This window comes from Nocardia lijiangensis NBRC 108240, from assembly GCF_001613045.1.
Classification (GTDB): domain Bacteria; phylum Actinomycetota; class Actinomycetes; order Mycobacteriales; family Mycobacteriaceae; genus Nocardia; species Nocardia lijiangensis.
This window is the reverse complement of the sequence record NZ_BDBP01000041.1, coordinates 1-57,671: the sequence shown is the minus strand read 5'-3', so window position 1 is coordinate 57,671 and position 57,671 is coordinate 1. Positions and strand designations below refer to the sequence as shown.

General features: G+C 66.0%; 53 protein-coding genes and 5 pseudogenes (1 of these 58 running past the window's edge). 37 read left to right on the top strand and 21 right to left on the bottom strand.

The window, feature by feature from the left end:
• From NL1_RS16620 to NL1_RS16595, 5 genes and pseudogenes are all read left to right on the top strand, one after another.
• Positions 1–782, top strand: partial view of an XRE family transcriptional regulator gene (locus tag NL1_RS16620; RefSeq protein WP_067840374.1) — the 3' portion only. The gene continues 484 nt to the left of window position 1, outside the view; the window shows 782 of its 1,266 coding nt (coding positions 485–1,266); its start codon lies beyond the left edge, outside the window; it ends in the stop codon at positions 780–782.
• A gap of 473 nt (positions 783–1,255) precedes the next feature.
• Positions 1,256–2,562: pseudogene (locus NL1_RS16615) on the top strand (IS701 family transposase).
• 94 nt (positions 2,563–2,656) lie between these two features.
• On the top strand, positions 2,657–2,965 hold the full coding sequence (locus tag NL1_RS16610; protein WP_067840370.1) for an aromatic-ring hydroxylase C-terminal domain-containing protein: 309 nt from the start codon (positions 2,657–2,659) through the stop codon (positions 2,963–2,965).
• Between the two features lie 232 nt (positions 2,966–3,197).
• On the top strand, positions 3,198–3,596 hold the full coding sequence (locus NL1_RS16605) for a low affinity iron permease family protein (protein ID WP_067840368.1): 399 nt from the start codon (positions 3,198–3,200) through the stop codon (positions 3,594–3,596).
• Between the two features lie 750 nt (positions 3,597–4,346).
• Entirely contained in the window at positions 4,347–4,703 is a 357-nt protein-coding gene (locus NL1_RS16595; protein ID WP_156094884.1) for a hypothetical protein, read from the top strand.
• 265 nt (positions 4,704–4,968) lie between these two features.
• On the opposite strand, the gene NL1_RS16590 is transcribed toward NL1_RS16595, so the two are convergent.
• From NL1_RS16590 to NL1_RS16570, 5 genes are all read right to left on the bottom strand, one after another.
• On the bottom strand, positions 4,969–5,808 hold the full coding sequence (locus NL1_RS16590) for an RNA polymerase sigma factor SigF (protein WP_067840363.1): 840 nt from the start codon (positions 5,806–5,808) through the stop codon (positions 4,969–4,971).
• Positions 5,809–6,213: 405 nt separating this feature from the next.
• On the bottom strand, positions 6,214–6,600 hold the full coding sequence (locus NL1_RS16585; RefSeq protein ID WP_084510670.1) for an ANTAR domain-containing protein: 387 nt from the start codon (positions 6,598–6,600) through the stop codon (positions 6,214–6,216).
• Between the two features lie 279 nt (positions 6,601–6,879).
• Complete coding sequence (locus NL1_RS16580) at positions 6,880–7,233, bottom strand: hypothetical protein (RefSeq protein ID WP_067840360.1); 354 nt, start codon at positions 7,231–7,233, stop codon at positions 6,880–6,882.
• A 21-nt stretch (positions 7,234–7,254) separates the two neighbouring features.
• Positions 7,255–7,752 carry a TetR/AcrR family transcriptional regulator gene (locus NL1_RS16575; RefSeq protein WP_067840358.1) on the bottom strand — a complete coding sequence of 166 codons (498 nt, stop codon included), beginning with the start codon at positions 7,750–7,752 and terminating at the stop codon, positions 7,255–7,257.
• 772 nt (positions 7,753–8,524) lie between these two features.
• Entirely contained in the window at positions 8,525–9,280 is a 756-nt protein-coding gene (locus NL1_RS16570) for a bifunctional DNA primase/polymerase (RefSeq protein WP_162272742.1), read from the bottom strand.
• Between the two features lie 274 nt (positions 9,281–9,554).
• Between NL1_RS16570 and NL1_RS36590 the strand changes: the two genes are divergently transcribed.
• Positions 9,555–9,983 carry a hypothetical protein gene (locus tag NL1_RS36590; protein WP_084510661.1) on the top strand — a complete coding sequence of 143 codons (429 nt, stop codon included), beginning with the start codon at positions 9,555–9,557 and terminating at the stop codon, positions 9,981–9,983.
• 5 nt (positions 9,984–9,988) lie between these two features.
• Here NL1_RS36590 and NL1_RS40030 read toward each other — a convergent pair whose 3' ends face one another.
• The gene (locus NL1_RS40030) at positions 9,989–10,342 is read right to left on the bottom strand and encodes a hypothetical protein (RefSeq protein WP_067840354.1); all 354 of its coding nucleotides are present in this window, start codon (positions 10,340–10,342) and stop codon (positions 9,989–9,991) included.
• On the opposite strand from NL1_RS40030, the gene NL1_RS16555 reads away from it, so the two are divergent.
• On the top strand, positions 10,326–10,826 hold the full coding sequence (locus NL1_RS16555) for a hypothetical protein (RefSeq protein WP_162272738.1): 501 nt from the start codon (positions 10,326–10,328) through the stop codon (positions 10,824–10,826). The genes NL1_RS40030 and NL1_RS16555 overlap by 17 nt on opposite strands.
• Positions 10,827–11,155: 329 nt before the next feature.
• On the opposite strand, the gene NL1_RS16550 is transcribed toward NL1_RS16555, so the two are convergent.
• Positions 11,156–12,502, bottom strand: coding sequence for a hypothetical protein (locus NL1_RS16550; protein WP_067840351.1), 1,347 nt, complete (start codon positions 12,500–12,502; stop codon positions 11,156–11,158).
• 277 nt (positions 12,503–12,779) lie between these two features.
• Here NL1_RS16550 and NL1_RS16545 point away from each other — a divergent pair, with 277 nt between their 5' ends.
• The 11 genes from NL1_RS16545 to NL1_RS16505 all read left to right on the top strand — a co-directional run bounded on the left by NL1_RS16545 (position 12,780) and on the right by NL1_RS16505 (position 22,797).
• Positions 12,780–13,409, top strand: coding sequence for an alpha/beta fold hydrolase (locus tag NL1_RS16545; protein ID WP_339379953.1), 630 nt, complete (start codon positions 12,780–12,782; stop codon positions 13,407–13,409).
• Positions 13,410–13,443: 34 nt separating this feature from the next.
• Complete coding sequence (locus tag NL1_RS16540) at positions 13,444–14,256, top strand: 2-keto-4-pentenoate hydratase (RefSeq protein WP_067840347.1); 813 nt, start codon at positions 13,444–13,446, stop codon at positions 14,254–14,256.
• Positions 14,253–15,248, top strand: a complete 996-nt coding sequence (locus NL1_RS16535) for an acetaldehyde dehydrogenase (acetylating) (protein ID WP_067840346.1) — start codon at positions 14,253–14,255, stop codon at positions 15,246–15,248. Before NL1_RS16540 ends, NL1_RS16535 begins: the two co-directional genes overlap by 4 nt.
• A complete protein-coding gene (gene dmpG, locus NL1_RS16530; protein ID WP_067840343.1) occupies positions 15,245–16,273 on the top strand; it encodes a 4-hydroxy-2-oxovalerate aldolase in 1,029 nt (342 codons plus the stop codon). Before NL1_RS16535 ends, dmpG begins: the two co-directional genes overlap by 4 nt.
• 233 nt (positions 16,274–16,506) lie before the next feature.
• Entirely contained in the window at positions 16,507–17,676 is a 1,170-nt protein-coding gene (locus NL1_RS16525; protein ID WP_067840342.1) for a PucR family transcriptional regulator, read from the top strand.
• 176 nt (positions 17,677–17,852) lie between these two features.
• A complete protein-coding gene (locus NL1_RS40230; protein WP_373862562.1) occupies positions 17,853–17,978 on the top strand; it encodes an FAD-dependent oxidoreductase in 126 nt (41 codons plus the stop codon).
• Entirely contained in the window at positions 17,975–19,309 is a 1,335-nt protein-coding gene (lpdA, locus tag NL1_RS16520; protein ID WP_373862561.1) for a dihydrolipoyl dehydrogenase, read from the top strand. The genes NL1_RS40230 and lpdA overlap by 4 nt, the downstream gene beginning before the upstream one ends.
• Before the next feature lie 11 nt (positions 19,310–19,320).
• Complete coding sequence (locus tag NL1_RS39520) at positions 19,321–19,878, top strand: thiamine pyrophosphate-dependent enzyme (RefSeq protein ID WP_245673311.1); 558 nt, start codon at positions 19,321–19,323, stop codon at positions 19,876–19,878.
• Positions 19,764–20,474, top strand: coding sequence for a thiamine pyrophosphate-dependent enzyme (locus NL1_RS39515; RefSeq protein ID WP_245673320.1), 711 nt, complete (start codon positions 19,764–19,766; stop codon positions 20,472–20,474). Before NL1_RS39520 ends, NL1_RS39515 begins: the two co-directional genes overlap by 115 nt.
• Positions 20,475–20,493: 19 nt before the next feature.
• The gene (locus NL1_RS16510) at positions 20,494–21,477 is read left to right on the top strand and encodes an alpha-ketoacid dehydrogenase subunit beta (RefSeq protein WP_218024429.1); all 984 of its coding nucleotides are present in this window, start codon (positions 20,494–20,496) and stop codon (positions 21,475–21,477) included.
• Positions 21,478–21,498: 21 nt separating this feature from the next.
• Positions 21,499–22,797, top strand: coding sequence for a dihydrolipoamide acetyltransferase family protein (locus NL1_RS16505; RefSeq protein ID WP_174553423.1), 1,299 nt, complete (start codon positions 21,499–21,501; stop codon positions 22,795–22,797).
• Between the two features lie 378 nt (positions 22,798–23,175).
• Here the strand turns inward: NL1_RS16505 and NL1_RS16500 are convergent, their stop codons facing one another.
• A complete protein-coding gene (locus tag NL1_RS16500; protein ID WP_084510668.1) occupies positions 23,176–23,460 on the bottom strand; it encodes an FCD domain-containing protein in 285 nt (94 codons plus the stop codon).
• A 162-nt stretch (positions 23,461–23,622) separates the two neighbouring features.
• Between NL1_RS16500 and istA the strand changes: the two are divergent.
• Together istA and istB are read left to right on the top strand one after the other, a co-directional pair.
• Positions 23,623–25,249 (top strand): annotated as a pseudogene (gene istA, locus NL1_RS16495) (IS21 family transposase).
• Positions 25,246–26,090: pseudogene (gene istB / locus NL1_RS16490) on the top strand (IS21-like element helper ATPase IstB). Before istA ends, istB begins: the two co-directional pseudogenes overlap by 4 nt.
• 184 nt (positions 26,091–26,274) lie before the next feature.
• Here the strand turns inward: istB and NL1_RS16485 are convergent.
• Positions 26,275–27,102 (bottom strand): NAD(P)H-binding protein, encoded by an 828-nt coding sequence (locus NL1_RS16485; RefSeq protein ID WP_067840415.1) that lies wholly within the window; start codon positions 27,100–27,102, stop codon positions 26,275–26,277.
• Between the two features lie 98 nt (positions 27,103–27,200).
• Here NL1_RS16485 and NL1_RS16480 point away from each other — a divergent pair, with 98 nt between their 5' ends.
• Both NL1_RS16480 and NL1_RS16475 read left to right on the top strand, forming a co-directional pair.
• Entirely contained in the window at positions 27,201–27,602 is a 402-nt protein-coding gene (locus tag NL1_RS16480) for a winged helix-turn-helix transcriptional regulator (RefSeq protein ID WP_067840338.1), read from the top strand.
• Between the two features lie 150 nt (positions 27,603–27,752).
• Positions 27,753–27,983 carry a hypothetical protein gene (locus tag NL1_RS16475; RefSeq protein WP_067840336.1) on the top strand — a complete coding sequence of 77 codons (231 nt, stop codon included), beginning with the start codon at positions 27,753–27,755 and terminating at the stop codon, positions 27,981–27,983.
• A 290-nt stretch (positions 27,984–28,273) separates the two neighbouring features.
• Here the strand turns inward: NL1_RS16475 and NL1_RS16470 are convergent.
• From NL1_RS16470 to NL1_RS16455, 4 genes and pseudogenes are all read right to left on the bottom strand, one after another.
• Positions 28,274–28,783: pseudogene (locus NL1_RS16470) on the bottom strand (acetaldehyde dehydrogenase); the annotation flags it as partial.
• Positions 28,780–29,601, bottom strand: a complete 822-nt coding sequence (locus NL1_RS16465; RefSeq protein ID WP_067840334.1) for a 2-keto-4-pentenoate hydratase — start codon at positions 29,599–29,601, stop codon at positions 28,780–28,782. The pseudogene NL1_RS16470 and the gene NL1_RS16465, both read right to left, overlap by 4 nt.
• Positions 29,598–30,545 (bottom strand): 3-carboxyethylcatechol 2,3-dioxygenase, encoded by a 948-nt coding sequence (locus tag NL1_RS16460; protein ID WP_067840332.1) that lies wholly within the window; start codon positions 30,543–30,545, stop codon positions 29,598–29,600. Before NL1_RS16460 ends, NL1_RS16465 begins: the two co-directional genes overlap by 4 nt.
• Positions 30,542–31,531, bottom strand: coding sequence for a zinc-binding dehydrogenase (locus tag NL1_RS16455; RefSeq protein ID WP_067840413.1), 990 nt, complete (start codon positions 31,529–31,531; stop codon positions 30,542–30,544). The genes NL1_RS16460 and NL1_RS16455 overlap by 4 nt, the downstream gene beginning before the upstream one ends.
• Before the next feature lie 311 nt (positions 31,532–31,842).
• On the opposite strand from NL1_RS16455, the gene NL1_RS16450 reads away from it, so the two are divergent.
• From NL1_RS16450 to NL1_RS16420, 7 genes are read left to right on the top strand one after another with little or no spacing between them, the layout of a single operon-like run.
• A complete protein-coding gene (locus NL1_RS16450) occupies positions 31,843–33,024 on the top strand; it encodes an aromatic ring-hydroxylating dioxygenase subunit alpha (protein ID WP_067840411.1) in 1,182 nt (393 codons plus the stop codon).
• Positions 33,021–33,362: a non-heme iron oxygenase ferredoxin subunit gene (locus tag NL1_RS16445; protein ID WP_067840330.1), complete on the top strand. Its 342-nt coding sequence runs from the start codon at positions 33,021–33,023 to the stop codon at positions 33,360–33,362. The genes NL1_RS16450 and NL1_RS16445 overlap by 4 nt, the downstream gene beginning before the upstream one ends.
• On the top strand, positions 33,359–34,576 hold the full coding sequence (locus NL1_RS16440) for an NAD(P)/FAD-dependent oxidoreductase (protein ID WP_156094883.1): 1,218 nt from the start codon (positions 33,359–33,361) through the stop codon (positions 34,574–34,576). Before NL1_RS16445 ends, NL1_RS16440 begins: the two co-directional genes overlap by 4 nt.
• Before the next feature lie 48 nt (positions 34,577–34,624).
• Entirely contained in the window at positions 34,625–35,203 is a 579-nt protein-coding gene (locus NL1_RS16435; protein ID WP_067840328.1) for a 3-phenylpropionate/cinnamic acid dioxygenase subunit beta, read from the top strand.
• Between the two features lie 28 nt (positions 35,204–35,231).
• Complete coding sequence (locus NL1_RS16430) at positions 35,232–36,104, top strand: alpha/beta fold hydrolase (protein ID WP_067840326.1); 873 nt, start codon at positions 35,232–35,234, stop codon at positions 36,102–36,104.
• Positions 36,101–36,934 (top strand): SDR family NAD(P)-dependent oxidoreductase, encoded by an 834-nt coding sequence (locus tag NL1_RS16425; protein WP_067840325.1) that lies wholly within the window; start codon positions 36,101–36,103, stop codon positions 36,932–36,934. The genes NL1_RS16430 and NL1_RS16425 overlap by 4 nt, the downstream gene beginning before the upstream one ends.
• A gap of 43 nt (positions 36,935–36,977) precedes the next feature.
• Positions 36,978–37,349 (top strand): hypothetical protein, encoded by a 372-nt coding sequence (locus NL1_RS16420; protein WP_084510657.1) that lies wholly within the window; start codon positions 36,978–36,980, stop codon positions 37,347–37,349.
• A gap of 35 nt (positions 37,350–37,384) precedes the next feature.
• Here NL1_RS16420 and NL1_RS16415 read toward each other — a convergent pair whose 3' ends face one another.
• From NL1_RS16415 to NL1_RS16405, 3 genes are read right to left on the bottom strand one after another with little or no spacing between them, the layout of a single operon-like run.
• Entirely contained in the window at positions 37,385–38,176 is a 792-nt protein-coding gene (locus NL1_RS16415; RefSeq protein WP_067840323.1) for an IclR family transcriptional regulator, read from the bottom strand.
• On the bottom strand, positions 38,173–40,038 hold the full coding sequence (locus tag NL1_RS16410) for an acyl-CoA synthetase (RefSeq protein ID WP_245673307.1): 1,866 nt from the start codon (positions 40,036–40,038) through the stop codon (positions 38,173–38,175). Before NL1_RS16410 ends, NL1_RS16415 begins: the two co-directional genes overlap by 4 nt.
• Positions 40,035–40,901: a fumarylacetoacetate hydrolase family protein gene (locus NL1_RS16405; protein WP_067840321.1), complete on the bottom strand. Its 867-nt coding sequence runs from the start codon at positions 40,899–40,901 to the stop codon at positions 40,035–40,037. Before NL1_RS16405 ends, NL1_RS16410 begins: the two co-directional genes overlap by 4 nt.
• A 172-nt stretch (positions 40,902–41,073) precedes the next feature.
• Here NL1_RS16405 and NL1_RS16400 point away from each other — a divergent pair, with 172 nt between their 5' ends.
• The 4 genes from NL1_RS16400 to NL1_RS16385 all read left to right on the top strand — a co-directional run bounded on the left by NL1_RS16400 (position 41,074) and on the right by NL1_RS16385 (position 47,560).
• Entirely contained in the window at positions 41,074–41,586 is a 513-nt protein-coding gene (locus NL1_RS16400; protein WP_067840405.1) for a TetR/AcrR family transcriptional regulator, read from the top strand.
• Positions 41,587–41,842: 256 nt separating this feature from the next.
• On the top strand, positions 41,843–42,358 hold the full coding sequence (locus NL1_RS16395; RefSeq protein ID WP_067840319.1) for a VOC family protein: 516 nt from the start codon (positions 41,843–41,845) through the stop codon (positions 42,356–42,358).
• Positions 42,355–44,016 (top strand): FAD-dependent monooxygenase, encoded by a 1,662-nt coding sequence (locus NL1_RS40225; protein WP_067840318.1) that lies wholly within the window; start codon positions 42,355–42,357, stop codon positions 44,014–44,016. The genes NL1_RS16395 and NL1_RS40225 overlap by 4 nt, the downstream gene beginning before the upstream one ends.
• Positions 44,017–44,044: 28 nt before the next feature.
• Positions 44,045–47,560: an indolepyruvate ferredoxin oxidoreductase family protein gene (locus NL1_RS16385; RefSeq protein WP_067840316.1), complete on the top strand. Its 3,516-nt coding sequence runs from the start codon at positions 44,045–44,047 to the stop codon at positions 47,558–47,560.
• A gap of 497 nt (positions 47,561–48,057) precedes the next feature.
• On the opposite strand, the gene NL1_RS16380 is transcribed toward NL1_RS16385, so the two are convergent.
• Positions 48,058–48,924, bottom strand: coding sequence for a fumarylacetoacetate hydrolase family protein (locus NL1_RS16380; protein ID WP_067840314.1), 867 nt, complete (start codon positions 48,922–48,924; stop codon positions 48,058–48,060).
• Positions 48,925–49,148: 224 nt separating this feature from the next.
• On the opposite strand from NL1_RS16380, the gene NL1_RS16375 reads away from it, so the two are divergent.
• Positions 49,149–50,369: an IS110 family RNA-guided transposase gene (locus tag NL1_RS16375; RefSeq protein ID WP_067840312.1), complete on the top strand. Its 1,221-nt coding sequence runs from the start codon at positions 49,149–49,151 to the stop codon at positions 50,367–50,369.
• 54 nt (positions 50,370–50,423) lie between these two features.
• Here NL1_RS16375 and NL1_RS16370 read toward each other — a convergent pair whose 3' ends face one another.
• Together NL1_RS16370 and NL1_RS16365 are read right to left on the bottom strand one after the other, a co-directional pair.
• The gene (locus NL1_RS16370; protein WP_067840310.1) at positions 50,424–51,368 is read right to left on the bottom strand and encodes an alpha/beta fold hydrolase; all 945 of its coding nucleotides are present in this window, start codon (positions 51,366–51,368) and stop codon (positions 50,424–50,426) included.
• A 43-nt stretch (positions 51,369–51,411) separates the two neighbouring features.
• Positions 51,412–52,026, bottom strand: coding sequence for a malonic semialdehyde reductase (locus NL1_RS16365; protein WP_067840308.1), 615 nt, complete (start codon positions 52,024–52,026; stop codon positions 51,412–51,414).
• Positions 52,027–53,233: 1,207 nt separating this feature from the next.
• On the opposite strand from NL1_RS16365, the gene NL1_RS40220 reads away from it, so the two are divergent.
• A complete protein-coding gene (locus NL1_RS40220) occupies positions 53,234–54,091 on the top strand; it encodes a pentapeptide repeat-containing protein (RefSeq protein WP_084510654.1) in 858 nt (285 codons plus the stop codon).
• Between the two features lie 336 nt (positions 54,092–54,427).
• Here NL1_RS40220 and NL1_RS39505 read toward each other — a convergent pair.
• Together NL1_RS39505 and NL1_RS38160 are read right to left on the bottom strand one after the other, a co-directional pair.
• Positions 54,428–55,003: pseudogene (locus tag NL1_RS39505) on the bottom strand (IS701 family transposase).
• A 388-nt stretch (positions 55,004–55,391) separates the two neighbouring features.
• Positions 55,392–55,595: a hypothetical protein gene (locus NL1_RS38160; protein ID WP_162272739.1), complete on the bottom strand. Its 204-nt coding sequence runs from the start codon at positions 55,593–55,595 to the stop codon at positions 55,392–55,394.
• On the opposite strand from NL1_RS38160, the gene NL1_RS40215 reads away from it, so the two are divergent.
• Both NL1_RS40215 and NL1_RS16350 read left to right on the top strand, forming a co-directional pair.
• The gene (locus tag NL1_RS40215) at positions 55,535–56,323 is read left to right on the top strand and encodes a MarR family winged helix-turn-helix transcriptional regulator (protein ID WP_084510651.1); all 789 of its coding nucleotides are present in this window, start codon (positions 55,535–55,537) and stop codon (positions 56,321–56,323) included. The two genes, NL1_RS38160 and NL1_RS40215, sit on opposite strands and share 61 nt — an antisense overlap.
• Positions 56,324–56,536: 213 nt before the next feature.
• Positions 56,537–57,671 (top strand): AAA family ATPase (locus NL1_RS16350; RefSeq protein WP_156094882.1); only part of this gene is annotated, 1,135 nt, incomplete at its 3' end.

The following is a 57,671-nucleotide window of genomic DNA, read 5'->3' as shown; positions in this document are numbered from 1 at the left end:
CGTTGCGAGCGCACTGGGGCCTCGTACGCGGGCCGATCCCGCACCTGGTGCGCACCATGGAGACGCGAGGGATCGTCACCATCATGGTGGCCTTCGCCGACAAAGACACCCCCACCATCAACGCCTTCTCCACCTCCCGCATGCCGCGCCCGACGATCGTGCTCACCCCCGACCGCGGCGACGACGTGTACTGGCACCGGTTCACCGCAGCCCATGAACTCGGCCACCTCGTCCTGCACCGCAACGCCGCGCCCGGCGACGCCGAGCAAGAACGCGAGGCCGACGCCTTCGCCGCCGAATTCCTCACCCCCGCCGACCAGATCACCGACCGGCTCCCCCGCCGCTTCGACTTCAAAGCCCTCCAACAGCTCAGCTACGAATGGGGCGTGTCGATCAAATCGCTGGTCTACCGCTCCCGCGAAACCGGCGCCATCTCCGACGCCGTCGCCCGCCGCGCCTTCCAACGCCTCAACCACCTCTACGACATCGGCATGCTCGGCGCCGACCCCGTCACCCAATACCCCGGCGAAACCCCCACCCTGCTCGCCAAAGCCTTCGAACTCGCCGAAACCCACGGCACCCTCACCCTGACCAGCCTCGCCGCAGAACTACGCTGGCGCCCCAAACGCCTACGCCAACTCCTCGACCGATCCGACCAACGTCCCATCCTGCGACTGGTCACCGACACCGAAGCCGCCCCAGGGACAGGAGCCCCTGAACGCCAGGCGCAGTCGACGTCATCGGCAAGCCTGGAAGGGATAGCAGGCCCCCGCCGCGCCTAAGAGTCGACCGCGGGTCAGCGCTGAACACGACCGCGGCTGACTCTGCTCGCCAAGTTGGTTGGATTTCCGGCAGACCCCAGAGCGCCGATCGCCACCCCTGGGCGAGAGTGCCCCGAAATCACATACGCGCCGGGGGGCTTTCTCGGCCGCCCCCGAAGAGAGTGAACAGGACCACGGCCTCGATCGGAAACCCGAACACGCCCACGACAAGTTTCGGCTCTCGGCCCGCTTAGCGCCGGATTCCGTTCAGCTGCACCCCAACCCCCTACACCCGGCCGACCGCCGAGGAGGAGTTCGCGGCTGGGGCTGGTCTCGCAGTGGATCACTGAACTGACTCGCCCGGAATCGGGGGTTTCGTGTCAAGTTTCAGGGCCTCGGGCGGTCCCATACGGACGACCCGAGGCCCCTAGTACTCCAGCATCACTTCGTGATGTTGTTGGGTAGCATAGGGTTTCGTGCTGGTTGATGAGGATCTGGCTGCGTGGACGGCTGGGCTCGAGGAGTTGTTCGCGCGGGTCGCGGGGCGGTTTCATCGGGCGGAGCCGCGGTTGCGGGCGCGAGGGTATGTGCGGGGCCTGCTTGCGCCGCTGGCGGGGAAAAATGGCTGGACCTTGGCTGAAGCCGCGGGTGATCTGACACCGAACGGGATGCAGCGGCTGTTGAACAAGGCGGCGTGGGACGTCGACGGAGTCCGCGATGAGGTGCGCGCGTATGCGGTCGAGCATCTGGGCGACGTGGACGGTGTGCTGGTTGTCGACGAGACCGGATTCCTGAAGAAGGGTGTGAAATCGGCTGGGGTGCAACGACAATACTCAGGAACAGCCGGCCGGGTGGAGAACTGTCAGCTCGGCGTGTTCTGCGCGTACACGACCGTCAAGGGCCGCACCCTGATCGACCGGGAGTTGTATCTGCCGAAGTCGTGGGCCACCGATCGGGACCGCTGCCGGGAGGCCGGGGTGCCCGACGAGGTCGACTTTGCCACGAAACAGGTTCTGGCACAAAGGATGCTGGGCCGTGCGCTGGATGCGGGTGTACCCGCTCGCTGGGTAACCGCCGACGAGGCCTACGGCGGTGATTCGAAGTTCCGCAGATGGCTCGAACAACGGCGGATCGGGTATGTGGTGGCGGTACCCAGCAGTGCGCCGATCGTGTCCCTGTCCGGCAGCTGGCGCGCCGACCAGGTCGTCGCGGACGCACCGCCCGTCGCATGGAAGCGGCGCAGCTGCGGCGAAGGCGCGAAAGGCCCCCGACTGTTCGACTGGGCCGTGGCCACGCTGCCCACCGTCAGCGAAGCCGGCGCAGGGTGGCGGCGCTGGCTGCTCGCTCGCCGGTCGTTGACCCGCAACTCGAAGGGTGAACTCGAAATCGCGTGCTACCTGTGCGGCGCCCCGGTCGGCACCAGCGACGAGGATCTCATCCGGGTCGCTGGTGCCCGATGGTCGGTCGAGGACTGTTTCCAGACCGCGAAGACCGAGGTCGGGCTCGACCAGTACCAGGTCCGCCGCTACGACGCCTGGTACCGGCACATCACCCTCGCCCTGCTCGCCCACACCTACCTTGCGGTGACGGCCGCTGTTTCCCCAAAAGCGTTGGCAGCGGCCTCATTCCACTCACGCTCGGCGAGGTCAAGCGTCTCCTGGCACACCTGATCACCCCACTCCCGAACCCGGCCCTGGCGCGCCGCTGGTCGATGTGGCGACGACGACACCAACACCAGGCGAAACAAGCCCACTACCAGCGAAGAATGGCACTACATCACGAAGTGATGCTGGAGTACTAGTCGGCGCCTTGGGTTCCACGTGATCGTGGATTGAGTCCTCAACGTTCCGGGGCGAGCATCGGCAGCTGCTTTGTGTTTCGTGTGGTCGAGATCGGTGCGACGGCGATCCGGGCGCACTGATCGACGCCGTCGGCGAACCCCGGACCGGAAACCTGGAGTTCGCCCATGCCCTCATCACGTCCGACTGGCCGACCGCCAGGAACTCCGCGAGATCGGCCGGGAATGGGCGCACCGCATCGACATTCGCACGGCCAAGACCGATGATCAACCGGCCGACGCCCTGCTGATCCGCCCGGACGGCCACATCGCCTGGGCCGCGACGATCGGCGAACCGGCCGATACCGCCGCACCCACGCTGTGCGAAGCGCTGTCGCACTGGTTCGGCGCTGCGGCCGTCGCGTAATCTCGCGCGTCCCACCGCATGCGGCTCGACCAGTGACACGGTGCGCAGCACATGCATGAGGGCTGATTGTTGCAGATGTTCGTCGGCGAGGGGCCGGGGGAGGGCGGGGAAGCTGCGTGGGGTTCGGTGGTTGCCGTGCATGTCGCGAATGAAGTGCCGTTGCCGGCGATGCGCGTCGGCGCGCGTGATTGTCCGGATGTGGTGAGGGTGAGGTGGGACTAAAATTCCGGTGATGGAGCGACGTAGCGAGGCCGCGCGAAGTCGTGGCGGAGGTGATCGCCGGTCGCCGTTCGACCGGTTCGTCGAGCAGGCCGAGCTGCGAGTGAGTCAGGCTCCGTTCTTCTTCGTCTGTGCGGGGATCGTCGTGGCGTGGCTGATCAGCTTGCCATGGTGGACGGACCTCAAGACCTGGCAAGTTGCCATTCATACCGTTGCGAGCGTTTTCACGCTGCTGTTGGTGGTGCTGCTCGAGAACTCCAGTCGCCGTGCAAGCGAGGCCGCGCAAGAGAAACTCAATGTCATCGCCGAGGCGCTGGCGGCGCTGCTGGCGTCATCGGCGTTCAACGATTCCGAGCTTCGAACGGCCGCAGAGCGGCTGCGGGAAGCTGTTGGGCTCGAAGAGCGCCACTGAAATGTGGTTTGTACGGGGATTCACCGGCGGCGAAGTCCGCCGCCCAGTGATCGGGGCCCGATAGGCGGGGACCGGATCCGCTCTCACCGGCCACCTACACGGAGGCCCGGCTATGGTCATTACCGCAGCCTTACTGCGACGTGTCGGATGCGTACGGCCCGAACCGGACAGATCTGGAACGGACACACCCGCACAAGGTGGCTCAGCCGTCTGAGTTCGACGGTGTCGAAGATGAGTTGCCAGGCGGCGGCGCAGGGGCCGGGTTGTGATGTGGTGGCGGTGGTGGACCCACCAGGTGACGGTGCCGGAGTGGGCTGCTGAGACGCCGCAGGTGCTGGGGTTGGTGGGGTCGCGCCAGGTCGTGAGTGCTACGCGCTGGTTCAGAGAACGGGTGGCCGCCCGACGGCAGTTCGCGCCTGGGACCGTGGTCAAGATCGCGGCGGCCCGGAATGAGTCGGACGCCGCGCCGTGGCCCGCCTGATGAACGGGGTTTGTCTGGTCCCTCGGATTCGAGCAACGCGGCTGTAAACTCGCCTGCGTCTCTCGGGCGATCCTGGGAGATTTTCGTGGGACGCATCGACTGTCCCCGCGTCCTGCGGATCCGGAAGTACGGGTGTGGCGAGGCCGCGCTCGGTCTCGCCACACCCTTTTCGGGGTCGCTGCGGGGAGTAGTCGTTCCGCAACCTGCGCGAACGAAGCCGGCGGTGTGGCGGCTGTTATCGCTGGTCGGGGCTTGGCACGATGGTGGTTGTGGCCGATGCGAGCGCGCAGCTGACTTACGTGGTGGAGTTCTCGCTGCCCGGGCGCGTCGATCAGCGGTGGTGGCAGGTCGGCAATTCCGGCAGCGCTGCGCAGACCTCGGCGGCGCTCTCGGAGCTGGCCACCCGCATCTGCCGGGATCTGCTCGGCCCGCGAGCGGCCGCGCTGCATCGCGGCCGCTGTTGGTATCACTGCCTGGTGTGCTGGCCGGGTGGGGCGGTGCTCGACGAGGTCGAGGGCTCGGTGCAGGCGTGTCTGCTGGCCGCGGAGTTGTGGACGACCGCGGCCACGATCACCGCGGTGACGCGAACACCGCGGGCCGGTTGCTCCGACACGCCGGAAAGGTGATCCTCGACGTCGGCGGCTCCGAATCACTTATACGGCGCGATCGCATGTTCGCGCCGGTCTTGGATACGGTGTCGTCGAGGGGGATTCCACCTTCGGGCCCCTCGGCGACACACCACCCCAGCAGCCCTCTGAGCGCGTCGACCCCGACAGGCGGTCGTCCATCACGCTGATGCGCACCACGGGGCTGCGCAGCGGGTGGTCGGCTGGCGACAGGAAACGTCGAGGTGTGCGGGTAGGCACTTGTCATGTGATGTGCCGCTGTGGTTCACAGGGGCTGGGGTTCGGTGAGGGCTTGCTCGCGCAGCCTGGTCAGGGTGCGCGACAGGATTCGCGAGATTTGCATCTGGGACAGCCCGAGGCGTTGGGCGATCTGGTCTTGGGTCATCGACCTGTAGTACCGCCAGATCAAGATCTGGCGATCTCGTGCGGGCAGCGCCGCGATCAACGGCCGCACCGCCATCGCGTCTTCGAGCAGCTCGTAGCAGGGCTCCTCTCGACCCAACGAGTCGGTCAGCGTTGGGAGGCCCTCGAGGTCGTCCTCGCGCAGGGCCGCTTCCAGGGAGTTGGTGGTGTAGCAGTTGGAGGCGGTCATCGCCTTGGTGACCTCGGTCAGCTCGATGTCGAGTTCGGCGGCGAGTTCGCGTGCGGTGGGCAACCGTCCCAGCCGTTGGGCGAGGTTTTCGGTGGCCGGGCCGATCTTTGTGTGGGTTTCCTTGACGCCGCGTTCGACCTGCACCGCCCAGGCGCGGTCGCGGAAGTGGCGGCGGACCTCGCCGATGATCGTCGGCACCGCGAACGCCAGAAACGACGTGCCGCGGGTCGGGTCGAAGCGGTCCACGGCCTCCACCAGTCCCATCCGCGCGGTCTGGAGCAGATCCTCGAACGCCTCGCCTCGATGGGCGAAGCGGCGCGCGATGTGCTCGGCCAGCGGCAACCCGCAGGCCACTATCTGCTCGCGCAGCCGGGCCCGTTGCCGATCACCGGCACACAGGGCGGCGAGCCTGCCCAGCCACGGCTCGAGATGCTCGTATCCATCCGCGGCCGAAGGACCGTCAACGCAGACAGGTTCAAGGACAGCTGGTGATGTGGCCGTCGACTTGGTCATCAGGACCCCTTGGATGTCCTTGGACTCGAATAACCCGACCTGTGTGCACCGACCCGACGTAAAGGACGGTACGCCGTCGGCGCCGCCGCCGAAACGTGATCGCTACGCGCATCGAACAGGAGTCTTCGGTTCGGCCGGACTCAGGCTCGCCCACCATGCTGATGACCATGGGGATCCTCGACGAAGTCACGAGCCAGCAGCGGGAGGCAGTCACATCGGGGCTCCCTGCTGCGTGCAGTACCCATCAACCGTGGGCGCCCTCACCCCTCCGGCCGATTTGCCCACCCGCGAGATCTCCGAACGGCAGATACCTCCCGCCCGTGCCGACCAATGCGGTACGGGACCGAGCGAGGCCGCGGTGGAGCTGCTGGAAAGTGGGGGTGCGTTCCCGGTTCGGCCCCTTCGTCAGGGCGGGAACGTCAGCCGAAGTCCAGCCCGGCAACGCACCCGCTCCTCACATACCCGCTCTCGCGACGACGATGCCACCCGATCCGGTGACCCGACATCATTGATCAGTGGGCCGTGAGCCAAAGCTGGACCGGGGGTGAGCAGGTGGTCGAATCGGGTGCGGGTGTGCACCGAGCCGCCGCCGAAAATCGCGCAGGCAGCGACGAGTTTCTCGGCGAGGATGCGCAGCTTGGTGTTGGTCTGCTGCGAATGCCAAGCCAGCACGTTGGACGCCTGCTCGGCACTGGTCGCGTAGATCGGCATCGGCGCGCCCGTGGCCTGCTCGATCACCGCCCGGGCTTCGACCGGTTCAGGCAGGCCTCGTCCAGCGCGGCTTGGCGGCATGAACTTCACCTGGATGCCGGAACTGGAATGGAAACAGGGGCTTCCTGGCCACCACGTTGATGATGGTGGTCGCGGCGGTGATTCCGCTGGCCTACATCGAGCAGCAGGGCTGGCTACGTCGATCGCCCGACATCCAAACGGAGGCGTGTCATTTACCGAATTGAGAAGACCGGCCGAGCCGGCCCAGCTTCGCACCGACGCAACCAGCCGTGCCACGTGAGACGGCGAGCGTCCCCCCGGCGCAGTTGTGTGGACAGGCCCCACAACTGCGCCCAGGTCTCAGTGCGCGCACGCTCCCTCGATCATCGTGACCACGTTGGCGGGGCTGTCGACCTCGACGACCAGTCGTGCATAGCGCTCGTCGACCAGTTCGATCACCACGGCTTTATCCGGGTTGCGCACATCCCAGAACACACGTTCGCCGTCGATGTGGAAGGTTCCAGCGGTGATCACGCGGGGAAAGTGGGTGCCGGGCGCGCGGATGCCCTTGCGTTCCTTGACGATTCCCGGGTCGACGGTGGCGCCGCGTACATTTGCCAGCGGAATCACGAGGTGACTCTTCAACGCCCAGAGCTTGTCCAAGCCTTCCATGCGGACCACCAGATCCGTACCGTTGATGCTGACCTCGGCCACGTCATTCTCCTTTACTCATATTCACTGATCGGTCTGTGTTCGTCCGGTCAACTCACCGGCGGCACGGGCCACATCGTCACCAGCGCGTGCGCGCAAGCGAATACCTAGCAACGTCGCTGTCGACAACGTTCCGTTGCCGAGCGACGCGGTGATCGCATCGAGTTCCGCGAAGGCGCCAGTGACCTCGGCGGCGACTTCCGGGTCCGCAGCGCCTTGCTCGATCGCCGCCATCAACAGCAAGTCCAGACTGCCGATCCCCTCGGAAATCACTGCTGCGTAAAGCACTTCCAGTGGATCATCGGCGGCGGCGATTGCGTACAGGTTCTGTTTCCGAGTCGCTCGCAACGCCCGCAGATATAGCCCGCGCTTGCTGCCGAATGTTCGATACAGACTGTGACGGTGTACGCCGAGCTCGCCAACGAGGTCATCAATCGACACGGCGTCGAAACCGCGCCGGGCGAACAGCTTTGCCGCCGCCTCGACGACGGCAGCCTCATCGAATGTTCTCGGTCGTGCCATGCCGCCACGATACCCAGTTTGGGAACACTCAGTCAAGAACGTTCGTTTCCAAACTCCCGGACCTCCTCGAGTGGCGGGGTGGACGGTGGGCATGCCTCACGTCGCGCCGGCGCGGCGACCAATGAGCAGATGGGCGAAGCAGCAAGCCGGGCAGCGGAATACGCACCCGGAGGGTGATCGTGCGGGAAGCGCAAGGACGGGAAGGTGGGTTTGCCCGGAGGGGGACGAAGCAACGCCCACCTACGCGCCTCTGCGCCGGCAGATCGTGCAGAGCATCGGGCGGCACGGGCGGGATCGGGATCGAACCGCGGAACGAGGTGAACGGAGAGTGGAAGCCCCTGAATATCCCCGACCCTGGCCCAGACTCCAACGCGCTCGCCGATGCCGTGGCAACCGAACAACTGGCGGACCCGGCAGGAGCGGTGTGGGCTGCGGCGTAGGTCAGCGCGTTGGTGATGGTGCGCTGCGATCTCGGTGAAGTTATCGACCCCGAGATGAATCCGGGATGCCTCGAGTAGCATCGCGTAGGCAGTGGTCGTGGTTGAGCAGCCCCGCTCCGACCAGACACCCGAGACTGTTGGCGGCCGACAGTATTGCGCGATGCCGGGCACCGGTGTACGTGGGGTGAATCCGGTTGGACTGATTGAACAGAGCGGCGCGGACGTTGGGATGCGCGATCGACACCGTGCCTTCTCGCGGGCGGGTGGCGGCGGTGCCAGTGAGCTGGATTAGTCACTGCGGCAAAGTGATCGGGACTCGAACCATCGAGGATCTAGTAGGAGCCGTGGTCGAGTCGGGATCCAGCGGCGACGACGTATCCGCCTTCCCCACGGCTGTCGATGAGCCAGCCCAAGCGCGCGATCGCGGCGCACAACAGGGGGTTGACGGTGCGCGGGCAGTACAGATGCATCCCGCCCGAGAGTGTGACGACGGCGTAGGTGGGACGGGTCGCGGTTCTGTGACCTTGGACCAAGGCGGCGCGGACTTCGCCTCCGCCGTTCCCGTCGGGTGTGGGTGCATGGTCACAGGAGGAGGGGTCGAGGACGGCGAGTGCGCTGGAGCCGCAGGCAATGCCGACATTTGACCGAACTACCGGTCTGAGGACTCGGTTCGGATTCGCGGGATCGGTTGGTGGTCGGCGCCGATCGTCGTCGGTGGTGTGAAGTTGCATCGACGATGCGTGCAGACCATCGAGGTGGTCCGGTGCGCTGTCAGCCGCAGGCTTCTGAAAGATGAGGGTGGACTCGTAGTCTCGGTGGTGGAACTGAGTGGACGCGACACGCGCGTCGCCAGTGGGGGTGTTCATCGGCGGTGGTGGGAGAGTCGAAGGCATGAAACGTTCGCAGGCGCCTTCGACGGAAAGCCCGTTGATCGTCATGATGCTGGCGGGTGTCGGGTGCGCGATAGGTGTCGCCGTCGGGTTTGCGACTTCGGAGAAGCTCTTTCTCTCCCGGCCTGCGGCAATACCTTGGGTTGTTCTCATGGGCGCGAACGTGGCCGCATGGTTCATCTTCACCGTGCCAGCCATTCGGAGGTTCCGGGCCATCGAGGCCATCGCCGTTGGGCGTCTAACTCAGCTGGTCCTGACTTGGGTTGTTTTCGCAACCCTGGTCGTCGTCCCGATGCTACCTTCGGTCGCGGAGCGGATCTCAGGAGTCGAGCCGGCCCCTGGAGACTACCCACTGCTGTTTCTCGGGGGGCTGGTGGCCAGCGTACCTATGTTTGGGATCTGGCGAATCTACGCTGTTACCCGGCAACTTCGACCCAACGGAGGTAGCGGCGGCGATTCTCCCCTACACTCCGTGAGGCTCTATCTGACCTTGCGGGACGATCTTCAAGCCTTCCTTTGGATACTCGGCGTGGTCATCAGCCTTGGTACGTTGGCTCTAGGATTCGCCTTACAAGCCCTGATTCACGATTCCGATACAGACGATGCGCAAAGTCAAGTGAGTCAGGCGGTGTGGGTTTACGGGCTTTACTACACGGCTCTTCTCGCTCTCTCCTATGGGCCCGCGCACGTTGCGTTGCTGTCGGTTGGTCGATCCATTCGAGACACGATCGTCGGAGGCACGCCGATAGGTAAGGCCGAGGTCGAGGACTGGCTTCGGCGACGCCAGGAACTCGATGGACTGCTCCAACTCGGTCAGAATCCAGTGAGCAATATCAAGGCCGCGACACTAGTTGTGAGCCCACTACTCGGCATCCTTCTAGGCGCATTCGTAAAGCAGTGACGAATTCATCTCCGAGTTGGCGCGGGCGAGGGCCGTTGCTGTGAGGCATCGTGAGGCCTGGCGCCGCACAGCGCGCACCAGGCGACGTAGGGGCTGAGCCCGGGCGACGAGTTCAGCGCCCCGGCGGCGGCCAGACGCAGTCCATGCGGGTGCAAGTGCGGTCGGTGTCGAGGTAGGTAGTCCTCGCCGAGCCGGGCGAAACCGAGCATCCGCGACGCCGCCTCGCGCAGGTTGTCGTAGCGGGCCTTCCCGAACGGCACCCCGCCGAGGACCTCGAACGCGTGCGCATGACCTTCGAAGAACGCTTCCTGACCAGCAGAGAGGAAGCAACGGTGGACTGCCTTGCCCGAGAACGACATGCGCAGCGCATCCGCCGCGCTCGACCAAGCGGCCCAGGAAGCTCGCGATGCCATGGTGCAGGAGATCGGCCGCGCCCTGGGCCTGGTCGGCGATGAGAGCACCGAGCCCGAGCAAGTGATCGCCGAACTCACCGAACGCGCCAGCGCCTCGGACCGCAAGCTGCGCGACTACCGCATCAAAGACGCCATCGCCGCAGCCGCCGACACACACCACGGCGACCACAAGCTGCTCATTCCGTACCTGCGCGGTCTCGGTGCGCTCGATGAACTCGACCCCGACGCCACCGATTTCACCACTCGCGTCGACGGCCTGGTCGCCGAGGCGATCACCACGAACCCGAAACTCGCCAACACCCCGCCGGTCGAGCGGTCGGGTGGGGATTTCACCGCGGGCAACGCCACCCCACCCGCACGGCCGCCTGAGGACGACATCGAGGCCATCCGCCGCAAGGTCCGCGACTCGATCGCCGAATCCCGCACCTAAGTAGGAGGTCCTCGTGCACAACAGATTCCTCACCCCCGATGTCCTGGCCGGCGCAGCCTGGCCAACCTGTATGAGCTCACCGTCATGCTGCCGCTGGTCTACCGCGACGTCTCCACCTTCGGCTCGCAGAAGGTCGGCAACACCGTCAACGTCAAACGCCCGCCGCAAGCAGACCGCGGTGTACCAGCTGTCGTTTCGGTCGTTGTAGCGAGGCAGCCGCTAGCTAGTCGATCGTTGTGGGCAGTATCGGCGACATCGCTGCGCGTCATGCCGCCCCGATCGCCACCCCGGTGCGCGGTACTCAACCCGCGCGTGTCGTTGTCGACGGGTCAGCCGCCGCGACACTTGGGCAGCCAGGGCTTCTTGAGGCAAATTGTGTCTTCTTCGTTCGGATCGACGATCTTGATTTCGACAACGAGCGTTGTCGAGGCAGACAAACCATCGATGTCACTGACCTCCACGTCGAGTGTCCGCTCGACGACATCACCAACGACGCCGGTTATTCCGGTCCAGACAACCGTCGTTTGCTTCATACCTTGGTTGACGATGGTTCCCCCGTTCGCTGTCCACACGATCGATAAACCATCGTCACCGCGAAGCTCCTGTCCGACCACACCGTAGGGAATCGTGTAGGTGGCTCCGGTCGCGGGGCCTGCAACGACTAGGTTGCGTGGCCCAGCAATCCACACCTCTGGCTCTCTGCCTGCCAGATCGAATGTTCCTGCGGCGATCATGCCGATGCTCGACACTCGCACCCGGTTGTAGAGGGCTATAGCCTTCAGGCCGAGCGGCAGAAGCGCTTCGTCGATGAAGAAGTTCTCCGCTATTACGCAACCTGGCCCGCCGATATTCGGAGGACGACTGGTCCCGAATGTAGTTTCGAATATCCCGATGCTCCCCGGAATGGGGGCGACCAACGGCAGAAGTGCAACCACCAGTACGCTGGTAAGGACGTTGGCCCAAGTCTCGTGCGTGTCAAGTTCGGTGGCACTCGTACAACCGATTCCGAAACCCGCCACGGTGAGCGTATCGGTCACCGTGATCGTGAACGACACATCTGGCCATGGCCGATCGTCATACCCGCGGATTTTCGTGACAACTCGATCCGGAGCCATGAATTGCAGTTCGTATCCGGTGATATGTACGGAACCACCGGGATCCGGTGTCCCGTAGCTGTTGTAACGCTTCGGGTTTCGAGCGAATTCAGCGCTAACGAGCTGGCGAATGAATGATGGGTTCACCCAGATACCCAGGGTTTCATCGTCCAGCAGAATGTCGACCGACTCCAGCCCGCGCTGGCGCGCATCCTTCGCGGCATCCGTCGGTGGCGGTGTGGTCCAGACACCCACAGTTGTTGCGGACCGATCGCCGTGCTGTACGCAACCGAGTTGTATATCGGCTTGCGGATACTCTGCTGCGAGCGCCGACCGGATCCCGTCGATGAGCGGCTGCTCCAACCCTGCGGAGACGCAGCCCAGCGGCAACTGGTAAGGATTGCGCACCTGGAGCGCGAAATCGGGAAGCCAAGTCGCCGGCCGGGGCGGCAATGGTGGCAAATCGATTACTGGGCCATCCCGCAACCTACTAGCCACAGGCTCACGCACGTACTGAATGGAATCCTGGCCGGATTGGCCGCCGATCCTCTTGGCATCCGACTTGGACCTCGACTCGGACATACGGCCCCCTTGGGGTTGTACGCGCAAATCTTGGTTCGAGATCTTGATTTCAAGATCCCACCTCCTGGCGCGACGTGTCAATACCCCTGCTCAGCACCCCAGATCGACACAGCGTGACTGGAGATCTTCACCGAGATCAGACGATTGGAACACCTGCTCACCGCCGGTGGCGGTGAGCGGCCGGATGGCAACCTTTTGAAAGTAGGCACGGTCAGGCATTCGATGACGGCGTCGCCGACTCGCCGGGTGGGGAGGGCCTGGAGATCTCGGCATCGCCGTGCCCGCCCCGGTGCCGGGCACTAATTCAGCTGGCGCGGCCCTACCTCCGTTGCCGCCGCCACCCTCGTTACTGGTGGCAGGCTGCGGCAGGTCGAATGGAAGGGAGCTGTATATGGCGGTAGCTACGTCCTCGGCGGCGCCGCCGCCTCTCGGCCCAGCTGTAGAAGCCCGTGCGGTGGAGGTTCGCAAGCACGGGCTTTCGGAGATCGTGCGCCGCACCGCGGTGCGACGTTTCGCGCCCGGCTTCGCGGAACGCGATCCCGATGCGTATGTGGCGTCGCTGCTCATGCTCTCGACGATGAAACCGGAGGGGTATGCCGCGTGCTGCGAGGCGCTGGCAGCGCACGATGCCAGGCAGTTGCTACCTCGTATTGCCGCACCGACGCTGATCCTGGCGGGGGAGCACGACCAGGTGACCCCGCCGTCGCTCGTGCGGAAGATGGCCGCGCTGGTGCCGGACGCGAAGATGCGAGTTATCCAAGGCGCGGGGCATCTGGCCAGTGTCGAGAAGCCACTGACCTTCAACACATTGATCGCGACACATCTCGAGGATTACCGCCGAGAACAACCGGCGCCGTTCCGTCCAGCGGCACGACCATCTGGGCCCTCCGCGGGTACCGGGTCATGATTCTGACGGCAGTCGAGGAGAGGATGGGAATGCAGTGAGCACAGCCAACATCGACGCGACGATCGTGGCGATTGCCGCCGATCGAATCACCGACGCGCTGCGCACAGGGCAACCGGTCGAGCCGGTTCGCACCCTGCTCGGCGGCGGCGGTATCGCACTCGCCTACGCCGTACAGGAGGAACTGACCCGCCGCCGCCTCGCTACCGGCGCGGTGGTGGTCGGCCGCAAGATCGGCCTCACCTCACCCGCGGTGCAGCAGCAACTCGGTGTCGACCAGCCCGACTTCGGCGTCCTGTTCGCCGACATGGACGTCTCCGGTGTGGTCGAGGTGCCGTCGCGGCGGTTGCTGCAACCCAAAGCCGAGGCTGAAATCGCGTTCGTCCTGAAGCACGATCTGGCCGAAGGGGACCTCGACGACGCACAGATCCGTGCCGCCGTCGACTACGCCGTGGCCGCTCTGGAAATAGTCGACTCTCGCATCGCCGACTGGGACATCACCATTACCGACACTGTGGCCGACAACGCCTCCAGCGGGCTGTTCGTCCTAGCGGATGAGCAACTGACCCTGGCGGACTTCGAACCCGCCGAAGTGACGATGCGGATGTACGCCGACGACGTACTGGTATCCGAAGGAAACGGCGCGGCCTGCCTCGGCGACCCGCTCAACGCATTGGTCTGGCTGGCGCGCACGGCCAGGGAATTCGGAAATCCGCTGCAGGCCGGTCAGATCGTTTTGTCCGGAGCGCTGGGGCCGATGGCGCCCACGCCGCCCGGTACCCGCATTCGCGCCGAGATCGGCCCGTTGGGATCGGTTCTCGCCAACTTCTCCCCGAAGGAGGGGCAATGAGCACACCGGCTGCACAGAAGACGAAAGTCGCCATCATCGGGTCCGGCAATATCGGCACCGACCTGATGTTCAAGGTGCTGCGCCTGTCCGACAACCTGGAAGTGGGGGCGATGGTCGGCATCGATCCGGCCTCCGACGGGCTGGCGCGTGCCGCGCGGTTGAAGATTCCGGCCACCCACGAAGGAGTCGACGGGCTGATCGGGTTGCCGAACTTCGACGAGATCGACATCGTCTTCGACGCCACATCCGCCAAGGCACACATCGCGAACGCGAAAAAACTCGCACCGCACGGCAAGACGCTGATCGATCTGACCCCGGCCGCGATCGGACCGTTCGTGGTGCCGCCGGTCAATCTCGACGAGCATCTGGATGCCGGTGTCGACAATGTCAACATGGTGACCTGCGGCGGTCAGGCGACCATCCCGATGGTCGCCGCGGTGTCGGCGGTGACGCCGGTGCATTACGCGGAGATCATCGCATCGATCGCGTCCAAGTCGGCAGGTCCGGGAACCCGGGCGAATATCGACGAGTTCACCGAAACCACCTCGCACGCTATCGAATCCGTCGGTGGAGCGGCGCGAGGTAAGGCGATCATCATCCTGAACCCGGCCGAGCCGCCGCTGATCATGCGTGACACCGTGTTCTGCCTGATCGGCGATGCCGACCACGAGGCCATCCGCGCCTCGATCGTGCAGATGGCCGAGCGCGTCGCCCAGTACGTCCCGGGCTACCGGCTCAAGCAGGAGGTCCAGTTCACGCCGATCGCCGCCGGCGAGCCGGTCCACACGCTGGTGCCCGAGGGCGCGGGGCCGGTGACCACCCGGGTGTCGGTCTTTCTCGAGGTGGAGGGCGCCGCTCACTATCTGCCCGCATACGCAGGCAACCTCGACATCATGACCTCGGCGGCATTGCGTGTGGCCGAGTCGATCGCGCACCGGAAAACGTCTGCCGCGGAATCGGATTCGCGGCCCATTGCGGAGGCTGCCCGATGAACTCTCAGCTCTATATCCAGGACGTCACCCTGCGTGACGGTATGCACGCCATCCGTCATCGCATCGATCCGGTCGACGTCGGCCGCATTGTCGCTGCCCTCGACGTGGCAGGTGTCGATGCCATCGAGGTCGCCCACGGTGACGGCCTGGCAGGCAGTTCGGTGAACTATGGTCCCGGCAGCCACACCGACTGGGAATGGATCGAAGCCGCCGCCGCCAACATCGCCAACGCGGTGCTGACCACGCTGCTGCTGCCAGGGATCGGCACGATCGTGGAACTGAAACGCGCCTACGACCTGGGTGTCCGGTCGGTGCGGATCGCCACGCACTGCACCGAGGCTGACATCTCCGCTCAACACATCGCCACAGCCCGCGACCTCGGCATGGACGTGTCCGGGTTCCTGATGATGAGCCACATGGCCGAACCTCAGCAGCTTGCCGCCCAGGCGAAGCTGATGGAGTCGTACGGCGCGCACTGCGTATACGTCACCGACTCCGGTGGCCGGCTGACTATGAACGGCGTGCGCGATCGCGTCCGCGCCTACCGGGACGTGCTGGATTCGGCGACTCAGATCGGCGTCCACGCCCATGAGAATCTGTCCCTGTCGGTGGCCAACAGCGTGGTCGCAGTCGAGGGGGGCGTCACCCGCGTCGACGCTTCGCTGGCCGGTCAGGGTGCCGGCGCGGGCAACTGCCCGATCGAGCCGTTCATCGCCGTCGCCGATCTGCTCGGTTGGAAACACAACTGCGACCTGTTCGGCCTACAGGACGCGGCCGACGACCTGGTGCGCCCGCTGCGTGACCGGCCGGTGCAGGTCGATCGCGAAACGCTGACCCTCGGTTATGGCGGTGTCTACTCCTCGTTCCTGCGGCACGCCGAAATCGCCGCCGAGCGGTACGGTGTCGACGCCCGCACCCTCCTGTTGGAGGTCGGCCGCCGCGGCCTGGTCGGCGGCCAGGAGGACATGATCGTCGACATCGCCCTGGACATCGTCGGCGGGAAGACTACCGTGCCCGCGGTCTGACCCCGAACCGGCGATCGCCGATCGGCCTGCCTCGCATTCGACTTCGGTCCGTCGCAGCGAGGCAGGCCGTCGGTCTTTTCGTGGCTCGGTAAGCCATGCCGAATTGAGGCTTCGATGGCACTCGAGTGGTCGGTGAGCCAGGGCTGTCAGGCGGCGCGATCAGCGCACGGTCGGCCGGACGTGCTCGGCGTAACGTGTGCTGATATGGCGCACCCAACAGGGCCGGGTCCGCGATGAGATCACCGGAGCTGGCCGCGGAACTCCGAGGCGAGATTCCCGAACTGACGCGGCGGTTGATGGCGGCTGTTTTCACCGACAATCCCGAATGGACCGACTACTCGGCGGTAACGCGCGCGGATCTGCGGGATGGCTGCCAGCGGTTCCTCACCAGGGTTCTGGATTTGCTCGGTGGGCAGGCCGAGGGGCCGGAGCAGGACGACGTGGCTGCGTCGATCGGTGAGTTGCGTGCGAAGCAGGGGGTGCCGCTCGAGGCTATGCAGCGGACCTTCCGGCTCGGTGGGCGCATTGTGTGGGAGGCGCTGCTCGACATGGCCGGCGATGTGGCGCCCGCACAGTTCCGGGAGACGGGAACGGCCATCTGGGCGGTTATCGATGGTATGTCGTCGGCGCTGGTCACTTCCTACCGCAACACCGAGCTGGATCGGGTCCGGCGGGATGAACGGCGCCGACACGGTTTGATCGAGGATGTGCTGGCCGGGCGGGCGCACGATGCCTTGTTCGCGGCTCGAGCGGCTCGGGAGCTGAACCTGCCGGTGCACGGGGGCTATGCCGTGGTCGTGGTGCAGGGTGGGCCGCATCCGCTGCGCACAGGATCGGAAACGGCGTTGGCTTCCATGGGTATTCGCTCGTTGTGGCACGATCGGACGGATTCCACGGTCGGATTGGTCGCGCTGGAGCATCGATCGGTCGAACCGGTCCTGCAACGGCTGCGGCCGCAGGTGCGCGGGCGTGCGGCGGTCTCCGCTGCGGTTGCTGGGTTGGCTGAGATCGGTACCGCGCATGCACTGGCCCTGCTTGCGCTCGACACGGTGCCGGACGATGCCGTCGGCGTGCTTGTCTCGCTCGACGAACGGTATCCCGAAGTGCTGCTACTGCGGTCGCCCGACCTGACCGACCTCTTGGTGAGGCGCACCCTCGGACCGGTGCTCGATCTACCGGTCAAAGAGCGGGACATCCTCCTGCGCACCCTGGCGGTCTGGCTGGCCGAGAGCTGCTCGGCGGCCAATGCCGCGCCGCGACTGCACTGTCATCGGAACACCGTGCTCAACCGGCTACAGCGCATCACCACGCTGCTCGGCCGCCCGCTGGAGGGACAGCGTTCCTACCTGGAGTTCTCGCTTGCGCTGGCCGCTCTCGACCTCGGCGTCCAGGCCCGCGACTGACCCGCGCCAAATCCCCGATTCCCACTACCGAGATTGGGCGCAGCGCCCAGTCCGGGCCCCGGATGTCTGGACGGCGAGGTGATTGTTCGTGCATCGGGTAGCCACAACACTCGGTTGAACGACCCGCACCGCAACCAAGGTGGGGTGGTTTCATTCGAGGATTAGGAGCACCACGAGTGCCGGATTTCGATCTACTGGTGGTCGGCGGCGGCCCCGGCGGCTACGTCGCGGCTATCCGCGCGGCGCAGCGCGGGCTGCGGGTCGGCTGGTCGAGAAGGAGCGTCCGGGCGGGGTCTGTTTGAACTGGGGTTGCATTCCGACGAAGGCCATGCTGCGGTCCGCTGAGGTTTTTCAGATCATCAAGGGCGCGGCCGAATTCGGTGTTCACGCTGATAACGTGGGCTTCGATTTCGGCGCTGTGCGACAGCGCAAGGACGGCATCGTCAAGGAACTCACCGACGGTGTGGCCGGGCTGCTGAAGGCCAACGGTGTGACCGTGATCGAGGGGCACGCGCGGTTCACCGGCCCCACCACTGTCGAGGTGTTCGAGGCGGGACAGTCGCCAATCTTCCCCGGCGGGCCCCGTTACGCCGCCGCACCGACGGCCACCGCCATCCGCACGATCAGCGCGACCGACGTGATCGTCGCGACCGGCTCGGTGCCGGCGGCACTGCCGGTTCCGGGCGCGGATCTGCCCGGGGTGGTCACCTCGGACGGCGCGTTCGGACTGACCGAGGTGCCCGGGCGGTTGGTCGTCATCGGCGGTAGCGCGGTGGGTGCGGAATGGGCCAGCCTGTTCGCCACCTTCGGCAGTGCGGTCACGGTCGTCGAGATGCAGGATCGCCTGGTTCCGTTGGAGGACAAGGAGATCGGTGTCGCTCTGGGCCGTTCGTTCGGCAAGCGCGGCATCACCGTGCTGACCGGATCGACCGTCACAGGCATCGCGCAGGCGGATGGCGCGCTGCGGGTCGGCGTCGGCGGTCCGCAGGCGGGCGAACTCGACGCCGATGTGGTGCTCGTCGGCGTCGGCCGGCGCCCGAACACCGCCGATCTCGGTCTGAATGCCGCCGGAATCGGCACGGATGCAAGGGGTTTCATCTCCATCGATGAGAAGCTGCGCACCGGTGTGGAGCACGTGTACGCCATCGGTGATGTCACCGGCAAGGCGCTGCTCGCGCATGTTGCCTCGCATCAGGCATTGACGGCGGCCGATGTCATCGCCGGTCACGACGCCCACATCGACTACGCCGTGATCCCGGCGGCGACCTTCACCCATCCGGAGATCGCGTCCGTCGGCCTCACCGAGGACGCCGCCCGCGCCGCAGGCCACGAAGTGATCATCGCCAAGTTCCCGTTCGCGGCCCTGGGCCGGGCCAAGTCCTTCGGCGACACCGAGGGCTTCCTGAAGATCGTCGCGGGCGCGCGACACCAGGAGGTGCTCGGCGTGCACATCATCGGCCCGTCGGCCAGCGACCTGATCACCGAAGGCGTACTGGCCATTGCGCTCGAGGCCACCCTCGAAGAGCTCGCCGACACCATCCACGCCCACCCCACCCTCGGCGAGATCGGCATGGAAGCGGCCCTGACCGGGCTTGGCCTGCCGGTACACGTCGCGCCGCCCCGCAAGCGTTGAGGAGACCCCTCGTGACAACCAGCACCGCACCACGCAAACCCGCCAGCAAGATGACCCGCCGGACCAGCTCGGCCGCGGCCGACGGTTCCGCTGCGACTCCTGCGGGGGAGTCGATCGCATCCGTGGTAACCGGCCCGGTCGCAACTCGTATCGCCGCAGAGGACCCCGAGACGCTGCGTCGGCTCTACCGCGACATGCTGTTCATCCGGCGGTTCGAGGAACGCACGGCACAGAGCTACCAGCAGGCCAAGATCGGCGGATACTGCCACCTCAATCTGGGTGAGGAGGCGACGGTGGTCGGGTTGGGGGCGGCCATGCGTCCCACCGACTACCTGTTCACCAACTACAGAGAACATGGCTACGCACTGGCCAAGGGCATCGAACCCGGCCGGGTGATGGCGGGCTGTACGGCCGCTCCACCGGCACCTCCAAGGGCTGGGGCGGGTCGATGCACATGTACGACGTCGCGACGCGCCTGTTGGGCGGGTACGCCATCGTGGGCGGCCAGCTGCCGCTGGCGGTCGGCGCGGCACTGGCCATCGACTACCGCGGCGGCGATGACGTGGTGATCTGCCAGATGGGCGAGGGCACAACGAACATCGGCGCGTTCCACGAATCGCTGAACATCGCCGCGCTGTGGAACCTGCCGATCGTATTTCTGGTGATCAACAATCAGACCGGCATGGGCACCACGGTCGAGAAGTCCTCGGCCGAACCGGATCTGTGGAAGCGGGCGTCCTCCTACCGCATGCGCGGCGAGCGGGTCGACGGCACCGATGTGCTGGCCGTGCGAGATATGGCGAGCGAGCTGATCGAAACCGCTCGACGGGAAGGGAAACCGGCGCTGTTGGAGGCGGTCAGCTATCGACTCAAGGGCCACTCCGTGGTGGATCCGGCGAAATACCGCACCAGTGAGACTGTTTCGGTTGTCCGCGAGAACGATCCGGTTGTGCTCTGGCGTGCCGCCCTTGTCGAGGCCGGTGTGCTGACCGAAGATTCCGCCGCCGCGATGGAGCGAGAGATTTCCGCCGAGGTGGTGGCCGCGGTCGAATTCGCCGAGTCCAGTCCACATCCGGAACCGGCGAGCCTGTTCGACTTCAACTACGCCACGCCGGTGGCCGGTGACTCCCGCCGTCTGCCCGCCGACCCGCTCTTCACCCACTAAGGACATCATCGTGGCTGTCATGACCTACCGTGAAGCGCTGCGCGAAACCCTCCGCGAGGAGATGCGGCGCGACGACGACATCTTCCTGATCGGGGAAGAAATCGGCGTCTTCGAAGGCTCCTACAAGATCACCGCCGGCTTGCTCGCCGAATTCGGCGAGAAGCGCGTGCGCGACACTCCCATCGCCGAAGAGGGTTTCGTCGGTGCGGCCATCGGCGCGGCCATGCTGGGCCTGCGTCCGGTGGTCGAGATCATGACGATCAACTTCTCGCTGCTGGCACTGGACCAGATCGTCAATCACGCCGCCAAGATCTACGGCATGTTCGGCGGGCAGACCAGCGTACCCATGGTCATCCGCACACCCGGCGGCGGCGGCCAGCAGCTGGGTGCGACGCATTCGCAGAACATCGAGCTGTACTACGCATTCGTACCCGGCCTGAAGGTGGTCGCCCCCAGCACACCCGCCGATGCGCGAGCGCTGCTGAAGGCCGCGATCGATGACGACGACCCGGTCCTGTTCCTGGAGAACCTCGCCTTGTACAACACCAAAGGTGAGGTGCCCGAGGATCTTCCGCCCGCCGAGATCGGCAAGGCGGCGATCACCCGCATCGGCAGCGACATCACACTGATCGGCTACTCGCGCATGGCTACGGTAGCCACCCAGGTGGCGGAACGACTTGCGGGAGAGGGAATTTCCGCCGAGGTGATCGACCTGCGCAGCCTTCGTCCGCTGGACCGCGACACCCTGATCGCCTCGGTGCGCAAGACCGGCTGTGCGGTGATCGGCGAGGACGACTGGCTCACCTACGGCATCGGCGCAGAAGTCGCGGCCTCCATCTCCGACGGAGCGTTCGACTACCTCGACGCCCCCGTGCGCCGCGTGGCCATGGCCGAGGTGCCGCTGCCGTATGCCAAGCCGCTCGAACAGCTGGCCCTGCCATCCGCCGACTCGCTCTACACCGCCGCCGTGGAAACCCTCGCGGCCGTCGGCCGTCGGCGCTGAGAACCGGGAAGAACAACAACAATGCCTGAAATCACCATGCCCCGGCTCTCCGACACGATGGAGGACGGCGTCGTCTCCGCCTGGCTCAAACAGGTCGGCGACCCCGTCACCCGCGGTGAAGTGCTCGCCGAGATCGAGACCGACAAGGCGCTCATGGAACTCGAGGCCTACGACGACGGCGTGCTCGAGCAGATCCTCGCCGCGGAGGGCACACGCGTCCCGATCGGCGAGCCGATCGCCATCGTCGGCGACGGCAGCGGCGCCTCGTCGGCAGCCGCCAACACATCCGCACAGCCCGCTGCCTCGAACACCGCCACTCCGACCCCCGGAAGCGCTCCCGCCATTGCGGCAGAGAATTCCGGCACGTCGGCGGCTCCCGCGCGCGCCGGTGGCTCAGCCGCCGTCGAAGCTGGCGTGCGAAAGAAGTCCTCGCCGCTGGCTCGCAAGATCGCGGGGGAGCTCGGCGTCGACCTGGCCGCCGTCGTCGGCACCGGCCCTGGCGGTCGTGTGACCAAGCAAGACGTCGAATCCGCCCATGCCGCAACCCAAATCGCTTCCACGCCCGCCGCCGAACGCACCGCGGCCGTCGCGATGGTAGCCGAATCTGCGGTTCCCGCAGCGGTCTCGGGCGACTACGACGAGATCCCGCTGACCAACATTCAGCGGGTCTCGGCCACCAGACTCGCCGAGAGCAAGCAGCAGGCACCGCACATCTACCTGACCAGCGCCATCGACGTCACCGACCTGTTCGGCTTCCGCGCAAAGATCAACGCCACGCTCGCCGAATCCGGCGTCGGCAAGGTCAGTGTCAACGATCTGCTGGTCAAAGCGGTTGCCGTGGCGCTGCGGGCGAACCCGACGGTAAACGTCTCCTTCGCCGACGACAAACTACTGCAGCACAAGGGCATTCATCTCGGTGTCGCGGTCGCGACACCGGCCGGGCTGCTGGTTCCGGTGATTCGGGACGCCGACCACAAGAGCGTCTCCGCCATCGCCGCCGAAAGCCGCGACAAGGCCGAACGCGCCCGTGACCGCAAACTGCGTCCCGACGAGATGGGTGGGGGCACCTTCACCATCTCCAACCTGGGTATGTTCGGCATCGAACACTTCACGGCCGTGATCAACCCCCCGGAAGCGGCCATCCTCGCCGTTGGCGCGGCCACCGATGAGCTGCGACTGGAGGACGGGCAGGTGGTGAGCCGGAGAATCCTTCGCCTAACCATGTCCGCAGATCACCGCGCCATCGACGGGGCAGTCGCCGCACACTTCCTGGCGCAGTTGAAGGATTTGCTGGAGCATCCTTTGCGGATCGTCGCATAGCGCTGGGGGAGCGGATGCCGCTGGTGCGGCGAGTCGCTTCCCCGAACACGTCGTGGAAGCTATCCGCGAATGATCACGGACGAGGCCAATGCTCGGCTCCCCGCCCGATAAAATTGTTCTTTCCGGCACAGTACGCCTCGGTGAAATCGGTCGACGAGAATTATTGGGATCGTCAGCGGGGTGTTCCTGCAAGAAATCGCCAACACGAATTCGTTGCCACCGCCTGGAAACTGAGGCGCGGCGTCGTATACGGCCCGGAGTGCCGGAGTCGTACTGGCGTCGTGTGTCCGGACAAGACTGGCTATCGACAGCTGCGCGGAAAACCGGAGTGCTCGCCGCCGGAATCGAATGGTGTCGGGCTCGTCATGAGTTCCGCGACTACGCTGATTCGCTTCGGCGTTCTCCGTCGATGATGGCGACTGTTCCGAGGATGTGTTGGCGCATGGCCTCGCGGGCGAGGTTCTCGTCGCGGTCCCGGATGGCTGCCGCGATTGCTTCGTGGTCGCATTGGCGTTGGGGAATCGCGTCGGAGAGCGGATTGCTGATACCAGCGGTGTTGATGAGGAAGTCGGATAGGTCCCACATACGCTGGCTGGCTTCCTCCATGATGCGAGAGTTGGCCATTGCATGGATCGCGGCATGGAACTTGGTTCTACAGGTCATCTTCGACGTCACTTACAGGTGGATCTGAATGTCACGGGTGATCCGAAGATGTTGGTACAGACGAATTTCGACATCACCTGGTGATGATGGTGGTAGGTTGCGCCGCAACGTTCTGTGTGCTCTGTGCGAGGCCCGGAACCTGTCTTCTCGTAGGAGCCGTCGTTGCCGCCGCCGCGTCAGTCCAAGGTGGAGCTGTATGCCGCTATCCGGCGGGATTCGCGGGTCGGGGCGTCGGGTCGGGATCTGCAGCGCAAGTACAACGTCGGGTATCAGACGGTGCGCGCGGCGTTGTGGTCGGCGTGGCCGGCCGAGCGTAAGAAGTATCCGTCGCGGGCGTCGAAGCTGGACGAGTTCAAGCCGGTCATCGACGAGTGGCTGCTGGCGGATCTGGATGCGCCGCGCAAGCAGCGGCACACGGTGCGACGCATCTTCGCCCGGTTGATCGATGAGCATCGGATGGTCGATGTCAGCTACGAGACCGTGCGCGAGTACGTGGCGAAGCGGCAGCCGGAAATCCGTGTCGCTGCCGGTCGCGGCCCGGCCGAGGTGTTCATTCCGCAGACGCACCGTCCTGGTGAGGAAGCCGAGGTCGACTTCGGGGAAGTGATGGTGGAGCTGCGCGGTGAGAGGGTCAAGATGTTCTTGTTCTCTTTCCGGCTCTCGTTCTTTGGCAAGGCGATTCACCGGATGTCCACCTCGGGTGGGCAGGAAGCGTTCTTCGAGGGGCATGTTCACGCGTTCCGGCGGTTGGGCGGGGTGCCGTTCGGGAAGGTGCGCTACGACAACTTGAACGCGGCGGTCGCGCGGGTGATCGGGTTGTCGCGGTTGCGGGTCGAGACCGATCGGTGGACGGCGTTCCGGTCCCACTGGAATCTCGATGTCTTCTACTGCCAGCCAGGACTTCCCGGGGCTCACGAGAAGGGCGGCGTGGAAGGCGATATCGGCTTCTTCCGCCGCAACCACCTGGTACCGGTGCCTCGCGTGAGCTCGGTTGATGAGCTGAACGCGTTGATCGATGAGTTCGACGACGCCGATGACGCGCGCCGCATCGGTGCCCGTGCCCGCACGATCGGGGAGCATTTCGAGGTCGAAAGGGCGCTGCTGAAGCGTTTGCCGGACGAGGAATTCGAGACCGGTCTGTGGTTCACCCCGCGCGTGGACAGGTATTCGCTGGTCACGGTTCGCACCAATCGTTACAGCGTGCCGATCCGGTTGATCGGCCGCCAAGTGCGGGTGCTGTTGCACGCATCAGAGCTGGTCGTCTACGACTCCCGGACCGAGGGCGCCCGGCACGAACGGATCGCGGGCAAGGGACAGACCCGCATGGACCTGGATCACTACCTGGAAGGGCTGATGCGCAAGCCCGGCGCGCTGGCCGGGGCGACCGCGTTGGAACAGGCCCGCGCGGTCGGCCAATTCACTACGGCGCATGACGCGTGGTGGGCCGCGGCCCGCAGGGCCCACGGCGACCGCGACGGCACTCGCGCCCTGATCGAGGTGCTGCTGCTGCATCGGCACATGCCTCACGATCAGGTCGTTGCCGGGCTGAAGGCCGCGTTGGAGGTCGGCGCGCTGACCGCCGACGCGGTGGCGCTGGAGGCCCGCAAGATCGCCGACACGGAGCCGCCGCGGACACCGGTGGAATCTGGATGAGCCCAATCCTGTGTCGTCGCTGACCGCGCGCCGGGTGGCGCACCTGCCACCCGACACCAGGCCTTTGCCGTCGGTGGCCGTCTACGACCAGTTGTTGCGCCGCCCCTACCCACCCGCAGAAGGAACCAGTACATGACCATCAGCACGCCCCGGCGCCGCGGAATGACCGAGCAGGCCGCCGACGCCTCCATCGACCAGGCATGCCGGATGCTGCGACTGCCCTCGATCCGCCAGCAGTTCACCGAGATCGCCGACACCGCCGAACGCGAACAGATGTCGTATCGGTCGTTTCTGGCTGAGCTGCTTTTGGCCGAGTGCGACGACCGCGCCCGCCGCCGCAGCGAGCGCCGCATCCGCGCGGCCGGGTTCCCCCGGCGAGAAGTCGTTGCGGGCCTTCGATTTCGACGCCAACCCGAACGTTGACCCGGCGATGATCCACACCCTGGCCACCTGCAAGTGGGTGGAGAAAGGGCTGCCTCTGTGTCTGATCGGTGACTCCGGCACCGGCAAGAGCCACCTGCTCATCGCGTTGGGCACCGAGGCCGCGATGAAGGGCTACCGCGTCAAATACACCCTCGCCACGAAACTCGTCAACGAACTGGTCGAAGCCGCCGACGACAAACAACTCACCAAAACCATCGCCCGCTACGGGCCGAGTCGATCTCCTCTGCCTCGACGAACTCGGATACATGGCCCTGGACCGCAGCGGCGCCGAGCTGTTGTTCCAGGTTCTGACCGAGCGGGAGGAAAAGAACAGTGTCGCCATCGCTTCCAACGAGTCGTTCGGCGGTTGGACGAAAACGTTCACCGATCCCCGGCTCTGCGCGGCGATTGTCGATCGATTGACCTTCGGCGGGCACATCATCGAAACCGGCACCCAAAGCTACCGGCTCACCCGAACAGCGCAGACCGCAGCCCGGACGATCCCACCGGCGAACCATACAGCGAAGGATCCAGCACCCGAGCCGCAACACTGATCAATCCCCCCAGAACCCGAGGTGGCGCCGGAATTCGTCGGGAATCAGCATGTCAGACATGGTGTTTGGGGTCATCGGTCGAGTGCGACGTGACTGTCTGTTCCGGACAATCCTCGCGGGTGATCGAATCACTGACCTTCGGCCGAAATCTATTGAGATCTGCTACCCGACGTTGTCTCAGTGGCTATTTGAAGGCTGCGGTGTTGCGGGCGGCCCACTCGGCGAAGGTTCGCGGGATGCGGCCGAGCAGTCGTTCGGTGTCGGGGCTGACCTGCTGCTCGGCGGGTTTGGGTGAGCCGAGGATGTCAAGGGTGGCCTCGACAATGGGTTCGGGCATGAACCGCACCATCTGCGCTTTGGCCTGGGCGCGGGACAGTTCGACGAAGCGGACCGGTTCGCCGAGTGCCGCACCGATGTCGGCGGCTTGCTGGCGCGGTGAGATCGGTGCTGGCCCGGTCAGGTCGTAGGTTCTGCCGTTGTGACTGCGGTCGAGCAAGGTGACAGCGGCGACGGCGGCGATGTCGGCCGGATCGATGACCGGTAGCGCGACATCGCCGAACGGTGCCGAGACCGTTCGTTGCGTGCGAACCATTTCCGCCCACTGCAGCGCGTTGGATGCGAAGCCTCCCGGCCGCAGCATCGTCCACTCGACACCGGATTCTTTGACGGCGTCTTCCACTGCGGACGGGTGGCTGCCGGTGCTGACCCCTTGCGAGGACAGCAGAACAACCCGCCGAATACCGGCGCCCTGCACGATATCCATCACATCAGCGACATTGCCGCCGGCGGCGACGAAATCACCGGACGTCAACAGAAAAAGCGTGTCGGCCCCGTCGAACGCTGATGCCAGGTTCTCCGGCCTGGCGAGATCGACCTGCTGCCACCGGACTCCTGCGGGGACCTCGGATGCTGTCACCGTGCGCGAGACCGCCGTCACATGCTCGCCGGCCGCGACCAATGCCTGCACCAGCGGCCGACCGACATTGCCCGTCGCTCCGGTTACCACGATCATGTTCATTCCCTTTCCGAGTTCGTCTGCGGACTCGGGCGACGTTACTATTGCCGAGGTAGTAGGTTCCTAGACGAAAGTAATGGAGTTCAGGGGTATCTGTGACGAGTAACACGGTATGGGACGCGCAGGATGCGGTTGCTCCGGAGAACGCGTGCCCGATCGCTCCTGTGGTCGAGGTCGTGTTCTCCCGTTGGACAACGCCGATCCTGTGGGTGTTGCACCAGTACGGGCCGCACCGCTTTGTCGAGCTGCAGCGGCGCATCGGCACGATCACTCCCAAGGTGCTGACCGAACGATTGCGGCAACTCGAACGCGACGGGCTGATCGAGCGCACCTACTTCGCCGAGGTCCCACCGCGGGTCGTATACGAGATCAGCGATCTGGGACGCAGCCTGGCACCGCTGTTCGCCGCGCTGGCCGAGTGGTCGGTGAACCTCGGCGAGGTCGACCAGGCTCGCGGGATCTACGACGCCAAGCAACAAACACGCCACCGACGCTGATCCGGCCTTCCGACCCACCCTTGGGATGGTGTCGGATCCGTGCCGACAAATTGCACGACGTCGGCGGCGACATGGGCTGGTGGACGAAAATAGAGGCGTTCGTGATGATCTCACCGCAACCAAGCACACATATGGTGCATTGTTGACTCCTTGGCGCACAACGCATTCCACCTCGACGCCTCCGACGCCGCGGAGCTGGCGGAGATGCTCGGGTTCCTCCAAGACTTCTTCCAGCGCGCGGACCCCGGAGTCGCTGCCGCGTTCACCGAGTCCGTCGGTGCTCCCGGCTTCACCCTCGACGAGCTGTGCTGCCACCTCGAACGGTTCCAAATCCTGCTTGGCGGCGACCCCGGCGACGAACTGCCGCTAGCCGACTACTGACCCGGGCCTCACCGGACCACCCGAGTGACGCTATTTTCGTCTGGATCCAGAGCCCCTCGAGCCCATCTGTGACGCTCAAATTCATCTGGAATCGACGCCAGAATCCACCTGTCTAGCCAGGAACACGCGGTTGTGAATGCGATAGCCGTGGGCGCGCGCGGTCGGGTCGGCCGAGTGCATCAGTGTGTGGCCGTCGGCGGCGATACGATCCAGGGCTTCCAGCTGGTGATCGTTGCGCCGTAACGCGGCGACGGTTGCGATGGTGCCCTCGAGGTCGCTGAAGAGCAGGAATTCGCCCTGGTCCCTGGGCCCGCCGATCGGGAGGCGATCGAGGCGACGATCTCCGCGTAGCCGACCGGCGTCACCCGCGCGACGGCGTGCACTATCGGGATGGCCGCCTGCACACCGCAGGTGACCATGTTGACATTGTCGTCGTGATCCCCGAGGTGCTCGTCGAGGTTGACCGTCGGCACGACGTACGGTCCGATCGCCGCTGGAGTGAGATCGACGAGTTTCTTTCGGTACGGGGTGAGCGCGGCGGCATTGACCGCATGGGCCCGGGCCGAGGTCGCGTCGAAAACAATATCGATGTCGGCGAATCCGTCGAGGGCGATGAGCCCCTCGACGCCTGCGGCGGTGGTGGGAACCTTCATCCGCGCCGCGCGAGCCAGCCCATCGGATGCGGGATCGATGCCGACCATCGCGCCCATCTCGAGGACTTCGGAGTGCCGGAGCACCTTGATCATCAGGTCGGTGCCGATATTGCCGGAGCCGATGATCGCGACTTTCGTCTTGGTCATGACCGTCCCTTCCGGGAGAATTTCGCGCTGACTTGGCCCAGGCCGGACAGTTCGGCGCGTAGGGTGACGCCGGGCGGCGCGGGAATCATCGGACCGAGGGCCCCGGAGAGCACGACTTGCCCAGAAAGCAACGGCTGTCCGAGGTTTCGCGCGGTGCGGGCCAGCCACACGAGGGCGGCGAGCGGGTCGCCGAGGCAGGCCGCTCCGGTTCCTTCGGAGGCGAGGCAGTCGTCGGAGAACAGTCGCATCGTCACCTCCCGTGGCTCGAGCTCGTCGAGTGGCAGCCACCGATCGGCGAGGACGTAGAGGCCGCTGGAACCGTTGTCGGCGACCGTATCGGTGATGGTGATGTCCCAGCCGGCGATGCGGCTGTCGACGATCTCCAGCGCGGCCGCCGCGCCGACGACGGCGCCGCGCACTTGTGTCGGGTCGAGCGCACCGTCGACGAGGTCTTCCGCGAGCAGGAAGGCGATTTCGGCTTCGGCCTTGGGTTGCAGCAAACGGTCGCTGGGTACTTCGTCGTAGGCGGAGACGTCCATGTCGTCGAACAGCACGCCGAAGTCCGGCTGATCCACGCCGAGCTGGTGCTGGACGGCCGGGGAGGTGAGACCGATCTTGCGGCCCGTGACAGTGGCGCCTGCCGCAACGCGCTGATCGACCCGCAATCTCTGCACCGCGTAGGCGAGCTCGATGTCGGAGCTTCCGATGAGATCTCGAACCGGTGCGCACGGGTGACCCGAAGTGGCTGCGGTGCGGAGTCTTTCGGCGGCCTGTTCGACAGCCGGGTGCGAGTGCGTGATGGTCGATGTCGCTCTCATCGTGATCCTTGGGTGATGGCGGTGGTGATGGCGAAGCCGGCGATCCACTCGGGAATGGGCACGTAGAACCGTGATGTCATCCGATAGGGCCCGCTCGCGGCCAGCGAGGCGTATGCCGCGACCCACGTGCGCACCTCGTGCGCGGAGCCGCCACCCTCGGCGCCCATCCACTCGGGCGTCCAGTCGTCGATATCGGTGAGTTTGCCGTGTTCGAAGGTATCGAGGACGAGGTTGTCCCACCGGGGATTGATCGGGATCATCCTGGTCGACCCCGCCGCGTAGGAATACCCCGCCTGCAACACTCGATGCTCGCTGCGGGCGCGCTGTTCGGGCGTCGGCGGATGGCCCTCGATGAGCGCGTCAGCGACGCGTCGCGGCGCGTTCTCCAGAACGGGCACCGGCGGGTCGTGGGACAACCCTCCGGATGCGACGAACAGAACCCGCGTGCCGAGTTCCCGCGCGGCCGCTCCGAGAGCGGTTCCGAGAGCGCGGATTCGGTGCAGGGGACCGAACGGCGCGGCGACGCCGTTGACGAAGACGGGGACGACCGGAACGCGGTCCATCCCGCCGAACAGTATCTCCAGCGGCTGGACGAACCCGTGATCCACCGCCATACGCGCAGAGATGGGCAGGTCGATGCCGCGCGCCAGCACGCCCCGCGCCAGCTGCTTCGCCGCGGCCGAGTCGACCGAGAGCGAGCCGACTCTGGAGCCGAAGTCGCCGACCGAATACGCCTCGGTTCCCAGACAGAACGGTGGCATCTGGCGGTAGAAGAACCCGTTGTAGTGATCCGGTGCGTAGAGAACAACCAGATCGGGCGCGAACTCGGCGACGAAGGCGCGCGCGGCCGAGATTTCCGCGTAGACGCTCTGCAGGATCTCCGGGGCCGGATCGTTCTTCCCGACAAGGGGTGAGTGCGACAGCCCCACGAGCGCGGCGGTCATGAACCCGCTCCTTCCCGGTCCGGACGGACGACGAGTTTCCCGGTCAGCGCGCCGTCGATCATGAGCTGAAAACCCTTGTGGATCTCGGTGAGTGGCAGCGTCCGGTCGATAACCGGTCGAACACCGGTGGCGTCCATCATTCGCAGCATCGAGACCAGCTCACCGCGGGTGCATCCGGTCGAACCGAGGATCCGCTGCTGCAAGTAGAAGATGCGGTTGAGCTCGGCCGGTGGATTCGCTCCACTGGTCGCGCCCGCGACGACAACGGCTCCGCCCGGCCGAAGCGCTTTCATCGAATGCGACCAAGTCGCCGCACCCACCGTCTCGATCACGACATCCACTCGTTCGGGCAGGCGCGCGCCAGGTTCGACCGCGGCGCGTGCGCCCCAGGACAGCGCCATACGTCGTTTGTCCTCGCTGCGACTGGTCGCGTAGACGACGGCGCCCGCCGCGGCGGCCAGCATGATCGCGGCCGAGGCGACGCCACCGCCCGCGCCTTGCACGAGTACACGATCGCCCGCCTGGATTCGCGCTTGGGTGAACAACATTCGGTAGGCGGTGGTCCACGCGACCGGAAGGCAGGCCGCCTCGTCGAAGGACAGCCAGTCGGGCTTGGGGATCAGGTTGCGAGTGGGGACCGTCAGATACTCCGCGAACGCACCGTTGTGCCGTTCGGACAGCAGGGCGCGATTCGGGTCGAGCGTCTCGTCACCCATTCCGGCGTCCGGGTCGGCGATCACCGGAAAAACCAGGACTTCGTTGCCAGACTCGTCGTAGCCTGCGGCATCACAGCCGAGCACGATCGGCAGGTGTTCGGGCGGATGACCGATCCCGCGCAGCGTCCACAGATCATGCATGTTCAGTGTGGAGGCGACGACGCGGACAACGGACCATCCGGGTGGGGCTTCGGGTTCGGGAATTTCGCCGAGAACGAGGCCGGACAGTGGGTCGTCGGCGCTCTGCGAGATTGCGGTAGCAGCGAGCATGGTCGTCACCATGCCCGGTGAGCTGAGCCGGATCACAGCACGCGTTACCTACAGCGGAACGCGCTATGGATCGGCGCGCTCGCAGGCGCTTGTCTGACACCATGACCTCCACCATCCGGCCCGCCGCCGCGTCCGGTGCTTGCGGCGGAGCGGGCGAACTCTCACGCACCGCCCTCGGGCGAGCGCCCCGCGGCGCACTGAGCCGTCCGGCCCCGATGTTCCGCAACCTGGACGTATCCGGTCTCGTCGACGTCGAGACCGGCTTGCTCGATCGCGCGATCTTCACGCACGAGGATCTGTACCAGCAGGAGATGCGGCGGGTATTCGCGCCGAGCTGGTTGTTCCTCGCCCATACCGATCAGTTCCACAAGCCGGGTGACTTCTTCGCCACCTACATGGGTGCGGATCCGGTCGTCGTCACACGCGACAAGAGCGGAAAGATCCGCGCGTTTCTGAACTCCTGCCGGCACCGAGGGGCACGAGTGTGCCGCGCGGATTTCGGGACGACGCGCAGTTTCACCTGTAGTTACCACGGGTGGTCCTACGATCTGGAGGGCCGCCTGATCAGCGTTCCGAACCGGGACGGATATCCGGATTCGTTCCACCCGGACGACTGGGGGCTGGTCGAGGTGCCGCACGTGCAGAGCTATCACGGCCTGATCTTCGGCACCTGGAATCCCGACGCGGCCGCGCTGGTCGACTACCTCGGCGATATGGCCTGGTACCTGGACGCGATGCTCGACCACGACGCCGAGGGCACCGTGGTGGTCGGTGGGGTTCACAAATGGGTGCTCGACGGGAATTGGAAGCTCGCAGCCGAGCAGTTCGCCACCGACTGGTATCACGTCAACATGAGCCATGCGTCGGCTCTGATGGTGCTCTCGCCGGAAGGCAAGGCGCCCAAGGACGAGATCATCCATCGCACCGGGCGCCAATACGTCGATCCGAACGGTCACGGTGCCGGATTCCCGGTGCACCCGAAGAATCGGTTCGACGCGCGCACCGTGCACGAATGGATGGACTATTCCGCGTTGCGCGACCGGCTCGGTGACGCGCGTGTCGAAGGGCCGCTCACGAACGGGCACGCCACCGTTTTTCCCAACTTCTCCTACCTCCCGGTGAACGGGTCGATTCGGGTCTGGCACCCGAAGGGGCCGGACAAGATGGAGGTCTGGTCGTGGACCATCGTGGACAAATCCATGCCCGATGACGTGCGAGAGGCGCAGCGACTGTACAACTTGCGCACCTTCGGGCCGAGCGGCATCTTCGAGCAGGACGATGGCGAGAACTGGAGTGAAGTCCAAAGCATTTCACGCGGCTTCGTCACCAACGGCGTCGCGCTGAACTACCAGATGGGCATGGGCTCCGAGCGTTATGACGGCCGCTACCCGGGCCGGACGAGCGAACTCTACAGCGATGCCGCCGGTCGCGCCTTCTACGCGCGGTGGCAGGAATTGATGAATACACCGGCCTGGCACGAGGTGTCCGAATGAATGCGGGAATTCGAGTGGCGGCCCTTGCGGACATCGACGTCGGGGCCGGCATCGCGGTCGGTAAGTCCGTTACCGGCACCGCCGACGACATCGCGTTGCTGCGTGACGAGCACGGCACGGTCTGGGCGCTGGACGACACCTGCTCCCATGCCGACGCATCGCTGGCCGAGGGGTGGATCGAGGACGGGCACGTCGAGTGCCCGTTGCACGCGAGCAGGTTCTGTCTGGAAACCGGCGCGGTCGACGGACTTCCAGCCACCAAGGGAGTGTGCCCGCACCGGGTCGAGGTGCGCGATGGCGAGGTTTTCCTGTTTCCGAACGAGGCGCCTGGCTCATGACCGGCTCGATCGATCGTGTGGTAGTCGTCGGTGGCGGCATCGCCGGTGTGAGTACCGTTGGCGCCTTGCGCTCCGGGGGTTTCGATGGAGAACTCACCCTCGTCGACGCGGGCGAGTTCCCCTACGACCGGCCGCCGTTGTCCAAGGAATACCTCTGTGGCGAAAGAACTTTCGAACAGATCGCACTTCGATCCCCGCGGTGGTATCAGGACGAGGAGGTGCGCCTGATCAACCTGTCCATGGTGACCGCGCTGCGGCCCGCCGAGGGCAAGGTCGAGTTGGGCGACGGCCGCTTGCTGGCCGCCGACCGGGTCGTGCTCGCGACCGGCGGGCAGGCGGCGCGTCCGCCGATCGCCGGAGTCGACAGCCGACGCGTCCACGTATTGCGGACCGCCGACGACGCCGACCGTCTTCGCCGGGTGCTTGTTTCGGGCTCCACGGTTCTCATCGTGGGCGCTGGCCTCATCGGCGCCGAAGTAGCCTCTGCCGCTGTAGAACTCGGCTGCAAGGTGGTTCTGGTCGAGCCCACGTCACCGCCGCTCGCCGCGGCCCTCGGTGTGGAGGTCGCTGCGTGGCTGCACGCGCTGCACGCGGACCGTGGCATCACCACGGTCGCGGGCCCGGTGGTGTCCTGCACCGAAGTCTCCTCCGGGATCGAGGTCCGGATCGGTGGGCATGCGCAGGCTCGTGTCGTCGATGCCGTGGTGCTCGGCGTGGGGATGGTTCCCGAGACGAGTCTTGCCCTCGGCGCCGGGATCGAGGTGGATCGCGGGTTTCTCGTCGACTCCGGTCAGGTCACCTCGAATCCCGCGGTGCTCGCGGTCGGCGACCCGGCTCGTTGCCGCGGCCGCGACGTGCCGCGGGCCGAGCATTGGGAAGCAGCCCAACTGGACGGGCAGCGTGCCGCCGCGACAGTTCTCGGCGCGGCGCCTCCGGTCCCGATGGCCCCTTGGTTCTGGACCGATCGTCATCACCGTCATGTCGAAGTGGTAGGACGGATGTCGGACGCGGAGCGCACGGTGACCCGCGGCGCATTCGGGGGAAGAGCCTTCTCGGTCTTCGGTCTTCGTGGCGATTCGATCGTGGCCGCGGTCGCGATCGACGACTCGATCGCCGTCCGCGCCGCCCGGCGAATGATCGACCGCTCGATGATCGTCGATTCCGCATCGCTCGCCGACCCGGCCGTCGACCTGCGCAAGCTCTTGCGCGGCTGAAGCGCACGCGGCACCTGCCATCACTCGCCTCCGAAGGATCGAAGCACCGTGACCCCTTTCGAATCCCCACAGTCGACCGCATCGCCGTCTGAGCGGCCCGCGGACCGCGACACGCATTTCGAAGTCGAGCAGTTCTACTACCGGGAAGCCGGACTTCTCGATGACGGCCGGTACGCAGACTGGCTGGATCTGCTCGCCGACGACCTCGAGTACTGGATGCCGACCCGAACCAATCGGCTGCGACGCCAGCAGGCGCTGTCCATCGCCGCGCGGGGCGAGGCCGCGTACTACGACGAGACAAAGGAGAGCCTCGCCTGGCGTATCCGTCGTTTCGATTCCGGGATGGCGTGGGCGGAGGATCCGCCATCCCGAACCCGGCACATGGTGTCCAATGTCGTTGTCCACCACGTCGATCCGGCTCGCACCCCTGGTTCCACCGAGCGTGATCTGGTGGTGCGGTCGGCATTCCTGGTGTACCGCAACCGCCTCGAACGGGACGAGAACGTCTTCGTCGGTTCCCGCACGGATCTGCTGCGCCGTACCGAGCGGCGATTCCAGGTCGCCCGGCGAACGATCCTCCTCGACCAGAACGTCTTGCAGTCGAAGAACATCTCGACCTTCTTCTGACTCGGCTACTCCACACCAAGGAAAGACGATGATCACGAAAACTATCGACGCCGACATCCGGCACCATCGCGTGCCCACCTCACTCGGCGAAATCGCCGTGGCCGAAGTCGGCAGCAGCGGACCGTGTTTGGTAATGTTGCACGGAGGCGGACCGGGCGCGTCCAGCCTGGCCAACTACCACCAGAACCTGCCCGCGCTGGCGCGGCACTTTCGCATCCTGCTGCCTGATCAGCCGGGATTCGGCGGCAGCTACCGGCCGACGCAGGACGACCTCGACTACCGATCCATCACCGAGATCACGATGGATGCGCTGTTCCAAGCTCTCGACGCGCTCGGTGTGGGCACCTTCCATCTGCTCGGCAACAGCCTGGGCGGCGCGGCGGCCATCGCCATGGCGCAGACACAGCGCGAGCGCGTCACCGGCCTGGTGTTGATGGCGCCGGGCGGAGGCTGGTTGCCTTTCGGGCCCACACCGACAGAGGGCCAGAAGGAGATGTTCCGGTACTTCAACGGCGGCGGCCCGAGCGAGACGAAGATGGCCGCCTTCATCCGGACAATGGTGTTCGACCACAAGCAGTTCGGCGCCGAAGTCGTCCGCGAGCGCTACGAAGCGTCCCTGGATCCCAGTCACATCGAGTTCTACCACCGGTACAACGCCGCTTTCGCCGCCCGCAACGGCATGGACCCGCTGTGGAAGAACCTGCACAAGATCAAGGCGCCGACCCTGCTGCTGTGGGGACGCGACGACCGCACGATCACTCTCGACGGCGCCCAGATCATGCTCAAGCAGATCCCGGATGTGCAACTGCACGTGTTCGGCCGATGCGGCCACTGGGTGCAACTCGAACGCCGACAGCAGTTCGAACACCTGGTCATCGACTTTCTGCGGGAACTGGCATGAGCGGCTGGCTCGAGGGATACGCGGCGCTTGTCACCGGCGGCGGGTCGGGGATCGGGCGGGCGGTCGCGGAGCGCTACCTCGCCGAGGGCGCCTCGGTGACGATCGTCGGACGTACCGCCGAGCAACTGACCCGGGTGGTCGCCGAGTCGGCGGACCCGGGACGGATGCATGCGGTCGTCGCCGACACTCGCGACTCCGAGCAGCTGCGGAACGCGGTCGCCGAGACGGTGGAGCGGTTCGGGAAGCTCGATACTCTCGTCGCCAATGCCGGTGTGTGGGACTATCAGCGACATCTCACCCGGCTGACGGCGCGGGAGCTCGGCAACACGTTCGACGAGATCTTCTCGATCAACGTCAAAGGCTACTTCCTCGCGGCCGAAGCGGCGTGGCGTGAACTCGTGCGGACCAGGGGCAGCATCGTGATGACGCTGTCGAATGCCTCCTTCGATGTCAACGGCGGAGGCGTCGTCTACACCGCGAGCAAGCACGCGTGTCTCGGTCTGATGCGTGAGCTCGCCTACGAACTCGCACCGAAGGTACGTGTGAACGGGGTCGCCTGCGGCGGAATGAACACCGACCTACGCGGGCCCGAAACGCTCGCCATGCAGAACCGATCCCTGTCGGCGTCGTTCGCGAAGCGCGGTGCGGGAAGTCCACCGCCGCCGATTCCGCTGCACGACTCCAGTACCGACCCGCGCGACTTCACCGCGGCCTATGTCCTGCTGGCATCGCGCGAGCAGAGCGGACCGATCACCGGCGAAGCGATCCGCGTCGACGGCGGCATCGGTGTGCGTGGCTTTCACACCTCCGCCGGTGGCGACCACCTGTGACCAGGGAGCGACAGTGATACAGAGACGATGGAGGACATACCAATTGTCGGCGGGTCCGGAGAACGTGCCGGTGATCATCGATGTCGAGCGTTGTGCCGACGGGAGGCTGCGGTCCGCCTACCCGGTCGGCGCCCATGATGTGGAGATTCGCATCACCGGGGCGCCGAGTGCCGAGGTTCTCACCGATACGCTCGCTGCGGCGACATCCGCGGTCCTGGATGCCGATCCACAATGTCGCCGTGTGGTTTTCGCGGTTACGGCAGGAGACGAATCCGGACTGGCCGCGGCGAAGCTCGCTGGTTTCCGGCATGTGGTCGACGTCGATGTTCCAGGGCGGACAATGGGGCTGCTGGTCGTGGAACCGGCGTGGGTCACCATGGTCGATATCGACATCGAGCGCGTCCCTGGCACCTGATCGCACGGCCCCGACGACGCTGCCGACCGCGGTATTCAGAGCCGCGTGTTCTTGCTGATCGACTCCGTGAACATCTGTCCTGCGGCGGCAGCGACGCGGCGCAAGGTCGGAACATGCCGGCGGATATCGATGCTCCCGGTCGCGCCCGCGATCGACAGCGCGGCGACCGGACAGCCCGCAGGACCGAAGATCGGTACCGCCACACAACTGAGCCCGCGTTGAATTTCCTCGTCGTCGAACGCGATTCCGTCGCGACGCACGCGTGCGAGCTGCAACGACAGCGCGGCCGCGTCGGTGACGGTATGCGAGGTGAAGGGCCGCAGCGTGGCGGCCGCGGTCGCCGCCGCGTCGCTGTCGTAGGCCAGCAAGATCTTGCCGACGGCCGTGCAGTAGGCGGGCGCGCGGCCACCGATCCGGGAAGGCGACCGTATTCTGCGGTATCCATACAGCTTCGCCAGATACAGCACGTCGGCGCCGACGAGTACCGCCAGATGCGTGGTTTCATGGGTCCGTTCGTAGACGTCGGCGACGAACGGAATCAACATATCTCGCAGCGCCTCGTGATCTGACGTGTAGGCGCCGCGGCTGAGTTCGTGCAGCCGCGGCCCCAGTCGATAGCTAGTCCCGACCCGCTCTACCACGCCGTTGCGCTCGAGGATGCCGAGCACGCGGAACGCGGTCGACTTGTTGAGGTCGGCGCGTCGAGCGAGTTCGCTGACGCCGACCCCGGTGTTCGCCTGGTCGCGAAACGAGACGAGGAGGCTGATCGCCTTGTCGATCGCGGCTCGATCGTCGCGGACGGCATGGGTGATGGGCCTTGTGGTCATACGATCTCGTGCGCGAAGGGGTAGGCGTTCAAGCGTGCGCGGAATTCGCCGAGGCGGTCCGGGTCGGCATGGTTGTCCAGGTCGATCAGTGCGTGTGCGCGGCCGCCGCGATCGGTCACCCGCACCGCGCCGGACAGGCTCGCGTCCCGGAGTTCGCGCAGCACAATACGATCCACCGAATCATGCGCCAGGGCGACCTTGTTCACCTTGCCGACCGCGGTGACCGGGATGGCCGGGATGATGTGGATGACCTTCGGGACAGCGGCCGGTTCGGGCGCGTGCTGCGCCGCCCAGGCGTTGAGCTCCCCGGGATCTGGATCGGCGCCAGGTCGCAACACGAGGTAAGCGGCTGGGACTTCGCCCGAATGCGCGTCAGGACACGGGACCACGGCAGCCGCAACGACATCGGGATGAGCCAGCATCGCCTCCTCGACCAGGCGCGGGTCGATGTTGTGGCCGCCGCGGATGATGATGTCCTTGGCGCGCCCGGTGAGATAGACGAAGCCGTCGGCGTCGACCCTGCCGAGATCGCCGGTGATCAGCCAGCCGTCGACGATAACACCCGTGGGATCAGGGGCAGGACCGTCCGGCCCCGGCCGGAGATATCCCGGAAAGACGCTGGGGCCCTTGATCGCCAGTACGCCGACCTCGCCGGGCCCGCAGTCGCCGAGCGGAAGTCCGTCCATTCCGATCCGGAGGGCTTTGATCTGCTGGTAGGGCAGCGGAAGCCCGATCGACCCCGGCTTACCGCCGGTCATGGGTCCGATGGTGTTCGCGCAGGTCGCCTCGGTGAGCCCGTATCCCTCGATCATCGAAACACCGGTGGTGGACTCGAATTCGGCGCGCACCAGGCCCGGCAGCGGTGCCGCGCCGACGATTCCGGCGCGCAAGCTGGAGAGGTCGACACCGTCGGGCACCGGCGGCAGGGCGGCGTATACCGTCGGAACCGCCGAAAATGTCGTGATCCGGTAGCGTTCCACGATTCGCCAGAAGTCGGCCACCGCCTCGCGATCCCGGAACCCGAGGCTGCCCAGCGATACCACCGTTCCACCCTTCAGGAAGGGCGCGAGGGTCGAGATGAGGATGGCGTTGACGTGGAACAGCGGCAGACCGGTCAGAACCACCGTCTCACCGCCGAATGCGCCGTGCTGCCCGAGCGCCCAGGCGACGTAGACCTCGCTCGCGTGGGTGTGCGGGGCCACCTTGGGCACTCCGGTCGTGCCGCCGGTATGGAAATAAGCGGCGATGTCGGATGCGTCCGGCCGGTTCTCGATGGTGAGTTCGTCCGAAGGCCGGGAGGCAGCCAGCTGTTGGAAATCGCCGACCCAGATACCCGGCGCGGTGCGCACCGGTCCGCCGACGGAGACCAGCGCTCGCAGCGAGGGCAGCGCCTCCGCGACCGCGCACGCCTTGTCCCAGCCGTCGGGATCGAGTGCGGGCGCGGGCGCGACGAGTATCCGTGCCTCGGTGAGACGGAGAATCTCGACGAGGTGTTCGGTGGCGAGCATCGGATTCACCGGGTTCGCGATGCCGATGGCCTGGGCCCCGAGCAGCGCCGCATAGGTGGTCCTGGTGTTCGGGAGCATGAGGCCGACGACACCGCCGGGCTCCAGTCCCAGTGCTGCATAGAGATTTGCGGCCTGCGTCGTCCGTCGAAGCAGTTCGGCGTAGCTCCAGGTCTCCGGTTCGTCCCAGCGGTTCCCGCCGGGGAGCAGATGGAGAGCGGGCTTCTCGCCGTGCTGTCGCGCGGATCGTTCGAGCAGGTCGTAGGTGGTGGCGGGCAGATCGCGATCGGACAGCGGCACATCGGTGAGCCGCTCGAGGTCGTGGCCGGCGATGTGCACGTTCGTTTCGGCGTTCACGCGGAGACCACCGGATTGCTCAGGACGCCGATCCGCTCGACTTCGACCTCCACGATGTCGCCGTGGCGCAGGAAGCGGCCGGAGAACAGCCCGGCGCCGCGTGGGGTCCCGGTGCAGATCACGTCGCCGGGCAGCAGCGTCTGGTACTTCGACAGGTGCGAGACGATCTCGGGAATCGAGTGGATGAAGCTGCTCGTCCGATCGTCTTGGCGCACTTCGCCGTTCACGCGGGTCCGAAGACGGAGGTCGACTCGGCCGGTGAACTCGTCCGCAGTGACCAGGCACGGGCCGAGCGGTTTGAAGGTGTCGAAGCTCTTGGCCACACCGATCGAGGCGACGGGGTCGCCGGTCATCGCGCGGCGCTGGATGTCGCGTGCGGAGACATCGTTCGCGATAGTCAGGCCCGCCACGTGATCCCAGGCGGTCTCGACCGGCACGCCGGTGGCCGCCCGTCCGATGACGACGGCGAGCTCGCCCTCGTAGTCCACTTCCCCGGCGGCGACCCCGGGCAGGACGACGGTGTTTCCCGGTCCGGTCACGGCCGAGCCCGCGACTATCTGGAGGTTGGGTTCGGTGGGCATCTCGATGTCGGTGCGGTCGATGGCGGCGAACGCCGCCAAGGCCTCCTCGGCGTGGCTGGGGTAGTTGAGTCCGACGATGACGATCTTCCCCGGTCTGCGCACGGGAGCATGCAGCGTCGCCCCAGCCAAGGGGATCTCGCGGAGCGTTCCCGCCGTCCGCGCGGCGTCCAGACCGGGGCCGTCGAGCAACTCGCCGAGATCTCGCTGCGGCAGGTCCAGCACGGAGAGCACGTCGGCTCGGTCCTCGCGTGCGATTCCCTCGTTGGTTGTGTACAGACGCATCTCGGTACCTCCGCGGTCGAATGGCGGCAACCTCACCGCTCTTGTCTGACAGTTAAGAGCAGTCATGGCGCACAGTCAAGAGGCGGTCGCGGGGCAGTAAGCTCACCTCATGCCCAGGAATCGACAGCAGATCCCGAAGGCCGAGCGTGAAGCGGCGGTCGTCGAACACGCTGTGGAACTGTTCGCCGCCAACGGTTACCGGGGGACGAGCGTGGCCGCGGTCGGTCGCGCCGCCGGTATCGCCCCCGCGGCGGTGCACTGGTACTTCCCGACCAAGGACGATCTGTTCGCCGCGGCATTGACCTCTATCTTCGCCACGGCGCGCCACGGGGTGGAGGCCGATCCCGAGCTCGGCGGGGATCCGCGCAACGAGCTCGTCGGGCTGCTGGTCGCGGTGCAGCCGTACCGGGCGCTGCATCGCGAGGCGTACGAGCGGATGGCGGACTCGGAGTCGGTCCGCGTCGCTTACGAGCAGATCCAGCGATGGCTCGAGGAGCGTCTGTTCGCCGCGATCGCGAACAGGCTGCCCGAGGGCGCCGATGTGGCGCTGATCGCCGATGCGGGGCATGTGCTGTTCGAGGGGGTCCTGATCAGCTCGCGCCGCCTGGATCGGCCGATCGGCGATCTGATCGATCTGGTGACCGATGCGCTGGTCGCTTCCGCGACCGCCAAAGCTGCTCGCTGACGTCGTCGCCGCTGGTCGCGGCCATGTAGTTCGGTGATTCACCCGGGGGTGAGCGTTCGGGATCTGAACGACGCCCTTGTTCGCGGCGTCGACCCTGTCGGCTGTTCCCGTTGGTCCTGTCGTGCGCTGAGGCGTGTCCGTCCTGCCTCGGCATCGGTCTGTGTTGTCTCTTGACTGTCATTCATGAGAGCGCTACCGTGTCTTGAGTCACATTCAAGAGAACTTCTTCTCGCCATACCGTTCGGAGGTGCCAACGATGGCGTCACCCGTCAAACTCGCCCACATCGTGTTGCGAACCAATCGTCTGCAGGAGATGACCGACTGGTATCTGCACGTGCTGGAAGGTCGCGTGGCGTTCGCCAACGACATGTTGGCGTTCATGACCTACGACGACGAGCACCATCGGGTCGCGTTCATCGCGACCGGCGCGTCGGAGCAGCCCACCGACGCGCACACCGGCATGCATCACATGGCCTTCACCTACGCGTCGCTCGGGGATCTGCTCGACAACTACAAGCGGTTGAAAGCCGATGGCGTGCAGCCGTTCTGGAGCATCAACCACGGTCCGACGATGTCGATGTACTACCGGGATCCGGACGGCAATCAGATCGAGTTGCAGATCGACAGTTTCGTCACCGAGGAGGAGACGCAGGCGTTCTTCGAGTCCGACGCCTTCGTCGCCAATCCGATCGGCGTCGACTTCGTGCCGGAAGAGCTGATCGCCCGATTCGAGGCGGGCGAACCGCTGGCGGAGCTGGTGAAGCGGCCGTGAACGACGAACTCATTCCGGTCCTGATCGTCGGCGCGGGCCCGGTCGGGCTCGCGACCGCGTACGTGCTCGGCAGGCACGGCGTGCGCAGTGTCGTCTGTGACCAGTTCGACGACATCAATCCGCATCCACGCGCGCATGTGGTGAACACGAGATCGATGGAGCTGCTCCGCCTTTGGGGCGTCTACGACGAGATCATCGCGGACGCGGTCGATCTGAACTGCGGGCTCAGCTTCGTCTGGAAGCACACGGTCGCCGGTGAGGAGTTCGGGCGGATCGACCTCGCGGACGCGCCCGCGGAGCACCTGGCGAGACGGCTCGGGTCGTCGCCGGTGACCGTCGGCTCGTGCGCGCAGGATCGGGTGCAGCGTCGGCTCCTGGAAGCGGTGTACCGGCAGGGGATGGCCGAGGTCCGCTACGGCACACGCGTCACCGCGGTGCGGGATCTCGGGGATTCGGTCGACGTGCGTGTCGAAACACGCGAGGGCGAAGAGCGATTCGGCGCCGGTTACGTCGTGGCCGCCGACGGAGCATCCGGAAAGATCCGGCGTGGCCTCGGCATCGAGATCGAGGGCGTTCCGGAGTTCGGGCACCTGATCAACGTGTACTTCCACGCGGATCTGTCGCGCTGGGCGGACAGGGATCCCGCCTTGCTGTTCTGGGTGCTGAACACCGCCTGCCCAGGCGTGTTCATCCGCATGGGCGGCGACCGCTGGACATTCCACCTCGAATACGACCCGGCTCGGGAGTCGGTCGCCGATTACACCGCGCAGCGCTGTGCCGACCTGATCCGGAGCGGAATCGGAGCGCCCGACCTCGACGTCGACGTCCGGTCCGTCGGCACCTGGACGCTCGGGGCGAGCACGGCGCGGCAGTATCGCAAAGGGCGAATCTTCCTCGCCGGCGATGCGGCGCACCGGTTTCCGCCGACCGGAGGTCTCGGCATGAACACGGGACTGGTCGACGCGGACAACCTCGGGTGGAAGCTGGCGGCGGTGATCGGCGGCTGGGCGTCCGAAACCTTGCTCGACACTTATGAATCCGAGCGCAGGCCGATCGCCGTCGCCAATGCCGAAAGCAGCATCACCAACGCGGTGAAAATGGCCGATGCCGGGATCGGGCCCAACACCCTCGACATGGCCGCCCGGCTGGAAAGCGGGGATCCGGCGGTGGCCGCGGCCGAGCGAAAGCGATTGGCGGAGTCCGTCCCCGCGCAGCGCCCCCACTTCGACTATCTCGAACTCGAGATCGGCTACGTGTACGGCGTCGGGTGCCCCTCGGAGACGCAGGCGGACCCGCTCACCGTGGCGGTGACCGGTGGCAGGCTCCCGCACGCGTGGATCGACAGGGACGGCTTCACGATCTCGACGCACGATCTCCTGATGCCAGGATTCACGCTCATCACGGGGCCCGACGGTGCGGTCTGGGCCGCCGCTTTGGCGGAGATCGACACGGATGTCCCGATCCACGCGTGCGTTCCGGGACGTGACTTCGAGGTCACCGTGCCTGGCTTGTGCGGGATCCCCCATGACGGCGCGATCCTGGTTCGTCCCGACGGGCACGTCGCCTGGCGGGCAGAGGGGTTGTCCACCAAGCCCGTACGAGACCTGTCGGCCGCGCTCGACGCCGCGTGCTGCGGGGCCACCCACTCCGTCTCCTGACCGTCTCTTCGTTAGGAAATCCTCTGTCGTGACGAATCAATCAGCGCCGGTGGCGTCACCTCGTGACCGATATACCGTGCAACACGGGCGTGTCCATCTCACCGGAATCCAAGCACTGGCCAGGATTCCCCTGGATCAGCGACGGGCGGACGACCGAGCAGGGCGCCGCACCGCCTGTTTCATCTCCGGATACGAAGGCTCACCGCTCGCCGGATACGACACCGAACTCGAACGCAATGCGGCGTTGCTCGACCAGCACGACATCGTGTTCCGACCGGGCGTGAACGAGGAGCTCGCGGCGACCGCCGTGCAGGGAACGCAGCTCGCCGCAAGGCAATCCGACAAGCGCGTCGATGGGGTCAGTGCGATCTGGTACGGGAAATCCCCGGGGCTGGACCGTGCGGCCGACGCGGTTCGGCACGGCAATCTGATGGGCACCCATGCCGAGGGCGGGGTGCTCGCCCTGGTCGGCGACGATCCGGCGGCGAAGTCGTCGTCCGTACCGGGAGCTTCCGAACTGCTCCTGGCCGACTTGGGACTGCCGGTGCTCTATCCGGCCGATCCGCAGGAGGCGCTGGACTTCGGCCTGCACGGCATCGCCATGTCGCGTGCCTGCGGGTTGTGGGTGGCCATGAAGGTGGTGACCAACGTCGCGGACGGGTCGGGAACGGTGGATGTGGACCCGGACCGGGTCCGTCCGGTCGTTCCCGACCTGACCGTGGACGGCGCCGAATACCGGCACGAGGTGACCGGCCAGGTCCTGCAACCGACGTTGGGTGCGCTGGAACGGAGCCGGGATGGCGCGCGCCTGGAGATCGCCCGTCGATACGCCGCGGCCAACGGGCTCAATCGCATCACGCATTCCGGTTCGTCGGACCGGGTCGGCATCGTCGCCGCGGGAAAGACGTTTCTGGATCTCCGGCAAGCCCTGCGCGCTTTGGGATTCGACGACGACGAGCTGGCGCGGCGCGGCGTGCGGCTGCTTCAGCTCGGCATGATCCACCCGCTCGAGCCGACCGTCGTCGACGAGTTCGCCGAGGGGCTGTCCGAGATCATCGTCGTCGAGGAGAAGCGGGCGCTCATCGAGACCGCGGTCAAGGGCCTGCTGTACGGCAGGCCCGACGCGCCCGCTGTCTCGGGCAAACGGACGCCCGGCGGCGCCGCGCTGTTCCCGGCCGACGGCGAATTCGACCCCGATATCGTCGCGAGCCATGTGGCCGCGCGGCTGTCCGAAATCGGCGGCTTTCCCTCGGTCGACGACTGGTCGGGGAAGTCACGCCGCCGGCGTGGTCCGATCGCGCTGCCCCTCGTCACCCGGACGCCGTATTTCTGCTCGGGCTGCCCACACAATGTCTCGACGAAGGTCCCCGCGGGCGCCACCGTGGGCGCGGGAATCGGCTGCCACGCCATGGTGACCTTGATGGATGCCAAACAGGTGGGCGAGGTGGCCGGGATGACTCAGATGGGTGGCGAAGGTGCCCAGTGGATCGGTATGGCGCCGTTTCTGGAGCGCGACCACCTCATCCAGAACCTCGGCGACGGTACCTTCCATCACTCCGGCAGCCTGGCGATCCGGGCCGCGATCGCGGCCGGGGTCGACATCACCTACAAACTGCTCTACAACTCGGCCGTGGCCATGACCGGCGGGCAGCAGGCCGTCGGGCTGATGACGGTGCCTGCCATCTGCGAGGCGATGGTCGCCGAGGGAGTCGTGCGCATCATCGTCACCACCGACGATGTCAGGAGCTATCGCAAGACGAAACTCCCTCGCGGAGTGGAAGTCTGGCGTCGTGACCGGCTGATCGAAGCCCAGGAGGTACTCGCGCGCACGCGTGGTGTCACCCTGCTCGTTCACGACCAGGAATGCGCGACCGAACTGCGGCGCAAACGCAAGCGCGGGCTCGCGCCGGAGCCGGCGCAGCGGGTGGTGATCAATGAACGGGTCTGTGAGGGCTGCGGGGACTGCGGCGAGAAGTCCAACTGCCTGTCGGTCCAGCCGATCGCCACCGAGTTCGGACGCAAGACGCGCATCGACCAATCCTCGTGCAACAAGGATCTCTCCTGCCTGTCGGGTGATTGCCCGTCGTTCATCACCGTGGTGCCCGCGGGGAAGCGCGCGGGCGGTACCCGGGCGTCGCTGCTCGACGCCGACGCACTCCCGGAGCCGGTGTTCGCGCTCGATGGAACCCACACCACGCGCATCACCGGTGTGGGCGGGACCGGTGTGGTCACGCTGGCGCAGGTGCTCAGCACCGCCGCGGCCCTGGCCGGTCGCCATGTCCGCACCTTGGACCAGACCGGTCTCGCGCAGAAGGGGGGAGCGGTCGTCTCGGACCTCAAGATCTCCGCCGAACCGACCGGCCAGGCTGGGAAGGCGGCGGCCGGGGAGTGCGATCTGTATCTCGGATGCGACATCCTGGTGGCCGCCGACGAACGATACCTGGCGGCGGCGAGCGCCGAACGGACCACAGCGGTGATCTCCACCAGTGAGGTTCCGACGGGACAGATGGTCATCGACACCGCCGTGGGTTTCCCCGACGTCGGACCCATCCGGGACGCCTTGCGCTCGACGACGCGCGAGGCGATCTTCCTCGACGCCCGTCGCGCGGCGAACGCCTTGCTCGGCGAGGATCAGTACGCCAACTTCCTGCTGGTCGGCGCGGCGGTGCAATCCGGTTCGTTGCCGCTGTCGCCCGCGGAGGTCGAGCACGCCATCACCCTGAACGGCGTGCAGGTCGAGGCCAACGTTCGAGCGTTCCGTTACGGCCGCCTTTCCGTCGCGGACGCTGCGGCTTTCGAGGCCGCGGTGGCGGAGAAGTCACCTGCCGAGGGCGCGAATCGTGAGCTGTCACAGGCAGTTCGGCAGTTGTTCGCTCAGGTGGCATCCGGCCGGGAGACCGAGTTGACGCGGTTGATCACCGTCCGCATCCCCGACCTCGTCGACTACCAGAGCCTCTCGTACGCACGGGAATACAGCCGGTTCGTCGAGCACGTGCGGCAGCGTGAGGACGAGCGGATTCCCGGTGCGACCGCGCTCACCGAGTCGGTTGCCAGGTACCTCTACAAGCTCATGGCCTACAAGGACGAGTACGAGGTCGCCCGGCTGTCGATCGACCCCGCCCTGCGCGCCGCCATCGAGGCGGAGTTCGGGCCCGGCGCCCGTATGTCGTACCGCCTGCACCCACCGATCCTGCGGGCGCTCGGCATGCGGAACAAGATCGAACTCGGTCCGTGGTTCCGGCCGGTGTACGGGCTGCTGACGGCCATGCGCCGGGTCCGGGGCACTCGCTTCGATCCGTTCGGAATGGCCGAAGTACGCAGGCAGGAACGCGCGCTGATCGCCGAGTACCGTGCGCTGGTCGAGAAACTGCTGGCGGATCTGCGACCCGAAAACCACACTCTGGCTGTCGAAATCGCCGATCTGCCGGACATGATTCGCGGATACGAATCCATCAAGCTGGCGAATGTCGACCGCTACCGCGCCCGAGTAGCTGCGCTGTTGGACACCTACCGCGCCGCCCAACCGGTGGTTGGTGTGGCGTAGTGCCTCGTCCGGAGTCGGCCTGGCGGCGTTGCGCCACTTCCACCGGTGTTGCCGGTGGAAGTGGCGCAACAGCCGGTGAGCCAGCGGCGTCCGCGCACTCGGTGACGACTCCGGAAGAGGCGAGGTAACAGGCCATGACCGCGGAAGTCCGGTTTCGATCCGATAGTGATGTGTACCTTCGGATTTGGCTGACCGACATCGCATTCGACTATTGGGCTGATGTCGCGGCGATACCCAGCTTGGTCCGTGATTGGCGGAAAAAGCGTTGGTGCACGATCGAATTGATCCAGAACGCTGTCGACGACTGTCGGCGGTTGCCACGCCTGCCGTGTGAACGATTGTTTCTCGGGCCCTGATCGGCTGCGTCGAAAGTTCGGTCCGCGAGCTCTCCCGCTACGGCCGAGCGTGGCGCAGTGCGGCATCACGAATAGCGCGCGGCACGACGAATAGCGCGGCCCGCTGCGGCAAACGCCGGGCGGGCCGCCTGAGGGGTGCGATCAAGCTGTCAGGACATGATTGCTGAGTATCCCGACGCCTTCGACTTCCACATCCACGACATCTCCGTGCCGCAGGAAGCGCTCGTTGAACTGGCCCGCCCCGCGCGGGCTTCCGGTGGCGATGACGTCACCGGCTTCCAGTGTCTGATAGCGGGACAGGTACGAGACGAGCTCCGGGATGCGGTGCAGAAAGTTGCCAGTCCGATCGTCTTGGCGCAGTTCGCCATTAACCCAGGTCCGGATGCGCAGGTCGAGGGGCTCGGTGAACTCGTCGGTCGTCGCGAGGCAGGGGCCGATGGGCTTGAACGTGTCGAAGCTCTTGGCGATCGCGATCGAGGCGATGGGATCACCCGCGTAGGCGCGGCGCTGGATGTCGCGGGCGGTGATGTCGTTGATCACGGTCAGCCCGGCGACATGACGCCATGCTTCGCCTGCGCCGACATCGGTGGCAGGGTGACCGATCACCGCGCCGACCTCGCCCTCGTAGTCGACGTAGCCGGGCGCCACCGCGGGCAGAACGATCGGCCCGTCGTGCGCGGCCGCCGCGGACCCGGTCGTGACTTGCACATTGGGCTCGGTTGGCAGCGTCACGTCGTGGCGCCCGGCTTCGGCGAACTTCTCCAGTGCCTCCTCGGCATGGCTGGGGTAGTTGAGGCCAACGGCGAGAACCTTGCCGGGACACGGCAGAACGGGATGGAGTTTCACTCGGCGCAGCGGCACGATCTGCCTCGGCGGCGCCGTCGCGGCGAGTTCGAGACCCGGTCCGCGCAGAAGTTCGCCGACGTCGGCGAACGGGAGGTCGAGGACGGTGAGTACTCCGGGGCTGTCCTCCCGGGCGATGCCCTGGTCAGTGGTGTAAAGACGCATGATGTCTCCCTAAGTTTGTGGCTGTCTGGGGTTGGTGCCCTGGATGCCCAGGACGGTGGGGTGTGGCTGATGATTGCTTGCCGCTGTTGTGGCTCCCGAGGAATGGCTGCCCCGCCGTGCTGGACGCTCCGGCCACTTATTGAGATCTGATGCGGTTCGTGCTGGTTAGGGACCTGATGGCGGGGTTGTCCACGGGCTTCGGCGGCGTGAACGGGAGTGTGAGAGTGGTTCGGCGTCAACGGCTCTGGATCGGGATCGATGTCGGCAAGGCCAACCATCACGTGTGCGTGGTCGACGAGAACGCCAAGGTGTGCTGGTCGGGCAAACTCGCCAACGACCAGCGGGCGATCGAGGCGGTGATCGACCGCGCCCGCAACACCGGGATCGAGTTGCGGTGGGCGATCGATCTGACCAGCCCCTTTGCCGCGCTGCTGATCACGGTGCTGCTGAGCGCCGGCGAGTCGGTGGTCTACGTGCCCGGCCGCATGGTGGCCACCATGACCGGCGTCTTCCGCGGTGAGGGCAAAACCGACGCCAAGGACGCCCGTGTCATCGCCGACACCGCCCGCATGCGCAACGATCTGACGCCGGTGACCGCGCCCGACGAGCTGATCGCCGAGCTGACCCAGCTGGCGAGCTACCGCGCCGACCTCATGGCCGACTGGGTGCGCGGGGTCAACCAGCTGCGCGCCAAGCTGGCCTCGATCTTTCCCGCGTTGGAGGCCGCGTTCGACTACTCGGCGCGTTCGCCGCTGATCCTGGTCGCCGGATTGTGCACCCCGGCAGAGATTCGTGACGCCGGAATCAGCGGTGTCGCAACATATCTCACCGAGAACGACGCATGGCGCAAAGGCATTGCCACCATGGCCACGGCGGGGGTGGCCGCCGCGGAAACTCAAGATATCGCCGTGCCCGGCGAGGCCACCACCGCCACACTGATCAAGCGGCTCGCGGCCAAACTGCTCGATCTCGATCGCGAGATCAAGGACCTCGACAAGCACATCGCCACCCGCTTCCGCACCCACCCGCAGGCGGCGATCATCGAGTCGCTGCCCGGCATGGGCCCGCACCTGGGCACCGACTTCCTCGTGAGCACCGGCGGCGACGCGCTGGCCGAGTTCACCACCCCGGGTCGGCTGGCCTCCTACGCCGGGCTCGTGCCGGTGCCCCGCGATTCCGGCCGGATCAGCGGCAATCTGCACCGGCCCGAACGCTACAACCGCAGACTGCGGCGCGTGTTCTTCATGGCCGCCCTGTCCTCGATCCGCAACGAGGGACCCTCGCGAACGTTCTACCAACGCAAACGCACCGAACGACTCATTCATACCCAGGCCCTCCTAGCGCTGGCCCGGCGCCTGGTCGATGTGCTGTGGGCCCTGCTGCGTGACAACCGCGCCTTCGACACCAAGCCCCCAAGCGTCACCGGAGTCCCGGCCGCGGCTTGACATCGTCATTGAGATTCCTCGGCGAAGCTTTGCGGTGGTTTCGCGCTCGGACGGTCAGCTCGGGAGCGACCCGAGGAACGACAGCAGCGCGGCGTTGACCTCGTCCGGTCGCTCCGCCTGAATCCAATGACCGGCCCCGTCCAGGAAGGTCGCTGTTCCCATCGCCTCCGCCGCGGCGCGAAAGCCGGGGAAGTGCAACACCGTGTCGGCGGTGCCGCCGACATAGCCGCAGGGCACCGGCAGTGCGGCGCCGTTCCATGGGGCGGTGAGCTCCCAGTTGCGATGGAACACCCGGTAGCCGTTGAGGCCGCCGCGAAATCCGCTGCGCGAGTAGGCGGTCGCGTAGACGTCGAGGTCGGCGTCAGACAGGAAGCCGATCGCGCCCGCGGGGGCGGGAAGCACATCGATCAGGGTGCCGCCTTCGGGCACCGTCATGAGGAAGGGGACGTGCGGATTCTCGCCGGAGTTGGCGTAGACGATGCGCCGCAGGCTTTCGGTGACGTCGCGTTCGAGATCCCGTTCGGCGCGGCCGGGCTCCTGGAAGTAGACCATGTAGAAGCCGGGCGGGACCGCGCCGTCGAACGATTCGAGAATACTGAGCGGACCCCGCGGAATATAGGGAACCGACAGCCCCATCACACCGCGCACTCGATCGGGTCGCATCAGCGCCGCAGTATAGGCCGTCAACGTGCCCGCGTCGTGGCCGACGAAAGCCGCTCTGCCGATACCGAGTTCGTCCATCAGGCCGATGACGTCGCCGACCGTGCGGCACACGTCGTAGTCCTCAATGTTCGCCGGAGCGTCGGACTCGCCGTGGCCGCGCATGTCCAGTGCGATGGCCCGGTAGCCTGCCTGCGCCAGTGCGGGAAGCTGATGGCGCCAGCTGTACCAGAGTTCCGGGAACCCGTGACACAGGATGACGGTCGGGCCTTCTCCGGCCTCGACGCAGTGCAGTCGGATGCGATTGACCTCGACATAATGATGGCGCAGGTCGGTCATTGTGTTCTCCTCGAGAAGGAATCGGCAGGCTCGACAGCGGGCGTCACGCCCAACGCACGACGTCCTCGTGGGCCAAGCGAGGCAGTCGTTCGCGCCACGCGTTCTCGTCGGGGTGTCCAATGTTCACGACGAGGATCGATCGCCAGTGGCCGTCGGCGAAGAATGCCGAATCCACTCCGGCGCGGTCGAATCCGCCCATCGGCCCCGCGGCGAGACCGACGCTGCGCACGGCCAAGACGAAGTAGCCCGCCTGCAGGGCCGAATTGAACGCGCCGGTGGCGGTGCGCAGCTCCGCATTGGCTTCGAAGAGCCCGGCCAGTTCGGGCTTGAAGGGCAGCAGGGTCGGCACATGCTCGTGGAAGCGGGTGTCCACCGCGAGGACGGCGACGGCTGGGGCGGCCGCCGTCTTGGCCTTGTTGCCCTCGTCCATGTGCTCGACCAGCCGGGTGCGGCCCGCACCCTTGCCGACGAAGAGCACACGCAACGGCTGGGTGTTCGCCGCGGTGGGCGCCCACCGGGCGAGCTCCCAAATCTGCGTCAGCTCCGCGTCGGTGACGGGGGTGTCGGAGAAGGTGTTCGCGGTCCGTGCCGCCGTGAACAAGGTCGCGCGCGCGGCGGGATCGAGGGCGGGTAGGGCAGGTGCGGTCAGTTCGGTCATCAGTAGGGCGCCTCTCAGCAAACAGGTCTTGAACAATAGTTAAGAGCATCTCATGACTGCCGGTCAAGAGGTGGAAGTGTATTGGCGCGGTCACTTGGCCTTCTTGGGGGTGGGTGACCTTGACAACGCCGGCGCACGAAGACTGCGGCTTGGGCGCGGTCACCGCGCGGTGCACGATTTCGGTGGCCCGGCACGCTCGAGCGGGGCCGCTGTCGAGGCGGCGTACCCGATGCACCGCCCATGCGCATGAGTCGAGGGCGGCATCGGCGAGGGCGTGGACTTTGACGGCGCGACGGGCTGTTCGCGGAGCTGAGACCGTGCGTGCTCTACTTGCGGCAGGATTGCCCGATAGGGTTCGGGTCCGCAAAGGCGGCCAACCGCGGACCGGAAATCGCACTAGATCGGCTTCATCGAGGTCTACATTTACTCTACTTTTTCAACACAACATGGTCGAAGGTGGCAGAACGCCAACGCATCCGAGAGTTCTTCGTCTCTCGGGATTTATGCTGATGGAAACATATATCCGAACACATCGCGGTCGCGGTGAAGCTGTCCATCAGCTATGGACTTGTACTCCATTGGTCGCGGGTTCTGCCACTCCTGCGCCCACAGACGCCTTCTCCGGGGATAGTCACATGCCCGGATCGCCGAGCAAGTCGTAGTGGTGTCACCGTCACCCAAGCACTCGCTGTGGGGGCGCGGCAGACATCGACGTCGGCAGGGCGCCTGGAGCAGAGCTTTGGCCGCCCAGGCGTGCGGACAGCTTGGACCAAGTGATAGACAGGGAGTTGCTCCGGGTGGGGCGCACGCTCACCCGGAGCGTTTCTATCGGCGCACCACCTTTAGTGGCCGGGAGTGCGACTCGTCTCGGCATGCGGTTTCATCGACCTGAATGCTGCCCATCCTCGGATGAAGTCAGCTCGGTCCGAGAAACGTGACGTTTGCCGGCCGTCGGGGCAGGCATCGGAAGATGGCCGCATCGGTGTCTGTCATAACCCAGAGGCATCAGGCTCGAACTATGACCCGGCCTACTGACTCGTGCGATCAGCGCCGCGACCTCTCGGCGAACTTCTTGCCTTGCCAAGATGTGCAAACACGCGATGCTGTCGTAGGCCCTGAGTGACACTCGAAGGGTGCGTGGAGCAGATCCAACGTCGCGATCGTCAACGAGCGTGAAGCTGGTCGTGTTCGCCACTATTGCGGCCGGATGTGCGGTCGTGCTTGTGTTCGTTGCCCTGCAGTGGGGCGACCTCCAGCCCGGGCAAGGAGCCGTCATCGGGGGCGGCAGCGTGCTCGCCGCAGCTGGGCTGACCTTTACAGCCAACACAAGACCAGGTCGAGTGAGGAGAGACAGGCGGAGAAGGCACTGAAGGAACAACTGGCAGCGCGAGAGCAAGCCCATCAGCGGGAGATTGTGCGGGCGTTACACGATCGGTATGCCAGCGTCACGGTACAGCTCGCCCACTCGTCGGCTGCCGTTCGGCTCGCCGCTATCTATGCAGTGGCATCGCTCGGGGACGACTGGAACAGCATCGGTGATGCCAGGCAACGGCAAGTGTGTATTGACCTACTGCGCGCGTACCTCCGGGTTCCTAGGTCGCCTTCTGTCAAGGAGCTGGCAGGCGAGGCTGGCAATTCTGTCGAAGCATTTGGGGAGAATGAAGTACGGCAAACCATTGTGCGGGTTATCGCTACACGGCGGCGACTACCACCCGAGGAATCCACCTCCTGGTTGCGGGCATCCACTGAAATGCTTCGGTCCTCGCTCGAGGGCGTCGATCTGCGCGGCGCGGACCTAATCGGCGTGGTTTTGAGGGCTGCGGACTTGACACGCGCAGAGTTGAGCCTCACTGACCTGCGGGAGGCGGATCTGCGCGACGCGAACCTCAGTGGTGCAAAACTTCGAGGAGCAGACCTACGAGGCGCTGACGCGCGAAGCGTGAACGTGTGCGGTGCAGACCTCTCCGGCGCAAAGCTGACGGACGTGAACTTCGATGGCCTGAGTGCCAACGATCAAACGATATGGCCATGGGGATACGAGCTGCCGCTCAGTGCTGTTCCGTAGACCTGATCTCATGGACGAACTTCCGCAGCCGCACGACCGACACGTTCGACCAGCCGGCTGCCGAGTCGCACACTGTCGGCCGCTTCGTCTGACTTGGACGCCGAAGCGGTTCGCTTCCACGGACGAGCTGCGATGCGGATCCAGATTAAGGCGCTGATCAGCCGGACATTCAGTGCGTCGTCCGCTCGCGGCTCGACCTCCGACTTCGCGAGATGTCTATCTGGTGTCGAGCAACGAGTCTGTACAAAATCCTCTGTAGCGCAACGGAAACCGTCGTCAAGGAGGTGTTGGTGAGCTGGTCGTGTCTGGACCGTCTATCGACATGGAGACGAACAATCAACACCGGAGACACCCGAGGTGGAAACCCTGTTCGAAGGCTTCCGTCCTGTGGCCTTGGCTTTCAGGGATTCCGGCATCGGTGCAGCGGTCCCGGTCACCAATCCACGACTCAGGCAGGTAGAGCTCTCGGTCGATCAGCGCCCGCCCTGAGCGCCCGGCATAGGCCAGGAACACCCCGAGCTGGGAATTCTCCACTCGCCCGGCCGTGCCCGAATACTGGTGTTGCACCCCGCCGACTTCACACCCTTCTTCAGAAACCCGGTCTCGTCCGGGACCAAGACGCCATCCGGGCAGGCCAGCGCCTCGGCCACATACGAACGCAGACGATCACGCAGCTCATCGGCATCCCATCGCGACCGATTCAGGAAATGCTGTAACCGGCTCGGATCCACCTGCCCGGCGGCCTCGGACAACTGCCACGAGTTCTTCCGCTCCACCGGCGCCAGCCCCCGTCAGATACGCCCGCGCCCACCGCCGCGGCTCCGCCCGATAGAACACCCCAGCCACCCGAGCGAACACCCCATCGAAACCCACCCGCCACGCCGAAACATCCTCGGCCACAACATCACCCAACGCAACGAGGAAAGCTATCCCGGCCTCGACACCAATGCAAAACAACGAAATACAACTGTCGTGCTAAGTAGGGGAGCCATTTCAGTGAGTTGCCGAGACTGCCGTGCCGGCGACGTACTACCGGCGCACCCACCTGGTCGCCGGGGCGGCTGTTTACGGGACGTTGGTCGTCATCCACGCCATCGCCATTCCGGCACCGATGCCCCTCCAGCGTAGATAATGACTATGCGGCGCAGACGATTTCACGTCGTGCCGCCGCCGGTACGCCGTGCCTGTTCACGCAGTCGAGGCCTTCGCCGACATCGATCACGTGCCAGCGCATGTTCCGCGTTCCACGCGGAGTACTGGAACAGATACATGACCGGATGCAGGGTGCCCTCCGGTTGGCTCATCGCCGAGGCGTAGGTGCTGCTGCACCGTGCGCGCTGGAGATCTGCCAGCGGATACTTAGGCCGCGAAATCTGTCCGGTGCTCGGTCGACGAGCGCCGCGACGTCCTCGTTGCCGATCAACGGCCCGCTCGGCGCGTGCCATGCGGACATCAACGCCAGATCCACACCCGCGGCGTCCATCTCCCGCAGCGTGGCGTCCACGCCGGCCGCCAGCTCCGAGGACCGTTTGCCGGTCCGGCGCAGCAGGTGAGGCCATCAACAGCTGTGCGGCCATCCGCGGGCTCACCTGCTGCGCCCAGACATCTGTTACGCCCATGGGAGCCCTACTCGGATATACTTCACTACAAAACTATGCGAGTTGGGTGGCAGGAATGGCAAAGGACCCGTACCGGCTGATCGGCCGTATTCAGCAGGTCGCACATTCCTTCCGTAAGTGGTCCGATCGGCTGCTGGCCGAAGCCGCGGATGTCACCACCGCCCAATCCGGGATCTTGGCTGTCATTGCTGACGATCCGGGTTGCTCGCAACGCGATGTCGCCCGGCGACTGCGCCTCGGCGAATCCGCCCTCGTTGCCGGGGTCGGTCGTCTGGTGGACGCGGGCCTCGTCGAGCGGCGTATCAGCGAAAACGATTCGCGGGCCGCGGCCCTTTTCCTGACACCCCACGGAGCCGAGACCACGGCTCGTGCCCAACAGGTTTTCGAGGTGATCAACGATCTCGTCCTGGACGCGCTCGGTGAAGACGGCCGCGTCCGGTTCGCCGAACTGCTCGGTGCCCTGGACCAGGTCGTTTCCGCTCCCGAGCGCCGGGGCGATGAGAAAGCCGGGAACGGCGGGAATGAACGCCGCCTGCACCGGGGATACGCGGAGGCCTCGGATCCTGCCGCACAGTGTGTCACCGAGGCATCCGCTGGGGCCAGGTGTGAATGAGCGCGTGCAGATCACGCGGATGTCACCGGTCGAACAGGCACCGGCTGCTCGGTCCGACTTCTATCATGTCGCCGATGGCAGGTGGCGGAACAAACCGGTGCCTTCCCAGTGGTGCCGGCCCGGTCGGCGGTCGCTCCGGCACGGCCGCCGGCACTGAGCCGTAGTGACCGTGCGGTGCACGATTTACGGACTCACGTTTCATCTTGGAGTGTCATGCTGTATGGACGCCGCGCGGAGCTGACCGTCCTGGGGGAGTTGCTGGAGGGCCGGTGTGGCGCGCTGATCGTGCGGGGCGAGGCCGGTATCGGGAAGTCGGCGCTGCTGGACGCCGCGGCCCGGCGAGTGCAGGCGCGGGTGCTGCGGGTGACCGGGGTGGAGTCCGAGTCCGATCTGCCGTTCGCGGCTCTGCATCTGCTGCTTCGGCCGGTCCTCGATCAGATCGACACGTTGCCGCGGCAGCAGAGCGAGGCGTTGCGCGGTGCGCTCGGCCTCACCGGCTCCACCCGGGGCGACCGGTTCCTCGTCGGACTCGCGACTCTGGGCCTGCTGGTCGAGCTGTCGGCGGCCGGCCCGGTGGTCTGTGTGATCGACGATGCGCAGTGGCTGGACGGCGAGTCGGCGGATGCCCTGCTGTTCGCCGCCCGGCGCCTGCATGCCGAGCCTGTCGTGGTGCTGTTCGCCACGCGGGAAGACGGGTTGCGCGCACCAGGGTTGCCCGAGCTGCGAGTGGGCCGGCTCGACGACGGTGCGGCCCGGCGCCTGCTTGCCGAGCACGCGGACGATCTGCCGCCGGCGGTACGCGATCGGTTACTCGCCGAGGCCGAGGGCAATCCGCTCGCACTGATCGAGATTCCCCGGATGCTCACGCCTTGGCAGCGCCGCGGCGCCCTGGGATTGATGCTGGTCCCATCGGCGGGGCCGGTGACCGATCGGGTACTGATCGGCTTCCGTAACCGGATCTCGGGCCTCGCTCCGGCCACCCGCCTCTGTCTGTTGGTCGCGGCGCTCGCCAACTACGACGAGTTGCCTGTGCTGGAATACGCGGTCGGCCAGCTCGGCGCCGCACTGGCTGACTTCGCCGAAGCCGAGCGCGCTGGGCTGATCCAGGTGCATCCGGAGGGCGTCGAATTCCACCACCCTTTGGTGCGTGCCGCGGTGATCACGGCCTGTGGTGTGGCCGCGCGGATATCCGCGCACCGGGCGCTGGCCGAGGCATCCGATATCGACCGGCGCGCCTGGCATCTGGCCGCGCTCACCTTGCAGCCCGACGAGGACTTGGCGGCGCAGCTGGAGGAACTGGCATTACGGGCGCGACAGCGCGGCGGGCAGGCCGCGGTGTCGGCGGCGC

Coding starts and splice junctions, on each gene's coding strand:
- NL1_RS16415 (WP_067840323.1), bottom strand. CDS start 38,176: ATGACCACAAGGCCCATCACCCATGCCGTCCGCGACGATCGAGCCGCG.
- NL1_RS40215 (WP_084510651.1), top strand. CDS start 55,535: ATGCGGACATCAACGCCAGATCCACACCCGCGGCGTCCATCTCCCGCA.
- NL1_RS16430 (WP_067840326.1), top strand. CDS start 35,232: ATGATCACGAAAACTATCGACGCCGACATCCGGCACCATCGCGTGCCC.
- NL1_RS16510 (WP_218024429.1), top strand. CDS start 20,494: ATGACCTACCGTGAAGCGCTGCGCGAAACCCTCCGCGAGGAGATGCGG.
- NL1_RS16450 (WP_067840411.1), top strand. CDS start 31,843: ATGCGGCGGGTATTCGCGCCGAGCTGGTTGTTCCTCGCCCATACCGAT.
- NL1_RS16535 (WP_067840346.1), top strand. CDS start 14,253: ATGAGCACACCGGCTGCACAGAAGACGAAAGTCGCCATCATCGGGTCC.
- NL1_RS16405 (WP_067840321.1), bottom strand. CDS start 40,901: ATGCGTCTGTACACAACCAACGAGGGAATCGCACGCGAGGACCGAGCC.
- NL1_RS16370 (WP_067840310.1), bottom strand. CDS start 51,368: ATGACCGACCTGCGCCATCATTATGTCGAGGTCAATCGCATCCGACTG.
- NL1_RS16455 (WP_067840413.1), bottom strand. CDS start 31,531: ATGCTCGCTGCTACCGCAATCTCGCAGAGCGCCGACGACCCACTGTCC.
- NL1_RS16485 (WP_067840415.1), bottom strand. CDS start 27,102: ATGATCGTGGTAACCGGAGCGACGGGCAATGTCGGTCGGCCGCTGGTG.
- NL1_RS16445 (WP_067840330.1), top strand. CDS start 33,021: ATGAATGCGGGAATTCGAGTGGCGGCCCTTGCGGACATCGACGTCGGG.
- NL1_RS39515 (WP_245673320.1), top strand. CDS start 19,764: ATGTACGACGTCGCGACGCGCCTGTTGGGCGGGTACGCCATCGTGGGC.
- NL1_RS16550 (WP_067840351.1), bottom strand. CDS start 12,502: ATGTCCGAGTCGAGGTCCAAGTCGGATGCCAAGAGGATCGGCGGCCAA.
- NL1_RS16575 (WP_067840358.1), bottom strand. CDS start 7,752: ATGGCACGACCGAGAACATTCGATGAGGCTGCCGTCGTCGAGGCGGCG.
- NL1_RS16380 (WP_067840314.1), bottom strand. CDS start 48,924: ATGCGTCTTTACACCACTGACCAGGGCATCGCCCGGGAGGACAGCCCC.
- dmpG (WP_067840343.1), top strand. CDS start 15,245: ATGAACTCTCAGCTCTATATCCAGGACGTCACCCTGCGTGACGGTATG.
- NL1_RS16570 (WP_162272742.1), bottom strand. CDS start 9,280: ATGGCTGGCACGGTGAAGATGAACCATGCGGCCACGTTCGCGCCCATG.
- NL1_RS16460 (WP_067840332.1), bottom strand. CDS start 30,545: ATGACCGCCGCGCTCGTGGGGCTGTCGCACTCACCCCTTGTCGGGAAG.
- NL1_RS16440 (WP_156094883.1), top strand. CDS start 33,359: ATGACCGGCTCGATCGATCGTGTGGTAGTCGTCGGTGGCGGCATCGCC.
- NL1_RS40030 (WP_067840354.1), bottom strand. CDS start 10,342: ATGTCGTTCTCGGGCAAGGCAGTCCACCGTTGCTTCCTCTCTGCTGGT.
- NL1_RS16585 (WP_084510670.1), bottom strand. CDS start 6,600: ATGCCGCCAAGCCGCGCTGGACGAGGCCTGCCTGAACCGGTCGAAGCC.
- NL1_RS16500 (WP_084510668.1), bottom strand. CDS start 23,460: ATGACCTGTAGAACCAAGTTCCATGCCGCGATCCATGCAATGGCCAAC.
- NL1_RS16395 (WP_067840319.1), top strand. CDS start 41,843: ATGGCGTCACCCGTCAAACTCGCCCACATCGTGTTGCGAACCAATCGT.
- NL1_RS16590 (WP_067840363.1), bottom strand. CDS start 5,808: ATGACCAAGTCGACGGCCACATCACCAGCTGTCCTTGAACCTGTCTGC.
- NL1_RS16425 (WP_067840325.1), top strand. CDS start 36,101: ATGAGCGGCTGGCTCGAGGGATACGCGGCGCTTGTCACCGGCGGCGGG.
- NL1_RS16365 (WP_067840308.1), bottom strand. CDS start 52,026: ATGACCGAACTGACCGCACCTGCCCTACCCGCCCTCGATCCCGCCGCG.
- NL1_RS16465 (WP_067840334.1), bottom strand. CDS start 29,601: ATGAGAGCGACATCGACCATCACGCACTCGCACCCGGCTGTCGAACAG.
- NL1_RS16525 (WP_067840342.1), top strand. CDS start 16,507: ATGAGATCACCGGAGCTGGCCGCGGAACTCCGAGGCGAGATTCCCGAA.
- NL1_RS16605 (WP_067840368.1), top strand. CDS start 3,198: ATGGAGCGACGTAGCGAGGCCGCGCGAAGTCGTGGCGGAGGTGATCGC.
- NL1_RS16505 (WP_174553423.1), top strand. CDS start 21,499: ATGCCTGAAATCACCATGCCCCGGCTCTCCGACACGATGGAGGACGGC.
- NL1_RS40220 (WP_084510654.1), top strand. CDS start 53,234: ATGTGCGGTCGTGCTTGTGTTCGTTGCCCTGCAGTGGGGCGACCTCCA.